We start from the raw sequence: 55797 nt of genomic DNA, 5'->3' as shown, positions 1-55797 counted from the left end.
CTGAGTCTCCCTTGGCAAACTCCGCAGCTAATTCGTGAGCGATCGCGATCGCTTCTTTGTCATCCCGAATAATATGGGCTTTTTGTTCGGTATTAATTACTGATGTCATGATAAAACTCCTTGATTGTGATTGATCATCTTTAAAACGCAGAGGAACGCTAAGGAAAACGCAAAGGTACGCAGAGTTATCCCAAATTTAGGAAGTTTATGCAATCAGCTTTTGATGTCTGCGTCACGTTTTGCCGCGATCTCAACAGTTTGGCTCAATGGCGATTTACACCCCAACTAACTCATCAGATTTCCGACGATTAGATTTAAGTTCGCGCACAAGTGGGATTACTGTCTTACCAAATGCTGGCAAATCATCTGTGTAGTGTAAGAAGCCACCAAGAATTAAATCAACTCCCACTTCATGGAACTGGCGAATCTTTTCAGCTACTTGTTCAGCTGTACCAATCAAGCCGGAACGGAAGCCATCGTTATACTGCACCAAGTCTTCAAAATTGGAATTTGCCCACATTCCCTCACGTTCACGAGTCGAAGATCCCGCCTGTTTCACCGCTTCGCCAAATCCTTTCACGGCTTCTACATCAGCTTGGGCAATAATATCGCGCAACACTTCATGGGCTTCCGCTTCCGTATCTCGCACGATGATAAAGGAATTCAGACCAAACTTAATTGTGCGTCCTTCTTGACTCGCTAATTCAGATACTTCTGCAATCTGCTCTTTCACACCTTCTATGGTGTTGCCATTCATAAAATACCAATCAGAGACGCGGCCAGCCATCCGCCGCGCGGCTTTGGAGTTACCACCTTGGAATATTTCCGGGTGGGGATTCTGATTAACTGGTCTAGGCTTCACCCAACCGCCGTTAATGCGGTAAAAGTCGCCCTTGAAGTGAAATTCATCCTCAGTCCACAAACCTTTGAGAACCCGGATAAATTCTTCTGAACGACGATAACGTTCGTCATGATCTAACCAATGTTCACCATATATAGTGAATTCGTCTTTGAACCAGCCGCTAACTACATTCAGAGCAAACCGACCGTTAGAGAGAAAATCAATACTGGCACCGATTTTGGCAACTACTCCCGGATGCCACAATCCAGGGTGAACTGCTGCAATCAACTTCAATTTTTTGGTGACAGGAGCTAGAGCCGACACTGTTGTAAATGCCTCTAGCTGGTACTCAGCGCCGTAGCTGGCGATAAATCTGGCTTGTGCTAGACCATATTCAAATCCAACTTCTTCAGCAGTCTGAGCTAGTTGAGCATTATATTCATAAGTCCAATCTGTGCGTTGGGGAATTTTACTAACAACTAACCCACCGCTAACGTTGGGAATCCAGTATGCGAATTTAATATCTACCATAATTGTGCGTTTGTAATTGAAATTGTTTGGTTATTTATCTAAGTTTGCAAGTGATGCCAATAGGGTTCGGTTAGTATATTTGGCTCTCGGAGATCCCCCCAACCTCCCTTAAAAAAGGGGGGCTTTTCCTCCTATTTACCCCCTTTTTAAGGGGGTCGCCGTAGGCGGGGGGATCTTAACCGAACTGTATTGCAAGTGATGCAACAAAGCCGAATTTGTCATCACTAACAAATCAGCTAAAACTTGATAAGGCAAAATCTTAGTCAAAATCGAAAGCTTGAGAGCGGTTGGAAACTACTCTGAGTTTACAAGTAGACAAATCTCTAATGGCAATAATATACCATAACCCGATAGTCCTACCGTAGTTTTGGATGAATCAGACTCTATCACAACAATTTTTCTGATGTCGTGATTCGATATACTTAAATTCCATTTCCATATTCCATTTTGGAATACAGCCTAATTTTGCCGAGTATTTTATTATTTTTTATTTTGCTGGCTGTTATCCTGATTCAGCGAAGGCACTCAGGAATCAGGACTCAACAAAATATCTATACTATTCCATATCGTAATAAGAAACTGCTTTTCATGTATCATCTGCAACTGTACACAGCAGAAATAAATGTGGTAGTCTGAGCTACTAAACAACGGCAAAGAGATATAGATATAGTAGTTTATTGAATGTCTCGTAAAAAAAGGCACAGGAAAAAGATTTATGGCACTTCAGTTTGGAATTTGGTCGCCTGTCTGTGGTGGATGGTTGCGGGTTGTCAACCATGAGGCTAATTTATCTACACAAGATTTGGTCAAACTGGCAGTTCAAGCAGATGAGTTAGGTTATGACTTCTATTACATTCCTGAACATTACTTAAATGCAGTTCATGGGCCTAACTATAATGTCGCTGATGCTTGGATTACAGCAGCTTTAGTAAGTTTGAACACCAAGAAGATCAAGATTGTTGCGGCTGTACAACCTGGTTTTAAATTGCCTGCGGTGGTGGCCAATTTGAGTGCAAACATTCAAAATCAACTTAGTAACGGCAGATTTGCTCTCAGTGGGATTGCAGGCTGGTGGAAATTAGAAGTAGAAAGCTATGGAGATATCTGGCTACCTCACAGCGATCGCTACGCCCGATTAGAAGAGTATATTGAGGTAATCAAGGGGCTGTGGACAGTTGAAGACTTTAATTATGTTGGCAAATACTACACTATTAAAGGTGGTATTCTCACAGATCGGCCGACACCAACACCACCGATTTTCATTGCTGGGGAATCAGACAGGGCAATTAACCTTGCGGCTCGTCTGGGAGATTATCTATTTATCAACGCTGATGAACCAGAGAAAACGGCAGCATTGGTGCAGAAAGTGAAAACATTGGCTAGCGATCGCTACGGTCGTCAGATTAAAGTAGCAATGAGTGCCTTTGCGATCGTTCGTGAACATACTGCCCAAGCTGAAGCCAGATTAGAAGCGATTTATCGTTCTGCGGATCAAGAGCAGATTAAGTACTTTCAAGAGCAAATCGATCCTAACGTAGTTGCCCACAACAAACTAGATATCAGTCAAACCATTGAAGCCAATCTTGGTTTATCTGCTCAACTGGTTGGCGATCGCTATACTATTATTCAACGTCTGAAAGAATACGAAGCCGTTGGCGTTGACTTAATAGTACTCAAATTTGAATCTATGTTGGAAGATACTATTCGCTTTCACAAACTAGTTATTTCCGAATATACAGAGCAGAGTAGCTTAATTACATTGTAGTTAAAAATCTTGCCTTACCTAGCATGAATAAGATTAAACTCGAAGACATTACCTTAAATCACCTGAAAATCTTAAAAGCAGTCGATGACTGTGGTAGCTTCTCAAAAGCCGCACAAAAGCTAGGATATAGTCAAGCATTAATTAGTAAAAAAGTCAAACAAATAGAGGATTATTTCGGAGTAATTCTCCTAAATCGCTCTCCTGGCTCTATATGCCTGACTAATAAAGGCAAGAAATTGATTTCTCAGACACTTAATGTAGTAGAAACTGTAGAAAATCTGCAAGAAGAATTTCAGGCAACATTTAGCGCAGAGGGCGAAGATTTGACGTTGGGAGCTACTAATTTAATTTTAGAAGTCTGGCTCCAACAATATTTGCAGCGATTTCAACTTTGTTTTCCGGGTAGAAATATTAAAGAGATTGCAGTTAAAGATAGCAGCTTTTTTTCAAATTATCAACTTATAGAAATGGATCTCTTGCTCAACAGTTGCGCTGGATATAAAGAAGAACACCACTGCACTAGATTAACAACTCATAAAATGCTGTTGGTATCCTTTGGAGCAAGTAAATATCTCAATGAGCGTAACTTAGTTAAAATAAATGATATCGATCTGGCTGATGTTGTGCTTTTAGACGAGGTTCATCAGGAACTATCTAAAAATGGATTTTTGATAAATAAATTAAGTGGCGTACAAGTGCTGCATAGTTATCAAGATGTACTCAACTATGCTTCAAAAAATCAAAAACTAACGATTTTACCTGACTTTTGTCAAGCTGATATAATATCTGAATACGAAGCCTTAATTTTTCCGATTCAAGATATTAACGAATATGGAATTTATCTTCATGTTCCTCGCTTTAGTGAATTGTTAATATCCGCAGAGAGTTTGGTGAGAAGTTTTAGACTTGATGGGGATAACTTAGAAAGTTTACCCAATGTAAATCTATTTTTAGGTAGTGGTTCTCCCAAAGAGGAAAATATCCTGAGGATAGGTATTCAGAGGGATTCTATAGGACAGTTTATTGCTGGGTATGGAACTAAGTATATTTCTGATTTACAGAGAGCATCATCACTGGAACAGGCTATTTTCAAAAATGTTGAAATTAATCGAGATTTTGAGTTACAAATTCTGCCGTTTGCCTCTGGTGAACAAATGAACCGTCAGATGAAACGGGGAGAACTAGATATTTGTATTTTAGATGATATTTCTCTTTTGAATAATGGTAGCCAATTCTTTGATGATTTAAGTTTTGGTTCTAAATTAATTGGGATTGCTTCTTATAATATTTTGGGTCAAGATGTAAATATTGTTCTGCATAAAGATTCTTCGATAAACACCGTCCAGGATCTAAAGGGTAAACGAATTTCCACTTTATTTGGTTCAAATGCTCATAGGTTCATCATCACTCTTTTTGATCTCTATGATATGGATGTCAGTAAAGATTGCAGATTAGTGAATGAAGATCCTCGTAAAGCAAGCAAGAGTTTGGCAAATAAAACTATAGATGCTTACGTGTGTTGTCACACCTTTGCCTCAATTTTAGAAGCTTATGCTTTTGTCAGAAAACTACCTTTATCTCAAACAATTAGTTTAAGAATTCCATCAATCAGAGGAATTGTTTGTCGTTCGCAGTTCATTAAAGAAAATCCGAAAATTGTAGTTGCTTATTTACATGATTTAGTAGTTGCTAACTATTGGTTCAATTCATCTCCCATCAATGCGGCAGATTTATTAACTAAAGTGAGTGATGTTAGGACAACTCAAGTAAATCAGTTTTTTAATCCTGTGTTTGGCAACCGCATCGATCCGACCCTTAAACCTCAATGGTCTTGGTTACTGAAAACTTTAAATCGTAGGTTAGAAGGAAAATACGGTATTTCACTATTTGATGTAGATTTTTGGATAGATGATTATTTTTTAAGACTTGTCTACAATTTGTTGAATATAGATTATCACTTTCATCAGGTTTCTTTTGCAAGTGAATTTTCTAGCAGCTATTTTGTTGAGGAACAGTTTAGCAGACATCTAAAAGTCCTCTATGATAAAGATAATCTACCGCTACCAATACCTGTGCCAATTTATGAGAGTTCAACGCCTGTTGAAACAGGATAAAAACACACATAGCCCTGGCGAATGGAATGATGCCTCCGGCACGCTAAGGGCGAACACGGCTATACAGACAAAACGCACGGAGGTGGGTTTAAAATTCTTTAAGTCCGCGTAGGCGGAATTGGTTTGTGTAGCCGCGATCTCTAATCGCCTGGTATATTTGCTCAGGAGTTTTTTGTGCCTACTTTCAGAACTCTGCAACCTGGAGATGAAGTATTGTTGGAAGCATTTCTCTTGCAACACACTGATACTTCTATGTTTTTGCGCTCTAATTGGCGAGCTGCGGGACTGCTTGACCAAGGCGCTAGATTTCAAGGAACTTACATAGCAGCCTACATAGATGAAACTATAGTTGCAGTTGCAGCCCACTTTTGGAATGGGGTGGTAATAGTCCAGGCCCCTGTATATTTATCAGAGGTAGTGCAAGCAGTTGTGGCACAATCTGGGCGTGTCATCTCTGGAATTAGCGGCCCAGCGCCACAAGTCGAAGCAACAAAAAGCATTTTGGGACTTAGCAACCGACCAACTCAGCTTGATGAATCTGAGATTTTGTTTTCTCTAGCACTACTAGATTTACAAATACCTCAAGCATTAGCATCGGCAAAGGTGCAGTGTCGTTTGCCACATCCAAAGGAGTTGGAATTACTCACTGAATGGTGCGTTGCTTATAACGTGGAAGCTTTAGGACAAATAGAAACCACCAGTTCGCATCGAGCTTGCCGTCTCGTAATTGAAGCCCGTCAAGCTACGGCTACGCATTGGGTTTTAGTAGCAGGAGATACTCTAGTTGCTTACTCTGCCTTTAATGCCAGCTTGCCTGATATTGTGCAAATTGGTGGAGTTTGGACACCGCCAGAATTGCGGGGTAAAGGGTACGCCAAAAGTGTAGTAGCAGGTTCGTTGTTAAATGCGCGATCGCAGGGAGTAAAACGTGCCATCCTATTTACAGGCAATAATAACCAAGCAGCCCAAGCAGTTTATCGAGGAATTGGCTTTTTGCCTACTGGCGAGAAATATGGCTTAGTGTTATTTGAAGAAACATCGAAATTTTAGATTTTGGATTCAATTATCCAAAGTGCGTTCAATCATAATAGAACTGAGAGTTTTATCATCAGGACTGCTTTATGATGTATCAAACTGACCCGCCGCGATCGCCAAAAGATGTATTGCCGACCAAGACGACGAGCTGAACAAGAAAGACAACGGACTGAACGGTTGATTGCACAATTGCGATCGCTAGGCGTTGAACCCGATCTAGATTAGCTTCTTGCCTATCTCATAACCCAGCAAACCACTCATAACCCTTATCCTCCCAATAGCCTTTTTCAGTAGGTAACAAATTGCTGACGAATGTAATTTGAGTTACCCACTTGCTTTGCTTGTATCCCAGTTTTATCGGAGATGCTAGGCGCATAGGCGCACCATTATCAGCTGATAATGGTTGTCCATTCTTTTCATAAGCCATGAGAGTTTGGGGATGTATAGCAGAGGCAATATCCCAGCTTTCATAATAGCCATCAGCAGATTTAAAATAGACATAACGGACGTTTGACTTAGGCTGTACCAGCGCTACTAAGTCTCGTAATCGTACACCTCCCCATTGAACGATCGCAGCCCAGCCTTCAACACAGACATGGCGAATTACCATTGAAGTCAAGGGAAGTTTTTGAATATCTGCCATACTCAATTGCATCGCGTTATTAACCTCACCATCAATCGTCAGACGAAACCGCGCCGGATCAATTTGCGGGGTGAAGTTAAAGGAATTAACTAGCAATTTGTCTGCTTCTATGGCATTGACAGAAAATTCAGGTACTAGTTTTTGACTTAGCAGGAGTGCTTCAAGACTTTGGTTTAGTGGCTCAGATATTTGCCGCAGATTATCTGAGAACAAATTTGTCCCACAGCCACCTAAAAGAAAACCTACCCCTGAAAGTCCAGATAGTTGCAATAACCGACGACGGGATAATGTGCGTTTGGGAAGAATCAGACTCATAGAAATTTGGGTTATTCCCCGTCCTTGGAGGACGGCTTTACTATAAAATCAATATACGGTGAAATTACTAAATGCAGGAAATTGACTCGTTTCCAAAGCTTAAGTAGTAACCAAGTGACATAGCGATAGGGAAATCACACCAAGGCTCTCAGCCATTTCCACCAGATTTTATGACCGCGTGGATTCATGTTGAAGATTTAGCAGACTGCTATATTGGCGTAGCGCGATTTGGCTCCAAAGGAGGACATTACCTTGCTGCGCCTGAAAATTTGAGTGTTAGCCAAGTATCAACTTTATTTGCCGAAGCTGCTCAAGTAGAATTTTTGGCGCCAGTCTTTGAAAACAAAGACAAGGTTATATTTGATGATTCTCATACTAGAGAACTACTTCAACTTCAATGGAAGTATAAAGTGGCTGATGAGGTAAAAGGTTGGGTAGAGAGAATAAAAGAGTTAGGAACTTATTTTTTAGAGTAGGTAAGGGGTAAAAGTTAAGTGAATATTAATTAATATTTATACAAATATGATTATTCTATCAGTGCTATAGCAGTTCTCGTTTACGTAGGATACATCCGTAGGGGCACGTCATTTAAAACCTCGTTTCCAGCCGCAGGCTGGGAACGCTGCTCCTAGCGGCTCTGCCGCCAGGAAGAGAGGCGGAGCCTCAGAGACGAGCATTCCCAGTCGGAGACTGGGAACGAGGCAATCTAAAAGCTAGTTCTAGACTTACTTTCACGTTAAGCTGACACCCACCAATGCGGTATGTTCCCTACACTTTGCGATATAACGTTGTACCCCATTTGAATGGGAAACGCTATAACTAGCAATTAGGGTGGGAATATATACCCACCCTAATTCTCTAACTTGTTACTGCTTCAGCAGGAGCCACCTCAACAGCAGCAGCTACAGGTAAATAAACACTAACTTTTTTACGGGTTTTGCCTTTTCTCTCAAAGGTTACAACACCGTCGATTAAGGCAAACAGAGTGTCATCGCTACCAATACCGACATTGTTACCAGGGTGGAATTTGGTACCACGCTGACGCACGAGAATATTTCCTGCACGTACAACTTGACCACCATAACGCTTAACACCCAGACGTTGAGCATTAGAATCACGACCGTTACGTGTACTACCTGTTCCTTTCTTATGAGCCATAATTTCCTCTTGTGTATCTACTTCTTTTATTATTCAGCAGCGGTTTCTAGTTCTTCGGCAGGAGTTTCATCGATAACGGGGGTTTCCTTCTCCGGTTCTCCTTGGGCAGCAAACACTGCACCGTTAAGAGTGATGGAGTCTATCAAAAGTCTGGTAATTTCCTGACGATGCCCCCGTTTTTTGCGGGTTTTCTTTTTCGGCTTCATTTTGTATACCAGGACTTTACGACCTCTGTAATGTCGCAATACAGTCCCTTCTACAGTCGCCCCCGTCACTAGTGGCTGTCCAATGGTGACTTCGCCATCGTGCTGCACGAGCAATACGGAATCTATTGTAACTTTTTCATCTGGTTCAATCGCAAGCAGTTCAATGTCGTAAAACCGACCTGGCTCTACTCGTATTTGTTTGCCGCCAGTTTCAATAATCGCGTAGGTCATGGAATTGTCCTTGAGGTTGCCGTACAGGTAGCTGGTTTTATCTCTTATAGAGACGCTTTTGCCAGCCTTTGTAATATGTCTACCTGATCCGAGCAGGAATTAGACAGACAATCTAATATCCTATTTTATTAATAGGTGTCAAGTCAAGCTCTAATAGGATTTTTGCGTTTGGCATTGCTGTCTGCTCTGCCTGAAAACGAAAACTCATTTTTCAAGAGTGGGGAGAAATTAGCCAATAGTCGTTATGAACATCGCTCACCCGCACGAATGTAAATTGTATTTATAAGAAATCAGACTTAATTATTGTTAGATAAAAATTGCTACCATCTTAGGGCTGATTTTACAAAAAATTAGCGTTAATATTAGTTTGAAAGTTATACTTTTTTATCAAAATCAACACATCTTTCTTTTTTGTTTTAAGATGAAATGTAAGGAATTTCATTTATAAATTATTTACAAAAGTTAGTGAATTCTCAAGAGTTAAACTATCACATTCAAACGTGATATTTCAAACAGGAGATTGATTGTCATGACCCAGCAAAATGCTGCCCGACTTTTTCAAGCTGTAAAAGAAGATCAAGCGTTACAGCAAAGACTCAAAGCAACAGCCGATCCAGACGCCTTCATCAAAATTGCTCAAGAGCGTGGCTATGATTTCACCTCTAAAGAACTGGATAGTGAGATCAGCAAATTATCTGAAGAAGATTTAGCCGCTATTGTCAATCCAGGATGGGGGACTAGACGCCACATTAATCCTAGATAATTATTGTTCTAGGAAACTGAAAGTATAGAGATAACTGAATTGACAAGTTTTGCTCCTCAAGGGAATACCGTTGCATCATCCCCTTTAGGGGCATTCTTATTAAATTAAGCAACTCTACCTACCATCTATTCACCTGCTTAACTCATGAGTTAGTTAAAATAAAAATTCATCCCATACCTCACTCTTAGGAGCGTGAGATGAATTTTTGGGAGATAAAGAATTGACCCCTAACTAAGAGGTTGTTTGAAAAGTGTTTCGCTGTGACTTTAGGCACTTTAGATCCCCCCTAACCCCCCTTTTTAAGGGGGGAACCGGAATCAAAGTCCCCCTTTTTAAGGGGGATTTAGGGGGATCTAAAATTTTTGATACTGATAAGAGGACTTTTCAAACATCCTCTAAAACCAAAGTTTTTTAAACACCATTTTGCTTAAACCATGCCAAGAGGCGTTTCCAGCCATCCTTAGCTTCCTTCTCGCGGTATGAGGGGCGATAATCGGCAAAAAATGCGTGGGGTGCATCGGGATAGACGATAATTTCAGATTTGCTGCTGCTAGACTTTAAGCGATCGCGCACCTGCTCTACAGTATCTAGAGGAATACCCGTATCCTTCCCACCATAAAGTCCGAGAACGGGGGCTTTCAGCGTCGATACGATATCGATAGGATACTGGGGCTGGAGTTCAGTCGCATCACCTACGAGTCGCCCGTACCATGCCACACCTGCCTTAACGTTGGGATTGTGTGCTGCATATAACCAGGTAATACGACCACCCCAACAAAAGCCTGTAATTCCCAACTTCTCGCCATTACCCTTAGCTGACTTCTTTGCCCACTTTACTGTGGCATCGAGATCGGATAACACCTGAGCATCTGGTACTTTAGCGACAATTGGGCGAATTTCGTCTATGCTGCTTAACTTTGAGACATCGCCTTGACGGATAAATAATTCCGGTGCGATCGCTAAATACCCCAACCGAGCAAAGCGACGAGTGATATCCTGAATATGCTCGTGTACGCCAAATATTTCTTGGATTACCAGAACAATTGGGAAATTTTCACCAGTAGCCGGTGCTGCTCTATAGGCAGGAATTTCGCCATCTTTGACAGGAATTTTCACCGCACCAGCGACTAACCCCTTATCATCAGTGGTGATGACTCCGGCAGAAATGGGTTGTACTGCGAGGGCAAAACCTGTTGCTAGGGTGGCTGTTGCAATGAATTTGCGGCGAGTTACTTCTTGCATCATCTCTACCTTTAATTAGCGAAAATTTTATTACTTGTTATACGTACAGTACTATAAAATAAATACTACAGCTTATCAATCGGTTTACCGTAATACTAGCTTCCTTTACCGTCTAAGCCTTCCTTGCTGTAGCTGTATGTTAGGGAAAAGTCGGATGTATTGGCAAAAAAAAACTATAGCACTAAACAATTTACTGTGCTGAGTTCCCTTATATGCGCGCAAGGGTAGGTGTACAAATTTCTTTGATCGTGCAATTTAGATGTTTTTTAGCTTAATCGCAGCGGATCTTATACCAATTCTTTATGAAGCTGCATAGAATTCGATCCCCCCTAGCCCCCCTTTTTAAGGGGGGAACCGGAAAAACCTCTATCAAAGTCCCCCTTTTTAAGGGGGATTTAGGGGGATCAAGATATCTGCAACTTCACATTACAGCAGTTTTCAGGTAAATAGACCACAGTGGTGGAACCAACTGAAAGCATCATCTTCGGTAATGTAATTGACAGCAAGAGCCATTGCTTGGTCGAGTGATTCCAATGTGCGTGCTTCACAGGAACGGAGAAATTGCTTGAGTTTCGACCAACACAGTTCTATGGGAGATAAATCGGGAGAGTAGGGAGGTAAAAATTTGACTTTTGCATCAACGGACTCAATTGCTACTCTTACACGCTCAGCGTGATGAACCCGGAGATTATCCATGACCACGATTGCTCCTTTCCACAACTGCGGTGCTAAGACCTGAGTCACATAAGTGAGAAATACTTCAGTATTTGTACTTCCTGGCACGGTCATCGCTGCAACAAGTCCATCAAGGTTTAAAGCACCAATTAAAGAAACGTTCCCACCCTTACTTCCTGGGAGACTACCAACTGCTCGTTCACCATTAACGGCTCTGGCAAATAAGCCGCGCAGCGATTGATAAATTCAATCCCGCTTCATCGACAAAGACTAAATTTCTGACATCAATTTTATCTAACCAACGACGATAATCATGCCTTAACTCTTGTACTCTTGGGGTATCTTGCTCGCTAGCATAAAGACTTTTTTTTTACACGTAAGCCTAATTTTTCTACGGCTCGATGCATTGTTGTGATACTCACTCTTATCCCTGTGCGTTCTGCATAGCGATCGCATAATTCTCTAAGTAACAAATCATTTTTTTCCTCAACCAAAGACTGGATAAGCGATAGATGCTCATTTGTTATTGTTGGCTTTTGCTATCCTCCACGTCGTTTCGCCTCGATTTCGCCATTTGCCCGATGCTGACGCAGTAGGTTTCGCACAAATGACAGGCTGACCTTAAATCTTTGCGCTAACTGGCGTTGAGAACCTTCTTTTGCAACACACGCCATAATCACACGCTCACGCAAATCCTTTGAGTAAGATACTGGCATCTATTTAAACCATGCTATCTCTTCAGTCTACCCTAGTCTGTGGTTCAATTACCTGAAAATTGCTGTAAATTGGTATTACCTGCCATTAATAAAGCAATATTCTTCACTTCTTCGCTTGTATCACTTGCAAACTACCACCTGCATATAAAGTTAGCTTACCCACTTCAAAGCCAGTCTTAGTTAACAACTCAGCTAAATCAGTTTTCAACAATTCCCAAGCTGTTTCCGTCTCAAACAACAATAAAAATATCGATACCCCAGGCCAAAATATCGGATTTGTCGGGGCGTGAAAATCCACCAGCGTAAACACCCCTCCAGGTTTCAACACCCGATAAACTTCATTAATAATTTTCTGTAATTGCTGAGGCTGCATCTCATGTAATGCAATGCTGATATGCACCAAATCAAATAGATTATCTGCAAATGGCATCTCTTGGGCAAAAGCTTCTACATAAGAAGCTTCTGGTACATTTTGCCGCGCCCGTTGCAAAGACTTGGGTGAAGCGTCTAATCCTATTACGTTTTGTGAAGTTTTTGCCAAAAATTGCGTTGTTTGACCACTGCCACAACACAAATCTAAAATCTGAGTATCTGAGTGAATTGTTAAGCCTTGCAAAGCAAGTTGCCGAAAACGGGCTTCACCACCTACACTTAAAGCTGCTAAACGCGAAATACTATCATATAACCACTGATAACGGTAACTCCAATCTCTTAAAATTGTTGCCATTGCATATTTCCTTGCTATTAAGCTTTATATTTAATAAAGATATATTGTTAACATTAGTAAAAAACCTGAAAAGATTGGGGGAAAGTAACTGCTATGGGTCGTGTAGGCGTCTTATTACTCAATCTCGGTGGCCCCGACAAGCTAGAGGATGTCGGGCCGTTTTTGTACAACCTATTTTCCGATCCGGAAATTATTCGCCTACCATTTCGCTGGTTGCAAAAGCCCTTAGCCTGGTTTATTGCCACGCGCCGAACCAGAACATCTCAAGCAAATTATAAGCAAATCGGTGGTGGTTCTCCACTGCGACGGATTACAGAAGCGCAAGGGGAAGCTTTAAAAGAACAGTTGGGTTATTTGGGACAAGAAGCCAATATTTACGTAGGAATGCGTTATTGGCATCCCTATACAGAAGAAGCGATCGCACAGATTGCCCAAGATAATGTAGAACACCTAGTAATATTACCACTATATCCCCAGTTTTCTATCAGTACCAGTGGTTCCAGCTTCCGGCTTTTAGAAAAGATTTGGCAAGAAGATCCAAAACTTCAACCCATTGATTACACCGTCATTCCTTCTTGGTACAAAGAACCAGGCTACCTGCAAGCAATGGCGCAACTCATAGCCCAAGAACTTGAGCAGTTTCCTAACCCAGATAAGGTTCATATATTCTTCAGCGCTCACGGCGTTCCGAAAAGCTACGTTGAAGAAGCAGGCGACCCTTACCAGCAGGAAATTGAAGAATGTAGTGCCCTGATTATACAGACCCTCAATCGACCCAATGCTCACACCTTAGCTTACCAAAGTCGTGTCGGCCCAGTAGAATGGCTCCAACCCTATACTGAAGATGCCCTCAAAGAACTAGGCGCACAAGGCGTAAAAGATTTGGTTGTAGTGCCAATCAGTTTTGTCTCAGAGCATATCGAGACACTACAAGAAATTGATATTGAGTATCGAGAAGTAGCCGAAGAAGCAGGAATTCACCACTTCCGCCGCGTACCGGCTCCCAATACCCATCCAGTATTTATTAATGCACTAGCCCAATTAGTGATTGATGCGCTGAGAAACCCCAGTTTCAAGCTTTCGCAAGCTGCCCAAATAAAAAAAATGGTAAAGATGTACCCTCAAGAGCGTTGGGAATGGGGACTGACAACTAGCGCTGAAGTATGGAATGGTCGGATTGCAATGCTGGGTTTTATTGCCTTAATCATTGAGCTAATTACCGGTCACGGTTTCTTGCACATGATTGGGATTTTGCAGTAAAGGGGGCTTGGGATTGGGGATTAGGGACTGGGTATATGAAGAGGGAGAAGTGGAAGGGAAAAGCAGAAAGGAGTAGGAGAGGCAAAGAAAGAATAATATATAATCCTTAGTCCCCTACCACCCAATATGGTTTGCTTAAGGTTTTTTGATGAAAATTCTAGTATCACAAAGACTTGCCTTAACCGATCCTATTGCCCTACCACCAATCCCCATTACCCCTTATCCCCAGAGGGGGCCCCACCTTCCCCAGTCCCTAGTACCTAGTCCCTAATCCCCTGCGCCAGTTATACCACTGCTTCGCACTACGAACTGCAAACCAAAGCAGTATTAAAGCAATTAATCCTCCTTGCCAGGGAGCATCAAAGGCAAATAGTACCAGGGCAATGCACAAGGTATCTTGAAGAAAAACTGCCCACAATGGTAAGCCACGTAACCGATAGAACCAACCAACTTGGACTAGCTGGAGTACCAAAGCTAACAAACCTCCAATGATGGCAATCAACCAGTTTGGCGTTGCTGTTGCGGTAGCTACTCCTAACCCCATAATTGCACCGACGATGGGAGACATAAATAACTGAACTAGTTGTAAAAATCTTTGCCCCCAGAGTTTTTTTGAGGCTAATAATTCAATTAATGACCAACTGGTGAGGCAACCTAATAATAGTGGTGGAGAAATGTGAGATAAAATTGGAACTTGTGACCACAAGTTACTACCTTGCAATAGTCCAATAATCAGTAAAGGTATGCCTATTCTCATTCCGGCTGCCGCAGAGGCAGAAAGTGTGGCTAGGATTTCAATCATCAAAGCACTCTTAATACTAATAAATAAGTATTTGTTGTATATATTACCCAGTGTAAACAATAATCCCAGCATTGGAGGGACACTCTTCAGCAATGTAATACTAAATGTTGTTGGTATCTTTATATATCTTGTTTGATAATATCTACGTATTTTTGGGGTAAGGGACTGACAAATAAAAAAACATCTAATTACAGCAGTTTTCGATCAAAGCCGCCACAAAAATAAATCATAAAACAAAGCCCAGTATTGCTTTTATTTGTGGCACGTTTGATTGCAATTCGCTGTAACTCCTGTGGGGTGGGCGACACGATAGCCCAGTCTGTATGGCGGGCAAGATGGCGACCCCACAATATTGGATAATTTATTTCTTGGAGTTCCCTAAAAGGTTAGTAGCAAGCGCTTAAGCGCTTACTACAGGTAAATTAATGCTAAATTCCTAATCGTTGGTAAACTTCTTCTAAATGCCGCAGATGTTGCTGGGGGTCAAAACACACGTCTAGTTCTTCTGGAGACAACTTTTGGGTAACACGCGGATCTTTGCTAATCAAGTCCTGAAAGTTGCCTGCTGGTTTGTTCCAAGCGGCGTGAGCGCTTTCTTGGACGATCGCATAAGCATCTTCTCGGTTGCTTCCCTTGTCTATCAAAGCCAGTAATACTTTTTGGCTGAACACAACGCCGCCGTAACAGTTGAGATTCCGTTTCATGTTCTCAGGATAGACCAACAGGTTTTTCACCAAGTCGGTTATTTCTGACAACATGAAGTGAGTCAAAGTGCAAGCATCTGGTAAAATTACCCGTTCTACAGAACTATGAGAAATATCCCGCTCATGCCAGAGGGCAACGTTTTCTAAAGCTGCACCTGCATGACTTCTGACGAGTCGTGCCATTCCCGTTAATCGTTCCGAACGAATGGGGTTGCGCTTGTGTGGCATTGCTGAAGAGCCTTTTTGACCTTTGGCGAAAAATTCTTCAACTTCTAGAACGTCTGTTTTTTGGAGATTGCGAATTTCTACAGCAAAGCGTTCGATGGTTGCCGCTACCAAAGCTAATTGTTGCACGTAGTCAGCGTGGCGATCGCGGGAAATAACTTGTGTTGAGGCCGTATCGGGTTTGAGTCCGAGTTTTTGGCAAGCGATCGCTTCTACACGGGGTTCAATATTGGCATAAGTTCCCACCGCACCAGAAATTTTACCCACAGCGATCGTTTGCCGGAGTATTATCAAGCGTTCTTGGTGTCGCAACACCTCTGCTAACCAACCAGCTAGCTTAAAACCAAAAGTAATTGGTTCAGCGTGAATACCATGCGATCGGCCAGCCATCACTGTATGACGATGTTCCCGTGCTTTTTGGCGAATTACCTGAATCAAATCTTCTAGACGTTGCAACAATATATCTAGGCTGGCAACTAATTGCAGTGCTAAAGCCGTATCCAAAACATCCGAACTAGTTAAACCCAGGTGAATATAGCGTCCAGCATCGCCTACATATTCATTGACATTTGTCAAGAAAGCAATGACATCATGGCGGACTACAGCCTCAATTTCTAGCACCCGCTTCGGGTCAAAATCTGCTTTGGCTTTAATTTCCTCAACAGCTTCAGATGGAATGTAACCAAGTTCAGCTTGAGCCTCACAAACAGCAATTTCGACTTGCAGCCAAGTTTTTAGTTTATAGGCTTCATTCCACAGATTAGCCATTTCGGGCAAAGTATAACGCTCAATCACAGTTCGGCACAGAATACAACCGTCATATTTTACAGTTTAATTAATGTAGATCGCTTTTTAACGCTACTTTTTGCTCAGGGACAGAACTAGTTTTTGAATCCGACATGATGATACTAATCCTGCCGTCAGCCTCTATATACGCGAACTTCACATCAGCTAAAAATTCTACACCTTGCTGACGTAGCTTGCTCATCAACTCATCATCTGTAATTAACTCTCGTTGCAGATGACGTTCAATCATCCGACCATTTTTTACCAGTAGCAACGGTGGCGGATTCAAAAAACGTTGGAACTGGGGAAGTTTGTAACCCAACCAGTTCAGCAAGTAACTCCAAAAAATCACTGTTCCGACCAGAATCGCACCTTCAGTAATCGATGTGTAATTACTTGCCATTGCATTTTGAGCAGCTTCCGCAAATAGCACAACGACGAGTAAATCAGTAATTCCTAGCGTTCCTAATTGTCGGCTAGGAAGTAGGCGTAGCACTGAGAACAGCGCTAAGTATACTAGTGAACCACGGATAATCAACTCAAAGACGCTGATGCTAGGAACAAAAATTGCGTGCCAATTGATGAAAAACCATTTTTCCATATAAGTCTGGAAAAAATCCAGTATAAATTTATTTGTGTTTTCTTATAAAGCTGACTTTTATGAGAAGTTATATCATCTCTGGTTAATGATTTAATTAAACCCGAATAACTCCACCCAACTGATGGAGAAGAGATTCAAATATGGGAATCATCACTAATTAACCAGACTTGATATTAGATACTTCAATATCTATCAGATTTACAAATATAACTTTCCGGCAATCAGGGATTAAAATCGCTGATTTCTTCTTCTTTTCTGTTTTAAGCGCTTGGGCTTTTTAAAATTCTGAAATAAGGGATTAATAAAACTGGAAGATGTCTTTTTATTAGTGGATACTTGCCTGGTTGAAGTAGTGTCATCATATTTCGTGTTATCAGACAGAGGTATGGCATGTTTAGTTGGAGTTATGCCGCTACCGTATCTTCTGGCATAAACTTGGGTAAACTCTGCACCAAAGAAAAGAATCTGTGCGGCATAGTTAACCCAAGCTAAAATAACGACCAGTGAACCAGCAGCACCATAAGCTGAACCAAAACTACCATTCCCTAAATATTGTCCTAATAAAAATCTTCCGATAGAAAACAAAAATGAGGTGAGACTAGCTCCAACTAAAACGTCACTCCAAGCAATTTTGACATCTGGGAGAACTTTAAAAATTAGTCCAAATAGGAACGTAGTGATGGCAAAAGAGAGAAGAAAATTGATAATCTGCCAGAGAAAATCAACACCTGGTAACAAGTTGCTAAAGTATGTTACTAATGCTGCTAACGCCGTACTAATTACCAGAGAAACTAAAAGTAAAAAGCCAATCCCAATCACCATTGCAAAGGACAAAAAACGTAGGCGAATCATGTTAGTTACGCCGCGTCCAGGTTTTGGTTTCACTTCCCAAATCGTGTTCATGGCATCTTGCAATTCAGTAAATAAACCAGTAGCACCTAAGAGCAAAACTACAACACTAATAATGGATGCGATCGCTCCTGTCTGTGGTTTGTTAGCATTCTGAATCGCTGTTTCGAGAAACTTTGCGCCATCTGGGCCGACTAAACCTTGAATTTGTCCGACGATTTGACCTCTTGCCGCTTCTTCTCCATACACTGCACCTGCGATCGCAATTACAATAATTAGCAACGGTGCGATCGAAAAAATCGTGTAATAAGCTAACGCCGCCGCTAACCTTGAGGCTTTATCCTCACTCCATTCTTTGAATGTCTCTTGTAATAACTTCCAAATTGCTCGCAAATTCATCAAATCAGTCTCCTTCTAGGGGATGTTGCTTAGTCTCTGATATATTGGATACTGATATCCTCTATACCCACATCCCCCCAAGGGTGTTTTTACAGCTTCCTTGGGGAGGAATCTAGAATTTTATAGTGACATGACAATGCAATCGCGCCAATTGGCGATAATAAAAATGCGCTGATGTTGAGCCTAATTTTTACCTAGAAGCAATGACACAGACCGCAGCAATTACGGAAGCGATTACCACTCTTGAGGATGCAGAAAATCGATTTGGTTTTGTCCGTGTTGAAAACGAGCAATTTTTCCCAGAGTGGTATGAGGGATTGTCTGAAATTACAGAAGCGGAAAAAGTCTCTGTGGATGTCGTGCGCCGTAGGTATCTTTATCACCGTGCTGGAGGTGATTTACTAGAAGGGACAGTCATATTATTGTTAGTGTCACCAATACTTGCACTCTCTGGATTTTACGATCCTCCTTTCAGAATTAAGGCTGAATCATCCGTGGAACTAATTTTGGATGATGGTGAGGAGATATTGCGCGGAAGGATTGATGTTTTAGTGTTACAAGATCGGTTCTGGGTGATGGTGTTGGAGTCAAAAAAAACCACACTATCAATTTGGTCAGCTTTACCACAAGCCCTAGCTTATATGATGGCTAACCCTAACCTCAGTAAACCTGTATTTGGAATGGTGACGAATGGAGACGATATTTTATTTGTGAAAGTGACGCAAACAAATACGCCACAGTACGATTTGTCAAGAGTTTTTGCCCCGTTTGCATCCGCGAGAGAACTGTATGCCGTTTTGCAAATTCTTAAGCGTATTGGTCAGTTAATTTCTCCTACGTCTTAGAGGTTGTTTGAAATTACCTAAAAATAGCTATTACTACTGCATTCTATCAATTGTGCGATACTGGATAGCTTCTGCCACATGATTAGTTTTTAGCTCATCTTCTCCTGCTAAATCTGCAATAGTCCGTGCTACTTTGAGAATGCGATCGCTAGCTCTGGCTGATAAACCTAATTTTCTAATTGCTGCTTCTAATAAATTACGACTAGCATCATCTAACTTGCACCATTTCTGGAGATGACGACTTTGCAAATGGGCATTGCAACGCAGATTTGCTTCTCCTTGGAAACGGGTTATGGCGCGATCGCTTGCTTGTTGCACCCGTTCGCGTACTGATGTTGATGTTTCTCCCGTTGGTTGTTGGGTAATTTCTTCTGGTTTTAAGCGATTCACTGCAACTTGTAAATCAATTCGATCCATCAACGGCCCAGAAAGTTTTGCCCAATATTGCTCGCGTTGGCGCGGAGAACAAGTACACTGTTGGATAGTATCGCCATAGTAACCGCAAGGACAGGGATTAGTACTCGCCACCAAAGTAAACTGTGCGGGAAACATTACTGATAGTTTGGTGCGGGAAATTGTGACGTAGCCATCTTCTAGAGGTTGACGCAGAAATTCCAACACATCTCGTTTAAATTCTGTTAATTCGTCCAGAAATAAGTTACGTTTTTAAGTTTAAAATTGACTCACAATCTACAGTCTTTTCATGAAAATCATTGGTTATGCGAGAGTATCGAGCAGAGAACAAGCAGAAAACTCCCATGCTCTAGAAATGCAATGCGATCGCCTCAAGGCTGCTGGGGCTGAAGAATTATTGATTGACATAGAATCAGGAAGCAGGAATGACCGAAAATCATTTAATCAATTGATGGATTTAGTGAAGCGTGGTCAGGTCAAGGAAATTGTTGTTACTCGTCTTGACCGACTGACGCGATCGCTCCCAACTCTTAGAAGTACTATTGATGACCTGCAAAAACACGACTGTAATCTACGAGCGCTTGATGACAGCATTGATTTGAAGACTGCGGCGGGTAAATTTCACCTGAATATGCTGGGGGCGCTGGCTGAAATGGAAGTTGACCGACTTTCTGAACGGGTTCAGCATGGCTGGCAGCATCTCCGCGATCGCAAGGTGGCGATGAATCCACCCTTTGGTTACACAAAAATAAATGACCAGCATCAGCTAGATTATTCGCCGTTTCTGTGCCTGATTAATGAACGCCGAGAAATATCAAAGGCTGAAATTGCTCGTGAAATCGTTGATGCTTTGTTCTCTAGAAAAACCCTGCGGCTGGCACTGAGGGAAATCAATGAACGCTATGGAATTCAGACTTTTGCCCACAATAACAAAGCTGGTGAGAAGAAAAAGGGTGGTCGTGTGGCTCAAGGTGTTTTTAAATTTAGCCCAGGTGGTTTGAGAAACTGGCTTTTGAATCCGGTACTACGCGGGCATCTGCCTTACTTAAGAAGGGATAGCGATCGCTCACAAATCCATTACAATACTCATCCCGATCACAAACTAATCTCGGATGATGAATCTAGAGAAATAGAATCTATTCTTGCTCATAATCAGCAATTTAAGGGATATGGTAGTACTGCCCTTAAATATCCGTGTTCTGGCCTTGTTTTCTGTGCTGAATGCCGAGCTTCTTGTTATTCTCTGTCGGGAGCAAACAACTATCACAAAGCTAAAAAATTGGGCATTCCGCCAGACATGAACTACTATTTTCAATGCAAAAACTGGCGGCTGAGAAGCTGTAAGAACAAGAAAGTTATCAGGATGGAGATTATCGAAGCTGCTGTAGTTGATTCACTTACCAAGAAAGCAGCCCAAATCGCCGCTATTGCTCAAACTGTAACTAAACCCGCCATAGAACCCGAATCCCCGGAGATCCAAAAACTACGGAGCCAACTTTTTCAACTTCAGCAGGTAAACGCGATCGCTCCCAATGATGCAATCAAAACAGCAATCGCCCAAATCGAAAGCCAAATAACGCAACTACGTTATTCGTTATCCAAATCACAGGAAATTAACACTGCTTCTCATGAATTGTTACTGTGGGCATTTTCTGATACCGAACTTTGGATGAATGCCAGCAACGACGACAAAAAAAGGGTTTACCGGGAATTGATAGAAGCTGTGGTTGTCCAAGATGGCCAGGTAGTTGAGGTCAGGCTAAAAATTTAATGTGTGGGCTATCACCGTTTCTCAACTATTCCAATAGTGCAGCATCCTAAAATTCAGTAATTAAACGAATTAATAAGACTTTCGTGCTTTTTCATCCATGCACTATGACAACTAATTTTCAATTGACCTGAACGGATATCGGGGATTGGGTATTAGAGATTGGGGAGTTGGGGGTTAGTTTGGACTATCAACTTACGCACAGGTAGCATAAAATAAAACCGCAGAGAACACAGAGTACACGGTGAAAAAAGAATTTCAGAGAGTTTTTGCATAAGTCCTATCTATGCAGTGACACCGGCCCGATTCTTGCATCGAAGCATCGCGTCTCAGGTAGCAAACTAGCTCTAGCTGTAAATTCATATACCCCATTCTCTATTCGGATTTCTTGCTTTTGACTTCTTGTTTGTTATTTGTCGTTTGAAACCGACTAACACGATTTGCTTTGTAATCAGCGATTGTCGAGAGGGTTGCTACTGCACATAAAAGCAATTTAATTCCATAGCGATGTCTAAAAATTTTTTCTATAAGTTGATGGCACTCAGTTCTTAGTTGTTCTCGTTTTCGCCAAAGCGCTTCTTCATCAATATAGTGATTGTGTGTTTTCACGCTGCCTCTTTTATTTCTGCCAATTCGACTAGTGCTTCTACAAGTTCATTTCTGCCTATAAAGTTTTCGTCAAATTCCACAGAATGTTTTGCAAGTTCAGCAACAGCTTCTAGTTGTCGGATGTATTCAGCAGTTTTGCGCTCTAAGTGAGCGATCGCCAGCCTATTCAAAAGTTGGGGAAAAGTTTCAGCCACGCTATTCCTCCTTTGGTAAAGCAATTGATAATCCAAGTTGAAGCATTTCTGTGCGGCTTAGAAGGTAGCATCTAGTTATTCTGTAAGAACCAAACAAAATGCTTTTGTCTCTGCCATCAAGTTGTAAATACTGGTGTTCACATCCCCAATAACCAACAATTTGCGCCAAACAACCTTCCGTTCTCACCCAATAACCAAGCGGAAATCTTTTTTCTAGTTCATTGGGAATTTCTGTTTTTGCCTGTGGCTCACAAGCTTCTTTGTTATCATTATCCATCTTTAAAACTCTCAAATTTAGATATCTTCTTGACAATTTTCTTCTTCTTTTGCTTGAAAATTATCTAATTCAAATTGCACCTGTTCTTTTCTCAGTTGCACTTCACGCTCATCGTTCTCTGTCCGCTTATAAATTTGATTAGGCATTGCCATTTTTTTGGCTAGTTCCTGAATGTTTAAAAATTTTTGCTTTACTGTGTTGTTCCAATCTTCGCGGCTGATCCTATCCAATTCACCACAGATAGCAGCCGTTAATCTCATATCTAAGTTGTCTTTGAGGTGCATCCATTTAGACCCCTCATAGCATTTAAGTCTTTGGCAGACAGGGATGCGATCGCGATCGCAGTCGTACTCTGGAATTACCAAGCGAACTAAGTGTGGATGAATTCTCCCCGTATCTTGACAACAAAAACAGTTCCAACTTGGTTTCCAGATTTCTTTATCAACACCATCACCACTTCTTGCTCGGTTAACTCGGCTAGGAGGTAGCTGTGGAAGCGGATCGCTCATGTTACCTCCGCTTTGTCCAACACGCCGCTACATCTAGCCCAATCGAAAAACTCTTGGCGTTCTGGGTTCTGGTCGCCGCTTTCGTAGATAAATGCCAAAAACCCGCTTTCGATTATTTGGTTTACCCACTCCTGTGTTCTGGGGTCATCTTCCCATCTTCGATTTTCTGCTTGCGAGGTCTTTCCCTGCCTCCTCAAGTTTTTCTCCCATTCCCCACGAATTTCCTCCCAGTGCCGTTTTACCCATGCTTCAGGTAGCTCTGGAGGTTTGGGTAGTTTTTGGGCTTTCTCTAGTCCAAAATTCAAAAAACTCTCTCTCTCAGATGGTGAGAGAGAGTTGATAAATATTTGATAAATATCTGAAGATAAGCTGAAATCATTGCTGGATAAAGATTTCGGCTGGTTAAATTCTACGTTTGGAGAATTGGTTTCTATGTTTGGAGAATCACTTTCTACATTTGGAGAATTGCTTTCTACGTTTGGAGAATTGCTTTCTACGTTTGGAGAAACTTCAATACCTGACTGGATTTCGACTACATTTGATTCAGGAATCCACAGGTCAAGCCCAGCGATCGCCTCCCAGTTCAGCCGCCCCTTGAGCTTCAGCTTGCTGATGGCTTTGTAGAAAGTGCTGACTCCAATGCTCAGTTCAGCACAGAAAGCTTCAATATGTTTGACTCTCAGCTTTTGACCTGGCGCTCGGTAAATTCCCACAGTGTAGTAAACAAGTCCAGTTGCCGTGATAATGCCATCTTTATAGTCCTGAATGGCTTTACCCAGCGATAGGCGGTAATGCTGGTTGGTATTTGGCAGTGTCATGTGTGCCTCTTCAACTACAAACTCCTTGAAAATTGTTTCAAAGAATTTTTAAGTAAACGAAAAAATTACACTTCGGATGTAGACTTTTTTACATCCAAGTGATATCATTATCTGCCCTTTACAGGGTTAATAAAAAATTTAGACAAAAATATTTGGCTAAAGAAATACTGAAACTGAAATTCTTATTTATTTGAGATTCTTTTGGAGGTTAAACGTTGCTTTCTGTTACGCATGATTTGATAGTGGCATCCTGCATTAAGTCTGGAGCATTTATGTAAGGTTAACCTTGCTAAAATATAGCAGGTTGACCTTACACTGCCAAGTGTAAGAGCATGAAGAGATATAAATTTATGTCGCTATTGGAACGTAGAGGGTTAACTCAGGAGCAATTTGCTGAAAAAGTTGAATCTGCTTGGAAAGAAATTTCCGGCAGAAAGTTGTCACGCCAAGCCGTTAGTGCCTGGATTAACGGACGCGCTATGCCAAACTTAAGTCCTGCTGAAACACTTGTAGTTATTGAAATATTGGGTTGTACACTCACTGAATTGGCCATGGCTTTCCCCCATAATCAGGACTTATTAACTAATGGTGTTCGAGAATCCTAAGTACACAATGCTATAAAATAGATACATAATTTACATTCTGAAATGAATTTTGTGTAAGTGCGAGCGCAACTTTCATTTCCAACGCCTTTTTATAGTCATGTCTACTAAGATCCTACTTGATTGACATTGTAACCTTAACCTTACATAATAGTCATATATCTTTGTAAGGTTGAGCTTACATATTATGGGAAAGTTACCAACAACGTTCACAGCTTTAGACCTAACAGGCTTTGATATAGACAAAACTCAGCGACACAATGCAATTACGCGAGAAATGGTTGATGTTGCTTGTAATGTTTTGCAAAAGAACAGAATCGGTATTGTGGTTCGCAGTGTTCAATCTGCCTTGAAATTCATTTACGGGATTGGTGGAAGTGCCGAGACGATCTGCCAGCTACTTAAGGAGTGGAGAGCGGATAACCTCGCGGCGTTAAAGTCTGGCAAAGGCGAAAAAGACCTAATTACAGCAATTCTGGAAACTTCTGACGATGGTTTGCTAGATGAGTCTGATATTCCAGAAGAATACTTGCAAGCACAGCGACAGATGGCGATCGCCGGATATAGATTGGCTTACCAGAAAGCTGATACGAGTGTAAGCGGCGATCGCATTGGAAATCTAGTTAATGAAAACGATTTATTAAAGACTCAACTCAAAGATTTTCCTCAGCTTCAGATGGAACTTGAGTTTTATAAATCTGAAACTGAGCGCCAACGTTCTGAGTTGCGTGAAGCTTATTTGAACATTAATAAACAACAATTAGCTAATTCCGAGACTTTTCGCACCCAGCTAGAATCTTTACAAAATCAGAACAACGATTTGGTTCTTAAAAACAATGAACTGAGCAAGGAGCTAGAAAAATTAGAGGAATTGCGAGATGGTGAACAGGAACGCCAAGGTAAAATCTCTAATCTAACTAGTCAGCTAGATGCTCGTGATCGTGAAGTTTTAAGCTTGCATAGTCAGATGCAAAAACTACAAGCTGAGGTGGGTGAAAAGCAAGTGCTAGAGTCTCAGCTTTCCACTGCCAAAAATCAACTTAAAGAAGCCAATGAGTCTGTTACTAGGCTTCAAACTCAACTACAGGAAAAATCTACATCTGAACTACAAGTAGATATTGATGTTGATGGGTTAATGACTGAGAGAGACTCTTTAGTTGCTGAAAGAGACTCCTTGAAGCTCCACATACAAGAGCTAGAGTCTCAAGGAAAAAAGGGTAAGCAACAAACCAAAGAACCCATAGTTGCATAACAGAAGTGTTTTTCCCTGTAACAACGTTTTTGTTATGGGGTCACTTTGATTTTGTGAGTTTAATTATGGAGCTACTAATTTTTAAGGCTTGATTCTCAACCTTACGTAACTCAATTTAGCAACGGCAAATGTAGCTAGAAACCATAACAGACTGCGGTACTTAATTAAATCTGCCTAGATATGCAAAGCAAAGCAGGGTGTAAAGCTGGTGAAAAATCAGAACTTGAATTGATGCTGGCTGCTAGATTTCCTTTGATTTACGTAGTCACGCCAGAGGAAGAGATAGCAGAGAAAGAATTAATTGCGATCGCCCAATCCCGCAAGGGTCAGATTTATTTCTGGGACTATGCCCGTGGTTGGTCAGATAATTCTGGACAGGACAAGGGCAACCCGATGAATGCCTTGGCGCGTGTGGCAAAATCTCCAACGAATCAGGTGGCGTTATTCGTACTAAAAGACATTTGTACTCTGATTGCTCCTAGCAGCAACGGTCAAATTACCCCGGCACAATTGCCTCTGGTTCGAGAGATTAAGAATTTGGCGCGGGACATGGCACGAGACAGGCGCACACTTGTACTACTTAGCGACCAACTCAGGCTACCTGTGGAACTGCGTGAAGAAACTACGATTGTAGATTTCTCATTGCCTACTGCTACAGAGATTTCCATCCTCATTAATGACTTAGTTGGCAAGAAAACCGCGATTACTGAACCAGACCGTGAGCAATTAATCAAAGCTTGCCAGGGATTGAGCCGTTGCCGTATCAGTCGGGTGCTGGCAAAATGTTTGGCCAAGTCGGGAAAGGTTGATGAAAGTGCGATCGCTGCTGTGATTGAAGAAAAGCGCCAAGCAGTATGCGAGACAGGTATTTTAGAATTTATTCCCGTGCAAGCTGGACTGGAGTCTGTGGGCGGCTTGGAGAATTTGAAGGCTTGGGTAAAAGTTCGTAGTCAAAGTTTCAGTGATAGGGCTAGAAAATATGGTTTACCCGCTCCTAAAGGGGTGTTACTCGCAGGAATTCAAGGTACGGGTAAGTCACTTTCGGCTAAAACCATTGCGGCTGAATGGAAACTGCCACTCCTACGGCTGGATGTTGGGCGGTTATTTGGGGGGGTTGTTGGTGAAAGTGAATCACGGGTGAGGCAGGTGATTAGACTGGCTGAGGCGATCGCTCCTTGCTGTTTGATGATTGATGAATTGGACAAAGCATTTGGCAATATCACCAACGGTTCTGATGGTGATTCTGGAACTAGCCGTCGTGTATTTGGAACACTACTCACCTGGATGCAGGAGAAAACGGCACCGGTTTTTATCATTGCCACTGCCAATAATGTCGAGCTACTTCCAGCCGAAATGTTACGCAAGGGCAGGTTAGACGAACTATTTTGGCTTGACCTTCCCAATCAACAAGAGCGATCGCAAATTTTCAGAGTTCACCTTTCCAGACTCAGACCGCAGCAGATTATTGATAACGAGTTTGATTTTGACTTACTCGCCTCTCGTGGTAGGGATTTCTCAGGTGCGGAGATTGAGCAGGTGATTTATGAAGCAATGCAGCAGGGGTTTAGCAGGGGGGAGGAATTTACACAGGGGGATTTGTTAGATGCGATCGCTGGCTGCGTTCCCTTGTCTCAAATCGCATGGGTTCAAATTCAATCATTAATCAAATGGGCAGAATGCAGTGGTGCTAAAAGTGCCAGTTCTAGAGTCTGTGTGAACAGTGAAGAAACATCACTTTTGGAAGTTGATGAATAATCCAGTTGAAATGAGTAAATGTCAACATCTAGGTTGTGAAAGCACAAACGTTACAGAATGTTTTTACCCAACTGAATCGGAGGTGACAGTAAATCCTGAATATTACTGCACTAAACACGCTCATGAACATGGTTTTTGTTACCTATGTGGTCAGTTTTGGGGTGGTGTTGAAACATTTGAATTTGCTGTGATTTATGGTGGCATAGAGGGAGTCTGTGAAAATTGTGAGGCAGAAGTTAGAGAAGATTTAGACGATTCTGAAGAGGATGGTGGTGATTATTTTACAGAATATTTGTAACTAATGCTGTCGCTTTTTGAATTTGATGATTGAGGATTTATCATGCAAGCTCAAGAAGAATTAGCGCAGAAACTTGAACAGGAGCTACAGCAATTTACGGGAACTGAAAGCTATTACAAACACTTACTAGGGTTTCGTTTTACTGATGGAGTTAAGTTCCTTGCAGAAGAGGCGCAAGCATACTGGCTAATTGATGCTATTATCTCTCACCAAAGAAAGCTCCAAAGTTACGATTTTCAACTCTGGTTGTTAATCGTTGGTAAAGATCATGAATTTATCAAGCCAAAACCAGAAAAAGACGCTGTTTTAACTTGCTGGGAAGATACTCCAAATGCAGGAATTAAGCCATTAGTTAGGCAGGAAATTATATTGACTGACTTTCCACTGAAAATAATCAAGCTCTATCTAGAGAACAAAATTTTGCTGTTGCCTAGTGAACATTAATGCTTCTCAAAAACATCAGGTAAAGCCATGACTAAAACTATAACAGTTGAGCAAATAAAAGCAATTATTCGAGGTAGCGAGGAAAATCTCAAGCTGCTGTCAGCGTTACCAGAATACCAAAAATTAGAACAAAGTGAATATTTCACTACATCTAATGATTTAGTTTTGGGTGATGCAATTGAAGCATTGTTTGAGATTTACGAGGCGATTATCTCAATTCAATATCAACAAAAATCCAGTGAGTAATGCTTCGTCTAAAACTTGGACATATTCAATTTTAAGTAATTAGCGTGATTGGTGGGTCGCTCCCACCTTTCAACATGAATCAATTTAAACAACATTTAACCGAACATCAACTAACTTTGACTCAAAGCCTGAAAACTTCCAGGGGAAAAGAATATATGAGGTTTTCTCGACTGGTTTTTGAGAGTTTATCTGGACAAATTAAGACAGATGCAACTGCTATTGTCGAAAATTATCATAAATTTACAGCAGTTAATATTGCAGAAATAGCAATTAAATACAATCTTGGTTTCAAGCCTTGCTGTGAATTTCTTGAAAAATTAAAAATTCTACCTCAAGGAACCTACGATAGGCTGAGATTCCAAAAAGACTTTAAAGTTGGCAATATCTTTGCCACAGCCAGAAAGAGAATATCTGAACAGGAGAAAATTAATGCAATATCGACAAATTCAAATAACAATCGCCAAAGACGGTACTATCACCGAGCGCGTGATTAATGGAGTTGGTAATAGTTGTACAGAACTCACTGCCGGGTTAGAGAAGGCATTGGGTGAGGTGCGATCGCAAGAACTTCTACCTGAATATAATCAGCAACCAATCGAAAATCAGGAGGATGAGAACCTATGGCAGAACCAGAACATTTAGAGTTTTCTGAACCACTATCAAGCCATGAATACTCTGCGTTTTTAACAGGATTGGTAAACTATCTTGAAAACCCATCAGAACTAGGGCGACTGGAGCAATCCCTAGAAATAATTAACGAGCAACTTAATTCAAATAGTTCTGAAAATTACTATTGCTACCACTGCGGTGCTGATTTCTCTGATTGGTACAGCCTTTCGGACGAGGAGCGAGAACATCAAATAGAGTCTGACCCAGATATCAATCCTGGAAACTTGCCTATTTGTTGCCCTTGTTGTGGGATTCCTTATGAAGATGAGGATGATGAAATGTATTAACACTATTCCTTTTGATGGAAAGCTTCTTTGCCCCCAATGTAATCGCAAGGTAATAGAAGCTGTCCGTTACTTCCAAAAACCAATTTCTGAAATTACAACACCTTTTACCCGGCCAATTCCATCAATTTTACCGGAGCAGAATAATGTCTCACCTAACCCATATCAGAACCACTATCAAAAACCCGCAAGTTCTGGAGAAAGTTTTAATTGAAATGATTGACGATGGACTTAACGGCATTCTCCAAGGAGCAAAACTGGAGCATAACACTGATATTCACGATCCTTTTGGGAATAGCAAGATAGCAGAACTTGTTATTAGACGAGTGCAAAACTATCAAGGAGGTTACGATTTTGGATTTAAACTTAGTGATTCTGGAGAGTTTCAGTTTCTAACCCGTGATGGTTCAAAGCGTGATGCCCAGAAATTCATAGAAACTCTAACTCCTTGGTACGCGAAAGAGAACGCGATCGCTGCCCTAATTGCCCAAGGTTTTGATATTGAATCTCAGACAGAATCAAATAGTGAAATGATAGTCACCGCTAGTAAATGGGCTTAGTTAAGGCAATTGAAAATTAATTCCTCGTTGAAATCAGCGAGGGATTTTTTTAAGTTAGTATAGAACATCTGTACTATACCATCTATGTTTAGTTGTCAACTTGCAAATACTTATAGCCCGACTAAAAACTATAGTGTTAACAATTGGTTTTCAACCCCAAAACTGGATGGGGTTCGAGGGTTATATATTCCCGGTCAGGGATTAATAAGCCGGACGTTAAAAACAAAATATGTTGGTCTTGAACATATCGAGAATGTCTGCGCCCAGATAGCACAAGCTGGTTATGTTATTGACGGAGAGCTTTACATTACTGATGAAAAATTTGATGTCATATCAGGAATAGTCCGCGATCGCAAAGGCTATGACATTACCCAAAAACAGCGTGTTCAGTTCCATGTATTCGGTCTGTGGAAAGACAACACCACCTGGGCGAATACAGAGGCAATGGTTAGTAAAATTCAAGAAATAATTCCTGGTGGTCAATCGGCAGTCGTAGCAGTGCCGTACACAGTTATCGAAACTAATCCGGTGATTGTGCAAACTCAAAACCAACTTAATAAAGATTCTGGTGCTTCCGATGAAGGAACGATGCTAAGGCATCCAGACGTAGCCTATTACCAGGGGCGATCGCAACACCTACTGAAAGTCAAAAACTTTGAGAAGGGCACGTTTATTGTCACGGACTTTCACAAAGGTACTGGCAAATATTCCAAAAGTTTGGGGAAACTTTCTGTTGAAGGTAAAGCAGGTGAAGTCACAGTAAAATCCAAAGTTGGAACGGGATTTAGTGATGCAGAAAGATTAGATATTTGGGCTAATCAATCCAAATATACTGGAACTAAGATTGAGGTAATTTATATGGGCATCACTAATAGTTCTAGTAGTTCTATAAAAAGCTTGAGACATCCGGTATTTTCTCGAATCATTCAAGATTAATTCAGGATGAAAAAAATATTTAAAATATAGTTAGTTTGTACTACTTTTGCTAAACTAGGCAGTATTAAAAGTTAAAGCCTACCTACAAATCAGGAGACAAAATGGCTTTTGAAACCGCAAGTTTGGCAGTTAAAACATTAAATGCAGTCCTGAAAGATTATAACTTTTGGGGCCAATCGGAAAGTGACTCACCGCTAAAGCCTGGACGAACAAAAGCAGTTATTGACAGTGACAAACTCTTGTCTTTGGATAGAAGTTTACGCATTAAGGCTGGTGCAACTTCTAATAGCATTCCCAAGGATCGCATTATCACTAGTAAGACGTTGGACGAAGTGTTTGTGCCACTTGCCAATAATGCGATCGCAGAACTCAAAAATCAGAGTGATATGGTTGATGCTGGAACTGCAACTTTAGAAAGCCTAGCTAGCGAAGCTGAAGCAGTTGAGTACTACGTGCAATTGTATGAAGTATTCAAGCAACTAACAGATGCAAAAATATGGTACGTTGACAGCCCAAGCGATGCTCCCGTTGGTTTGTTTATCACCGGAACAGTAGGTAGCGAAACTGTTTACGCACAGACTCTGTTAATTCAGACCTAATTGCATCTAGTTTGACAGCCCATTTCCATCTATAGCCCTGGACTAATTTGGTTCAGGGTATTTTTTTATTTTTAATTCTTTTTCTACAAATTAATGCCCAAAATATAACCCTCCTTAATGTGACTGGAGGGTTCATTTTTTCTGCATCAAACAACTAAGCAGCTTTTTTAAACAAGTAACCTAGTTCAGGGATGTCTTGAGCAAGTTTCCAACCAGTGCGCTCACTCCATAACGGAGTTGTTTCGGTTAACCCCTTGGCAACAAGTTGAGACTCAGGTACTTCAACAGGTTGACCATTAATTTGTATATGCCACAAGTTTTCAGTACCACTTGCTAGTAGCTCTAGTGGAATTGGTGGGGGGACTTTAGAAACTTCAGTTTTATTTTGCTCAACTGGCAATACAGACTGTGAAACAGCAGGGTCAGGTTCAATCGAAAATGTATTAGCAAATTTAAACACTGCCTTCCGTCTGGCAGAAATTTTAATTGCTTCTCCTGTTTTGGGATTTCTGCCGTCACGTTCGGGCAAATCTTTGTGAGAAAAAACCCCGAATTTTTCTAGTTTGACACTTTCCCCTTTACGAAGTGAGACTTGTACAAAATTAATGAAAGACTCAAGAATGCTATCAACAGTTGTCTTGTTGTAACCAGTTGAAGACTGAATGTATTCAGATAAGTGGGAGTTCATAATTAGAAAACAAACGCAAAACCTTCCCATGATTATAGCTAATTATAGCTATTTGAAGAAAAGATAGTCTTTGATTTCTTCTTCGGTCATGTTTGGATCAAAAAGTGTAACTTCAGTTGTTTTAGAATCCTTGAATCTAGTTGAGTAAATCTTCATGGTTTTAGTAATTCCTGGGAGCATATAGGGACGATATTTTTCACCAATATTTCCTAAGTGAAACCAGCCGGTTTGAGTTTTTGCACCCTCCCATTTCATCTCAAGGGCTAGATATTGCTTGCTAGAAACTTCACGAATGTAAGCACGAACCATTACCTCTTGCCCTTTCCAAGGGTTTTTTTGTGGTGCTGACCAAGAACCGTGCTGAACTGCGTAGCAAATAATAACCTTGGCTTCCTCTGTTTTAGAGTTCTTGAGCTTTTCCACAATTTCGTCAGCGAAGATCATAAACACTAATCCAGCATCGCCAGTTTCCGCCTGATGTGCCACTGTCCAGTAGGCACTAACCCAAGACATCGCTTCGTAAAAAGTGCCGTCAGGTTTGGCAGTTTCCAGAATGTTTTGCTTACTGGCCTTTGTTGCCTCCGCAGTTTCCCGAATTAATCTAGTAGACCCATCATTGCCTTCTTTCCATTCAATAGCTTTTCGCATTGCATCTCGGTAGGTGTCCCGGTGAGAAATAGCGATCGCTAGTTGTTCCGGTGCATAACTTACATCATTGAACAAAACCTTTTCGTAAGTTCTAGGTGAGGAATCAAGCCGGAGGTCTGGTGCTTTCCATTTTGAATTAACTGTTTGAACTATGCGGGATACGGTATCAAGAGCATCTGCTTTTACTGCACAAGGACGGTCACGGTAACAGGCTGGTTCTTTGAAGTCTTTTAGCCAAGGAGACTCAGCGCCTTGTTCATTCAGAAACGCTTTAACAGCATCTAAGCCATTGATGTTATTGGGGTAAGCACTCTTGAGAGAGTCAACCGCGATTTGCACTTGCTGAGAGAGAAAATCGATAATCCGCATTTCCTCATCTTGTTTCTGTTCACCCCCAGCAGGAATGTTTAAAACGATTTGCTCACAACCGCCAGAACGCGCCCTTGCCAACAGCGAGGCAACAATCCCCGTTAAGTCGTTCATTGAGTTGATGGCAATTTGTTGTAAGTTGCCAGTCAGTGCCATTTTAGGAAATTTCTTCGTTGCTGGAGGTTCATCAAAGTTAGCGATCGCCTCCCTCATATTTGGGTACGCACTACTCCTAACGAGTTGAATAAAATCCCCATCAGTATCGCGCCCCAGGTTTAGAAGAAGTAAACGGGGTGCAGCCATAATACCGGTGCTGTTGATGTAAGTTCCTTCATGAAGGTTCTCCCACAGCTGACAATCGCCCCAGTGCCGCATAGGATTGCAGAAAACTATGTACTCGCCCTCTTCAAAGTCTGGAGCGCAAAATACCTTTCGTCCTTTAATTCGTCCATCAGGTAAAACAATATGGTAGTGAGCTAGCAACTCGTCAGGTTGTGCCATAAGTGAATAGAACCGCACACCTGCGGCCTTAGCTAAATTCAACCAGACAGCTTGCATACGCTCTTTCACCCGCCGCACAACATAGGGGTGCAGCAGTAAGATTCCTTGTTTATCTGCCTGGATGATGCGGATCATTGTGTTCTCATACTCAGCTTCCGATTGAAGCTTGTCAGACCCATCTTCAAGTTCGGCTTCAGCTTCAGACTGGTCGATTCTCAGAATTTCGGCTAAGTCAGTGATGCTGTTGTAGGCTTTGGATAGGCGATCGCACTTTTCTTCTAGCCGACTAATAATCTTGTCTTTTTGTAAAGTTTCAAAATCAAACCACTGAAACAACATCCATCCTGGTTTGGCGCGGCGTTCTTCTGCTTCAAACACCAAACCCATGAGAATCTTGCCTTCATGGTTGCCCAGTGTCGGTTTATTGCCCTTGAGTGAAGATAGTGGGATTACTAAATCAGCACCAAAACTATCAAGCTTGGGGTTGTAGGCAACTGTACCCTTGCCAATCCACTCACCCCAGAGAGCAGCGCGAAACTGTAGGGGTCTACCTTCATCTACATAGTTGTTATCACCATCTGGGTCAGCAGGTAAGCCCAAAAGTTGCATCAGACGTTTACTAGCTTTGGCATGAGAATCACCACTTTCCCAGTGAATATTGTTTACTTGGTCATCCAAGAAATTGCCATCATCATCTTTAGCTTCATCATCAACGACGATGAATCTCATTTGTTGATAGACCATTTTCTTACAGCCAGTGTGCAGAATTGATCCATAGATAATGCGTTTCCATTGGTCTTTGGCTGCCTCGCCGTAATATTTCTTACCTACAGTCTGTTTATTAGTAAACGTAAATCTGCCGTGATTCCTAGAACCACTTGCCATATCCAAAAAGAAAGCAGCCTCATATCCCTTTGGCTTGAATGAGTCTAGCGATCGCGGGTTAGTTTCGGTTTTCTCAATTTCCCCAATACAAAATTCTAATTTAGGGTGAAGTCCTGCAAGTAATATATTGCGGCTAACAACAACAGGTGCTTCTGACCAGTTTTTATTTTTGCAACTCCACACCTGCCACTCAGAAACAGTCTCGATTCTACCCTGAGAGCCATCTGGTAAATATCTCGTGTTTTTAAATTGAATACTCATATTCTTTACTCTTTATTCAAAAAATCAAAATTTGTAGAAAACTCAGTCCATAATGTAGTAGCTATTTCATCTTTCATAGGAATTGGTACAGCCAAACTCATATCAATGCAGAGTTTCCTCGCATCTCCATCAAATGAAAATGCGTAGACATTGGCATACTGTTTCCCTGTTTCTTGAATCAAATCTTCTTTAATTTTGCCCAAGTCCTTAAGCTTTTCTTGAGCATTACCAAGGAGTCTAGCAAATACTGTATCAGGCTCCTGATTGTTATTACCTACTGCTAATACTGTTATCCAGTTACCGATATCAGCCTTTTGACTCAACTTAATCGTAATGATAATAATCACTGCTGCTGCAATTATGTAGGGAGCGCATGAAGTTAGAAAACTCCAAGCTCCTGCAAACATTCCAGTGTTATTGAACACTGCGGGAAGTAAGTCTTTTGCACCTCTTAGGACTCCTCCAGCGATGTAGCGAACTGCTTCAGCACCAGATGCGTTTAATCCCTTCAGAACAAGACTAGTCACTGTTTTAGTTACTGCGTCTGCTAACTGTGCGGGGATAGCTACGCCTTTGAGGATGAATGTTTGCAGCAATCCAGAAGCGATCGCATTTACCACACCAATCACATCAATAACACTCGGCGAAGCAACAGGGATAATCGCGCTGGGTGAGAAACTTGAAGAAATTGTATAGCCGCCAACCGAATCATTTTTGTATTTTTCGTCTTTTATTAATGCCAATAATTTGTTAAGTTTGTCTATAAGTTTGCGAAAATCTTTAATTGCCGGATTTAGTACTTTTTTCCTTAACTCTCTCATGTCAGCCAGAAAAGGGTCTAGAGCTTTTTTCTTCAATGCTCTAATGCCCTCAGTAAAATCATTCTTTATCTTTAATAAACTTTTCTCTAAATCAATATAGAATTTTGCAAATTCGTCTAATACCTTTTCCCTGACAATCTGAATACCTCTAATTACTTCTTCTGGAATATAATCTTTCCGTTCTTGTAACTGGTCAAGCAGAGGTTCTAAAATCTGAACTGCTTTCTCTTGAATTTTCTCTGCTAGACTCTGCAACCAATCTTTGTTTTTAATTTCTGTTGCTTTAACTTTCTGATAAATTGAAAGCTCTCCCATTTGTCCGTCATAACTGTTAGAACTAAGTTGCTTGTTCAACAAACCTATATTCAAGAATAAATTGTTTGCTTGAATAGCGGCATTATAAATCTGAAGATCACGAGTTTTTAATTTTAAACTAACTGCAAGCTGGTCGCCTTTTGCAGCCAAATTACTGTACATCTTGGAATTAAAACACTTGTTGATACCGTAGGAAGTTCGTAGCATTTCAACGGACGAACTTTTTACGATATTACTTATCTCGCTCTCAGAAAAGTAGCTAAGTATATTTTCTATGGTGGGTAAATTTCCTCTGGAAAAGCTGATAGGTTTTAACTCGTCGAACCAATCAAACGGACTCTCTAAGGCGCTAAAAATATCGTCGGGGACATCTAAACCACCTTTTTTTATCCAATCTTCGCCAGATATTTGACCTAAAATGTCTTCTTGGCTCATAGCTCATAGCTACTTTTAGTACAAAAATACTAATTATTTTAGCTCATGATTCATGTCAAGTCCGAACAATCACTTATCATTTAACCCACCTTCCGCCTCAGAGCATCCCCGCTTCCCTCTTTGAAATTCCGATGTCTGGCTTGGGGGCTTTCTCTAAAAATGAAGGGATGAAGGGCGATCGCTCCCTTTCCCCCAGAACTGGAGGTCAAGCGATCGCACTTTTGACCTTCTCAAATTACCGCCAAAAAATAACTCCCGCTTGGGGACATCTATTACTTAGATTTGGCGTGACGACTATTTCACCACAATAGGTCTATTCAAAATGCTCATTACCTCGCCTGGGTTAGGGCTTGGTAGCAAGGGACTCCAATCTCCAACATCTGCATAACCAATCACCTGCAAGTAGTGAATTGTGCTGGTCACAGCTTTAGAAGAACCAATCAACAGATGTTTGAGCGGTTCTTTAAAAGGGGTTGCTTCAGAGGATGTTTGATTGGTGGTGGGGTTGTTAGCACCTGACAAAAAGCTTTGTGTCATCATTTATTAGTCTCCCAATATGGGGGTAAACATTGGCGATCGCTCTGTTTGGTGTCCAGCCGGAGGGCGATCGCTTCGCCGTTGCGCGTTGCAACACTCACAATCATACTGCCGAAATAGGACAATCGGATAATAGGATAAACCGCTAAATCAAAATATCCTAAAAAGCTGTGTAAAAATTAAGCCGTTGTACGCTGTGCAAGGTTGATGAGCGAGAAGAAGGAATTACGGGGCTATGTTTCTCCAGAGTTAAACCGATTGTTTAGGGCAGTAGTAGCCCTCAAAGATAAAAACCTCAGCGATACGATCGCTGAGGCTCTAGAAGATTGGCTCAATAAACCTGAGAACCAGGAAATAATCAAAAAGCACAATTTGAAGTCCGAAGAATAAGCGATCGCTCACTTTCCAAGAGAACTAAAGCTGTTAACAGGTTTACTCGATTCAGTTCTGAGAGATAATCTGCTTTGTAACTCCCAGTGATGACTTTGGAACCCAACCAGCTAAACCTATTTCCAGAAGTGAAACCCACAGCAGCACCTAGAGCAGAGGGGCTGGTGATGAGTGCTGATGCTCTGCTGAAGTGGAAATCTCAGATTTTTGACTATCAGCAGGTAGTAAGGGAAAGTCAGCCACCACAACAGACGGCATTATTTGATCTAGCCCCGGCGCACTGCGACCCAGACCGGATTGATCCGTTGCAGTTGTCAGTGCGATCGCTCTCGTTTTGGAGAATGCCAGCTGATAGCCCCGGCGATGCGTGTCTTTACTTTGTTGTTGATTCTGCGGCTGACCTGATTTTGTATGTGGGTGAGACGTGCAGAAGTAACAAGCGCTGGAAAGGGATTCACGCCTGCAAAGATTACATCGCCAGCTATCAGGATTTACATTATCGCTATGGGTTGCAAACAGCAGTCAACATCGCTTTTTGGTGGGACACCCCTGTTGACCGACGCGCACGGCAGGAGTTGGAGTTGAGTCTGATTTTGAAGTGGCGATCGCCATTTAACAAGGAAATGTGGGAGCAGTGGGGGCAACCGTTTGGGTAAAATTTTTTTGTAACGATAAGAGGCTTACGAGAATGTCTGATAATTTTCCTTTTCAAAATCCAGACCAACTACAGCAATGGCATCAGGGTATAAAAGATGCCAACCGCAATAATATTTTTTGTCACTGTCATGCTTGTGGTTATGAGTGGATGGATTCAGCATTTGATGTTATTTGTATTCAATGCAGTAGCAAAGATGTAGAAAGTATTTCATCTTGGCAATTTCCAGATGATTAAATCAGAATAATTTATATTCTTGCTAACCACTTTCCAAGTGCTAAATCTGCTAATGATTCTAGGGAATCAGGATTTGCAATTAACTCCTTATAAGTGTTAATTACCACAGGAGAAAATGATTTATAAGAAAGGCTCCAATACAAATTTCTAGGTCTTTTTTCTCGTGGCATGGCATCCCATTCAGATTGCAGCCTCATCCGACCGAAACCTTCTGGTATATGGCCAACATGGGTAACAACAGATCCATCCATCCACAGCCTAATTCTGCCAATCACTTGTCTTCTTTGTGTAAATAATAATGAGCTTGGAGTAGGTAGCCATAGAAATATGACTGGTTTATTAATCTTTCTTTGATAGCATAGCTCGGCTACTGGTTTAGCTTTACCTCTGCCATATCTAATAGTATTTTTACCTTCAATTTCTTCTTTGATTCGCCCATCAAAGCCAAGAACTTTCTCTCTAAGTTTGAGAATTGCTTGTTGTTCCTCTCCAGTACAAGCACCAAGCCAATCTAAAAGTAATTGCGGTGGGTCTGGAATATTGCTTGATGTACTGCTAATATCAAGTTCCTGATAGGTAATTGGAATTGACCAATTTTGATTAGTATCAGTATCTTGCAGTTGTAAGTGAAAATTTTGATTAATCTGGGCAACAGTAACCTGCAAAAAATCAACTATCAACTTTGTGTGTTTGCGGTCAATCAGATTATGTCTGTGAAATGAGGGTGCGATCGCAAGTAACCGGACAGGCTGACTGTAATCAATTTGCTCTTGAAATGGTTTCTCGTCTAGTAAGTTGTCGTAGTAGCGAGTTAATTGCTGGACAACATATCTATCTTCAGCATTTTTGAGTTCTAAAATTACTAATTGTCTCGTGTCGTTAAGTGCTAAGATATCGCAGATTTCGCCCTTAACAGTATACTGTCGTTTTAAAGGTGTTAAGCCTGATAATTGCTGTAGGTTATCCCAAACAAAATCTTCTAATGCTGCCTCTGATGCAAATTCCCAACTAGAATCTGTTTTACGTAGTGCTGCACCAGCTAACATATCTTCGTCACTGCAATATTAATAGAATACTGAATATTATGGCATAACACGATCGCACCCAAAACTGTTTCACTCAGGCACATTTACAGAAGAGTGAAATATGGGATGAAGTGCGTGAGTTGGAAATCCTTCTCGTTTAAGTTGGTGTTCATTCATATAGTCGTTATCTAGGATTCCATAGCATTTAGTCTTTTGGGCTATTTCTCTTACAAAATCATCGGTGAAGACTACTCCAAAATAAGCACTACCTTTAAACCGCTCACCTATCCAAGTTGGATCAATTAATTCTCCATCATTATTGACCAGCCAAGCATGGGATACAGCTATATCAATATCCTCACTAATAGCAAATCCCTCACAGTAGTTTAGGTGTGGATACCTCAACAATCCTTTTAAGCAGTTTTCAAAGCAAGCTTTACGTTCACCTTTAAATGGTGATTTAACCTGAGTTACAAAAGGTTTACCATAATCCAAAACTAGCCTTTGTGTACTTTTGTATTGAAAGTCAGAACGTGTGTTAAGTTTATAAATCAAGTCTGCTTGTTCTTTTAATATTGCCAACAGACGCTCTAAGTTATTCATTATCGGAATCTTCATCTCTAATATTGCTTAAAATATCAGCAAGCAATATGCCATCAATAGAAGTACCAGGACATTTATTTTTATCAAAAAACTTATCTAATATTAGATTAACAGCGATAGATTCTATTTCTGTTTGAGTTAAATTACTGCGGGAAGCTGAGAAAGTATCTGACTCATACTCTCTGATTCCTTCTAACATTGTGTCAATCGCTTGAGTTAAGTTATCTGAATATTTAGACATAGTATATTTTGTCTTTGTTCGTGGTTTTCTCTATAAATAATAACATAAATATGTATTCTTTATATTAGGTAAATAAAATTTATTCTATAGGTTTTAGCCAACCAATAAATTTTTCATAATGAAATTGCTTATCTTCACAGTTAGCAATTCTAACAATATCTTCTTGATGATGAGGAAAAGAGAATGAGCCAAAATATCCTTCTTTTAGCGAACCATCTTCTAATAATACAAAATAAGTTCCATTGTCTTCTGGTAGCCCTTCAATTAATTCAAACTTTAATATTTTATTTGGCATTTTAATTTCCCTTAAACGAATCGCTAAAATCTTTTTGTTCTAACTGTCTGAGTTTTTCTAACTTCCGATTTAAGAGTGAAGCATCAGTTTCTGGTTCACCATTGTCATCAGTTTCGCGTTCCTCGTCCAGCCATTCCAACAGTTCGGCTTTTGGACGAAATGACATTATAGGGCGCTTCTGGTTGTAATTTTCTTGAGCTTGGTAAAGTGCATCACGATTGGCTTCATTCCATCGCTGCTGAGAAGATTTTTCTTTTCTATTATCAGTAATTTCTGGCATTACCTCAATTTTGAGATAGCCTCCTTTACTTTTAAACTGCCAATTATTATTGTAATGATCGAAGTGTTTTTTAGCTCCTTTTTCTGTTTTCCATCGCTTGCACAAATGGAAACTTTTATTGATAAAAGCATATTCAAGATTAGAGTCAAATGTGTATAGCCAACCCAAAGGCTTATCTTCTCTGCTATAACAACGGTATCCGTAGTACATACATATAAGGTTCATCACAGACCTAAACTTTTCTTCAGTAACTTTGATAAAAGTAATTCTCTCACAGCTAACTTAATTTCATCTGCTGTCTTACCAATTGGGTTATAGTCTGGTGGTAATTCAAAAAACTCAGATGCCCAATAGCTATTTTTGGTTTCTCGCTCGTACTTTTCTACTTCTTTGTAGGAACCAATGCAAATTTTCTCTTCTGTAAAGTACAGTCTGACTTTTCCCTCTTCATTTGGCTCAAACATAAAACTTAACCTCAATTGATTAAATAACTGAACTTTTAGCTTGTAGGTTCGTGTGCGCTGACATATTTTTTGATAATTTGCTCAATTTCTGATTCCATAGCATCCATGTGACCATCAACATCAGCATACCAGCCGTATTGATTAAGTGCAGCGATCGCAGCTTTGACAGTATCATTCACTGCTTGTTTTCTCCTACCTTCAGGTGATGCTAAATAAGTCTGTCGTTCTGCTTCCTTATGCCGCTCAAGATTTTCAATTTTTTCTAAGATTGGTTGTATTTTATCTAGAGTCCAAAGGTAACTAGGTTCTACAGCACCAATTTCTTTGCCATCAGATGTATAGCGCTTTCCATTAGAGAGAGTTACTTGTCCAGTAGGGGAAATGCGTTCAATTACCTCTATTTCAGCTTTAGTACCTATACGCACACTGTCATAGTAAAAAATTCCTACTTTATCCCCTGGTTTTAGTTCTAACGTGTTCATGTTTTTTTATTAAAAAATAAACTCAATTGATGGTGAAATATTTACCGCACGTTCACCACCACTTCTAAGACCGAAAGCACCACGACCTGAAGGGAGATAGTCACCAGTTTTATAAATCACATCTTTAGCCCCAGCCATTGCTGCAATTTCTTGACTTTGGTTTTTAATGAGAGTTTGTAGTCTCCGAGTATCTATACCTGGAACACGAGCTAAAAATGTTTTTGTTGATTGTGAAACTCGATTTAGTACACCCATCTCTACATAAATTTTGATTGCAGTTTCTAGAGATGCTCTCTCTTCATTACTCATAGAATTATTGCTCATAATATCAAACTTAATTCCAGTAATGCCTCTGTTTGTGTTAACAATCTGTCTGTGTACGGCGATCGCCAACAAACCCCCGGCTGTTGTGGGTTGTCTTCCTTACACCAGCCGACATCACGTAGCTTTTTTGCTTCAGCGTCACGTTGAATAATCCGTGCCATAATTTCTCTGGACTGTGCAAGCGTATCCACCCGCCGTAGCTTAGTCTTTTGACTGTTGCTTACTTGAAATGGAGTAGCCCCACTTCTGTCTTCAATCAACCACCCCGAACTTGTGTTACTCCGTCCGGGTATACCGTTGGAATAGTAAGTATTGCGGACATAAAACCTACCATCAGGAGTAAGATATTCACCTGCCTCGATACGTTGCAGCTTCATGATGGTTTTAATGGGGATAGCCAGAATGTGTAATCGCTTACTCTTAATATTCTACATAGTAAACTATGTATTTACAAGCTGACAAAATTGTATTCATGGCGATCGCGGTTGAGTTGAAAGACCCAACCGCCTGTTACTTCTTGAATTGTTACTGCACCAATGTAGTGGCGGATGTGCATTGCGGTGTTGATATTGCCCCAGATGGGGCTTGACATGGTTGCATTGTTTTGCAGGTATGTACCGCTATCATTTTTGATGACATAAGGGTAAGCAGTATACATAACTTTTTTATTAACTTTCTATTTCTTGGAATAATACCGTTTTTGTTGGGTAAGATGATGCGTAGTTTACCGCCGTAGGCATCGTAGCCCTTTAATTAAGGCGTTCTGCAATAATCTCTATGATTTTTGCTATTTCTTCGGGACTGGCATCCTCTGAAGGGATAATCGATATCAAAGATAGAGAATGGCGATTCAGCACTGTCTTTGCATGATATGGAAGAGTAGCATAAGTGCATCCATTTAGTTCTGTCTTAACTTCTAGCCCGCTCAAAACTAATTGATTACTGTAAAAATCGACGATTGCTTTTAACCTTTGTTTGCCATCAATAACTTTGTATGTATGATATGACTTTTCATACATAACAATTGGCATTATAGGGAAATTAATAATAAAAGATTCAATTAGCTTAGATTTTTTCACATCATTCCAATTCCCAACAGATTGACTCTCATTATCAATCACTGGCTCAATCCAGACTAGTTTTCTTTGCTGCCTGCCTTCTCCGTAAGGCTGATTGCGTAAGAAGCCTCTGCGCCAATGAACGCTTTTAGTACCATGTATACCGCTACTATCTTCACTGCCTTGCGTTCCTTCACGCTTGAGTCGATATCCAAGTCCTAGCCAAAGTGGTTGATAAAAATCTTGCGCTTGCGCTTTGCCAAAACCTTTATTCACCCTGACTAGTTCGCTTTCTTTGTCTACCAGTTCCGGGCGGCACTCCATAATCAAAATTAATCGTAGGAAAATTGATTGTAGATATTGATTAAAATCTGTAACTACTTGGGGATTGAAATCTTGAGTATCAGTATATGTAAATTTTTTTAAATTATCGCTAATTTTGAATCTGCGGCAGAAAACGCTATCCCTATCTATTGCAGCCCAATAAAGTAAGTCATCAGATGTATCACAATGCCAAAAAATTGTATCAATACTACGTTTTTCTGGGGAAAGAATTACACCCTTGGGCAACATAAAAAATCCTGTTTTCATTGCCCACTGCAAATTTTCAACTTCAATATCTAAATTTGATTGCATCAATGCGCTTAATAAATCATTATTTACCCAATAAGCAGGGCATTTGGCTTGCCCTACTTTAAAAAGCGTGTAGAGGGTAATATACCTTGAATCCTTGGGGTTAGTTCTTAGTTGGCGCAGTAGCTTTTGTTCCTCCGAAGAGTAATAAAATTCTGCAACAATACCGCACATCTTTTCATAGCTTTCGTAACCGTCTACATTAACAACGGGACGAATAACAATTTCATTAAACCAACCTTTAGATTTTTTGCTCATATTTTGCTTTTAGCACCAAGATATACAAATTTCGCTTTTAATTAAAAATATAGGCTTGGTAAAATTATATATTAGCTAAAGTATATTCATGACAATATCTTTAATAATTAGATAATTGATTAACAGAAATAATAAAATTTGTGCAAATTGATAATTTGAATTTAAGTACCCAGCTTGAAAAGTAAAAACCCATCCACATACCAACATTAAAATTGATATAAATATTGATTGTTGGATATAAAACTTTAAAGCAGAACCGTTGAGTTTACTATTGCGTGGAAGCCAACCTGTCGTAAAAATTAAGTAAGCTATACCGAAAATTATATAAAAAATACCCACCAGAGAGGGTGGATTTTTACCGAAAGTAACCTGAACTAAATACAGCATCTCTTAAAAATCCTCTAATCTATATCCATAAAAATGAGCCTACCTGTTACGCCGCTCGTCTCGAAAACTCTTCACGATGCCATTGTAGAGAATCAAGTCTTGGATAATACTGCACTTGAGCGGGTAAGATAATGCGATCGCCCCTAAATTCCCGCATTGGTTTGGCGTTGGGTGAATCTTCCCGCAGGTTCTCAGCAACAATAATGGTGTAATCGTCGTTGATGGTGAACCAAAAGCGGTCAAAAGCCCAGTGATGATTTTTGCACAGTGACAGCCCGTTATCAATGCGGTCGTCGTAGAACTGGGAGAATGGTTTGATGTGCGACCCGTCCACAATGTTCTGACCGAGTGAGTCGAGTATTTGCAACCCGCAAAAGGCACAGCGTTGGTTGTAAGTTGAGACTACAATTTTACGAAAAGCACCATCTCGCACAATTACAGCTTGTTCATCTTCTAATTCCTCTAGTTGGTAGACCTTACCGCCGGAACGTTGCAACTGGTCTTGTAGTTCAGCAAAGGCGTTGACTTGCAATAATGACTCGATATCCTGTGTACGCTCGTTAAACCACGAATTAATGAGTGTGTGGGTTAGTACAGTGCGTTCGCTCTCGTTTTGCAGCAGTGACCAGAGTTCATCATCGAGGTAAGCATACTCTACAGTTTGCCTAATGGTACTGGGAGTTCTGATTTTCACCTTGGCAGCAATCAATGATTCAAACCCCAGTTTCATTTCAAAATACCAGAAACCGTCACTGGTGAGGTGGTAAAAAGGTAAACCTATATCCGGCTTGCGTACTGGTTCTAAGTGGCTCCACAGTTTGAGAAATGTGGCGATGAGTTCAGCAGATAGAGGAATTTGGTTTCTCACTATCTGCCCAGTAGTTATCATTTCAATGATAGATAAAAGCAAAATCGGTTTATTGGGCGCACCAGAGCTAACATTTAAGCCTAGCTTCCCAACAGACCTGGGAGAAAATTTCTTAACGTAGTAAGCTAAATCTTTGGCCATTCGCAGTTATGAGAGAATATCGCTGTACACGTAACGCATTATACTCACACGAATGCACTGGGCGCGATGACCTCAGAGAACGCCAGGGTCATTACATCTGGGCAATCAACGAAGAAGCTGCATGGCAAGAAATGGCACGGCGGTATCCAGAGGAAACTACAGAAGGGTTTACTGTCCAGGAGTGGGAAAGTTTTGACGTTAAGGTGGTGGAAGTTAAACGGGATGAAAATGGGGATATTATTGGTTGATGGAAACTCTGAATTGGATTGACAAATCTGCATGGGCAGACGGTGAATGGCAACAAGAACCTGACAGAATAGAATGGGTTTATCTGGGATTACCTTGTTTAATAGTCAGACAAAATGAAGGTACTTTAAGTGGTTACGTGGCTATTAATAAAACTCATCCTTATTATGGTAAGGATATGGATGATAATGAATTAAAGTCCATTCGGGTTCATGGAAAAATCACATTTTCTGGAGGAACTCACCAAAATGAAGACCCCAGAGCAGTTTGTCATAAATTATTACCAAAAACCGCTAATGATTGGTGGATAGGATTTGATTGTATGCACAGTGAAGATGTTATCCCAATTATGGTTAATTTTTTTAACTTTGGAGATAGCACCTATAAAAACATCGAATACGTGAAAAACCAAGTTGAAAGTTTAGCAGAGCAATTAAATAACTTAAAAACAGAATAGATGATGTTATCAGGTAGTACAGTTCTCAAACATGAGAGCAAGGTAAAAAGCTATAAAATCTCCTTACTACGTGTCGAAAATGAATAAGTCACTAAATGCTGCTCAAAGCGAACTACAAGTTATGGAATTTTTTGCAGCAGCCCTCCAAGATAAAGTGTTGTTAGACCGACTCATGGAAGCAATGGGTGCAAAAGATAACGCTGCAATCATAACTATGGCTGTTGAACGTGGCTATAACTTCTCTCAAGAATCATTGCATCAGGGGCTAACGAAGATATTCCATTTGATGACACCAATCATGCAAGAGCAAAACTTGGCCGTGTCCGAAGAAATTGATTAAGGAGTACGAAGTGATACCAAGGGAAAGAATTCAGCAACTTCTTGACCCCTATGATTCTTCTCAAACAGAGTGCGATGGCATGACCCGCATCTGTCACACTGTACTAACTAATCACAGCATTGAGCATCAACCGATGTTTGGGGTTTTGACTCAACATCATCAACACATTGAGCCGCATTTCTGGATTAATTTAGCAAGTGGAGAACGCATCGATTACCGAGCTAAAATGTGGCTTAAAGGAGAGAATATTCCTCACGGTGTTTTCAACCCTCAAGACTTTTCAGAGGTCATTTATACTGGTGAACCTATAGAGTTAGAGGTGCTGTCACCAAAACTATTTGAAATACTGACTCTTGAGTTTGATTGGAAAAAGTTTCAACAATATGAAACACCTGATGCTTAATTTTGCCCAGGTTCTACCGTCATGATATATTGCCCATACGCACGACCATTTTCCCATTCCCTAGCATCAACTATATAATAAGTGTTATCAAGCTTAAAGACTGCCATTCTTTTATTTCTTCTGGTCGCTACTTGGATTGCAACATTAACAAGTTCTTTAAAATTTTCAGATACCATCTATAATTCCAATTCAATATTGATAAGCTGCTAGTTTTTTTTATTAATCATCAAAAATGTAAATCAAAAAATATATTTAAGATTTTGTCATATACAGGTTTGCTCAACAAGATTATTAGAAAATCGCTTTAGATAAACAAACTATAATAAAATCGAAGAACATCTATATTTTAACTATTAATGATTAGCTCATTACGGCTGCTAAATTTTAAAGCATTTGAGAATCAATTGATTGAATTCAAATCGCTTACCCTACTCTCTGGTTATAATAGCACTGGCAAATCCTCGGTATTGCAAGCAATATCACTGCTGCGTCAATCTTACCAGCAAGGTTTACTACAAAGCACTGGTTTATTGCTCAATGGAAATTTGGTAAATATTGGCACAGCTAATGATTCTTTGTATGAAAATGCCAAACAAGACTACGTAGGATTTGAGCTTAGTTTAAAAAACGGAACTAAAGGAACATGGCACTTTAAATACAACTCATTAGAGAGAGAAGCTGATGTTTTAGAGAGTGGATTCAACTCTGTTGATGCCGATGTTTATCAGTCAAGCATTTTCAACGAGCAACTTTATCACCTTCAATCAGAACGTGCAAAAGTTGTATCAGGAATCTTAAATTACCAAGTGCAAGAACTTAAACAAATTGGTGCGCTTGGCGAATATACAGCACATTTTCTTTATACCTACGGTAGTCAACCAATCCCTATCGCCGAACTCGCTCACCCGCAAGCAAAATCAATAAATTTGCTAGACCAAGTTGAGGCATGGATGGGAGAAATAAGTTCTGGTCTACGCATCCAAGTTAATGCACATCTAGATATGGATTTGGTTAACTTAAAATTTAGTGACCCTATTGGATACGGCATTGCTTACGTTTTACCAATTATCGTTGCAATCCTCGCCTCCAGTCCGGGTGCATTAATTCTTATTGAACACCCAGAAACCGGACTCCACCCCCAAGCACAAACAAAGCTAGGTAAGTTGTTAGCGCTGGCTGCTAACTGTGGTGTTCAAGTTGTGGTAGAAACTCATAGCGACCAGATTTTAAACGGCATTCGTCTTGCTGTGCATGGTGGTAACATTGAGTCAGAAGATGTGCAGTTACATTACTTTCAACGTCAAGAAAAACAAGGTCAAGCTTTTATTAAACTTGTGTCACCACGCATTGATAAAGACGGCAGAATTGACCGATGGCCTGATGGTTTCTTCGATGAGTGGGAAAACAGTTTAACAGTTTTATTAGAACCTGCAAAAATATAATTTGCTTATTTTACAAGCTGCGATCGCCCTACCCCCTTCCCCCAATTTCCCCTAGAACAATCCCCAAACTGCCATAAACTCTTTCTACTTATGGACAGTCTGGGGTGGCTTATTTTGTGCCAGTCACTACTCGCGCCAGCTTCGGGCTTGATGAACTTAAGAGTCATGCGATCGCTCTCGCCAATAGCAAGGAAGCATTGTCTATCCTTTTATTCTTGGCTCAAGGTCGGAGGTAGCGCCTAGACTCTGCCCAGATAGCCTTTCTCAAAAAGAATCAGTGCTTGTCAGGGTCTTTTAGATGTCTTAAGAAAGTACCTGCAACACAGCTTGCTTTCATGAGTTGGAATATCTCATAATATTTACTATCAACTAGAGGCTGATAGAGGCTGAAGATTTTGTCCCCTGAAATTTATTGTAGCATATCTGTGTTATAATACTTTTATGTAATACTAGTCTTTAATTTAATGGATACACGCACTTTCAAATTAGAGATACAAGAGTGTCTAAAAAGTATCATCAAGCAAGTTGCATCTTTAACTTTTAGAGTACTAATAGGTGTAGCACAAATATTTATTTTTCTCACAAATTATCTGTTCAAAGTTAGACTTAACTTGACTACATCGATTAGTTAAATTTATAATATTAATTAACTATGAACAAAGTTAAATTAAAAGGTAAGTAAGTTATAATTTAGCTATGCATAGATATACAAGCTTTTTAGATATTTAAGCAGTTAATAAAAGTTAAATTATTAAGACTCTCTGTAGCGTAATTTCCTTCTTGATCTCAGGCTTATACTTTATCAACACTCATTGCGTAAGCTAAACCTAGCCTATATTAAACGTCTGTTCCTTCAGTTCATTATCAGACTATTTATGCTCAATTGAGTCGCTCCTATGCATGAAGCCATCATTTTGAAAAGTTACCTGGATCTGTTCAGTTGGAGGTAATTCAATTTTTTGTGCCTACTTACCTAATTGTGAGAGCATTATTTTGTAAGTATTTCAGCTTAAAAATTCTTGGATGACTACTAATACTACTGAAGCAAAGGCAATTGCGCGTTATGTAAGGATCTCGCCCTTTAAAGTGCGTCGCGTACTCGATCAAATTCGAGGGCGATCGTATCGAGAAGCGCTAATTATTCTGGAATTCATGCCCTATCGCGCCACTGAACCTGTATTGAAGGTTCTGAGAAGCGCTGCTGCTAATGCCGAACATAACGCTGGGTTAGATCGGACTCAACTAGTAATTACTCAGGCTTATGCCGATCAAGGGCCGCAGTTGAAGCGATTCCAACCTAGAGCGCAAGGTCGAGCTTACGAGATTCGCAAACCAACCTGTCATATTACGGTAGCTGTTGCCTCTGCATTTATAAGTTCGCCTCCCTCCTCTCGAAAACAAGGCAAACCACCACAACAAGAACCAAAAGCCAACCAGGAGGATTTTATGAATAAAATTGATGCTTATTTAATCTTTGAGTTTGGACTATTAGAAGAAAGACTAAAAGGAGAGGCTGAAGTAGCTGAAACAACTTCTACAAATACTATTCGCCTTGATATGCTTGTTCGTGTGGAAGATCCTTCATGGAACCCTCAAAACATTCAGGACTATGAAGAAACCTTTCGTTTAGGACAAAGTGTAGGATGCATTGGTAGCAGACATACAATTAAGGCTTTACAGGAAGATCCAGCAGTAATATATGTTGAGGCTAGTCGGCCAGGTTCAGGTTGGGAATGCAGTTTCCCAGACCCTCAATCAAATCAACAGGTTAGCTCATCAGTTCCTCTCTCTGTACCTATTAAAGCAGATCAAGTTCATCAATTTGAAAAAGGTGACAAAGCATTGATTGGTATTATTGACAGTGGAATTGATGTGCTTCATGATGCCTTCCTAGATCCTTCTGGCAGTGAAACGAGAATTCTAACTATTTGGGATCAAACTGACGAAACTAATTCAAACTTGAATCAAACAAATTCTTTTTGCCCATTTGGTAGAGAGTACACAAAGGAAGAAATTGATAAATATATTGAAGCCCAAGCCATACCTCCTACCTTTAAAGATGAACGTAATAGACACGGGACTCATGTAGCAAGTATTGCTGCTGGGAGAAGTGGAGAACACTTTCTAGGTGGAATCGCACCTGAAGCTAAGATCGTTGTAGTCAAAATTGATCCGCAGCATCCCCGTGGTGTACCATTCACTCATGGATATGCTCTTCAATACATTGAACATATCGCAAATAAAGTAGGAATGCCAGTTGTCGTTAATGTTAGTCAAGGGATAAATGCAGGATCTCATGATGGACAATCTAATCTTGAGTGTTTATATAATAATGACTTCTTAAGAAGCGGAAAAAGACCTGGTTATGCTGTTGTAAAATCAGCCGGAAATCAACGGAATACAGAGCGACACGCTAAATTCAATGTGACACTTAAAAGCTCATTCACACTAATATTAAATTGTGGAGAAAGTGTACGAGAAGAGGAATTTATTGAGCTTTGGTTTGATTCAGGTCACAGACTAGAATTCCGCATTGAAAATCCAAGTCATGAGACAACTTCTTGGGTTACTCAGACGAATAAACTTGAGTGTAAAACTTTTTCAACAAATAATGTGTGTTTAATGGACTACAAGCAACTTGCTCCTAATGGAGATAGTGTACTTAAAGTAGCTATTAAAAAAGCAAGCGCAAATTCTATCGAAGGTGGTTTTTGGAAGCTTGCTGTGAGAAAAGCTAGCGGCATCGCAGAACAAGATGACATTCATGCTTGGATTGAAGTAGGTACAACAAGAACAGCTTATTTTAAAAATAGTGATGAATGTGTAACATTGACAATTCCTGGAACTGCGGAAAATGTTGTCGTTGTTGGTTCTGTGCAAAATATCTCAGATGATTTCCCCCTTCATGAAATATCATCTTGGGGGCCAACACGTAGAGGAGGAAGGAAGCCTGATCTTGTAGCTCCTGGAGTAGGAATCTATGCTGCTTGTTCTGGTACTGATAATGAGATTTGCCAGACGAGTGGAACTAGCATGGCAGCTCCACATGTAACAGGAGCTATAGCTCTATTGTTTTCAGCAATAGAAAATCAACTTACAGAGCCTGTAGAACAACTTAATGCTTCACAGATTTGCTCCGCAATTAGGCGAACAACTCAAGACTTTTACGGAAATTGGGATAAAGGTAGAGGATGTGGAGTTTTAGATGTTAGTAAGCTTTTTGAACACTTTGGGCTAATAGGCGAATAAATGTATCACAGCAGTCATAAAGTGATTTAACAGAATCACTTTTGGTACAGTACTTGGTACTTGGTACTTGGTACTTGTTTTGGGATAGGTTTTTATGAATCTTCTTGTTCTATAATTTCCAACACTACAACCTTAATTATTCGCTTGATTTGTTTTCGCTTTTCTGGAGATGCAGAATCGAGTACCTCCATTCCTATCTTTTCCTGCACCATTAGCATATATTCCTCTTCCTCTGGCAAAGGCCTTGAATCTTGCCTGAAAAAATCATAAATTTGAACTGCGAAAGACGCAACTTGAACTAACAAAGCAGCAATCGCTACTCCAAGCGCTGCAACTTCAACCGACTCATCATAAGACGGTGAAAGCTTTTGTTGCCTAGCTCTTTCCAACTCTTTTTCCACAGCTTCTGGCAAGGTTGGGTCAAATTCGCTAGCTAGTTGAGCCGCCACATGACGAGCAATATCTTCACGCTGTAAAGTTACCATAATTATTTAATATCAATATCCCATGCTGTTAATATACATGAAATAAGATTTGAAATTTTCATTTTCTCAAGGGAATTCGACGGAAAAACATTACATTATGAATTTTAGGGTTTGACTAGGCAGCATCAGAGTAGCTAGTGCAAGTGCATGATGTATGGGTGATTCCTCTGACCCAAAAGCGTTATTCGAGAGGGGCATTGCTTGCAGTCGTTGGCATTGCTCTCCCGTTTTCCTCGCTTGAATGAAGGATAAACACAATCAAATTACTGCCACTTTTTTTAATGCTGTCTCCAAACGCCTGGTAAATTCTGAGGAGCGATCGCAACTCATAATCAGTTGCTCCATTGCCCGTGTCATTGCCACGTAAAGTAACCGCGCCTCTTCTTCTGGTGTACCGTGTCCGTACTGGTCAGGCATATAACCAATGCCAGGAATAAACACTACTGGGAACTCTAACCCTTTGCTGGAGTACATGGTTATGAGTTTAATACTTAACTCGGCTGGGTTATAGTTGCGGCTGTCACTGCTGGCGTTTACCCACTCTATTGGGATTTGGGCTTGTTGGAAACTGTTGTAAATGTTTTCGCCCATAAAGTTGGAGCGATAGATAATTGCTATTTCGTTCCAAGGGATATCTCGCTCGTGTAATTGTTGCACTCGCTCTGCAAGGTAATCTACCTCGTGTTTAAAACTGGGTAAACGGATGAGGTCTGGTTTGGGCCCTTGCCGTCCTGCACTAGTCGGTTCTACCAATACTACTTGGTCATCATCCCCGGTGGTAGGAGTCATCACTTCTTTAGCAAATTCATAGGCTACCCCTAACACCTGCTCTGTGTTGCGGTAGTTGAGTTTAAAAATGGTCGTGCGTCCCTGTGCCTGGATGCCTACACTCTTAAAGCTAAATTTCTTAGTGCGTTTTTCTCCGTAGAGGTTTTGGGCATCGTCGTAGAGGATAAGCAAAGAATTGGTTTCGGGGTTGACCATTTGAGCAATCAACTTTAACCACTCTGGTTTAAAGTCGTGACCCTCGTCTAGCATTACAGCGCCATAAGTGCCAGCCGGTATTAACTTGGCATCAACGGCTGTAATTACTCTTTGAACCAGTTCTTCTATATAAGCTTCACCTTGATACTCTCTAGAGTCGGGTCTGGGGATGTCATACTTTTTGAGTAAATCCATGCACCACCCATGAAAATGTCGTACTTTGATGCGACTAACTTTGTTTTGGTCTTGGATAGTTTGCCGGAGTTTGGCAGCAAGAGAGACGTTGAAACACAGTACCAAAATTGGTTTATTACTGACTTGTGCAAGGTGCTGGCAACGGTAGGCTAAAATCATGGTTTTCCCGGAACCAGCCACACCATGAATTACCCGATGCCCATCTCCTAAACTCCGCGCCAATTGTTCCTGTTGCAAGTCCATAATCCTCAGAATGTCGGGGATTTGCAACTGTGGCGCTTCTTCAGTGTCGGTTTCTAAATCAAGCAAAGATAACTGTTTGGCAGTAATGCGTAATTCTGGGAAGATATGCCAACGAATTCTATCTATTTGGTGAAGAGTGAGGGTCTTGCCAAATTGATATGCCGATAAATCCCAAAGTCGTTGCTGAAATTCACCTCCATCTGTGCTTGGGAGCATTTCATCTTTGCAGATAACTAAATGTTCCTCAAACACTGCTGGTAGTTCACTATTGTTAAAATCTTTGCGGGTGATGTTGGTGAATACCACACCGTAACCATAAGAAATGACCAGCTTACCTTGATAATTACCTGCTTGCTGCACCAGGGCAGGGTCTTTTTCTACCATCTTGTTGACTGCTAGGGCATAATCTCTGGCTTGTTGTAGTGGGTGTTTAACTTCTTTGATTCCATCTTCAGTAAGCAGTGTGACTGTGGACGGGTTGATACTCTGAATAGTGTCTAATTTCCAGTCTTTTACCTCCAGAATAAATAAGCCCCGGCTGGGGTGCAGTACTATAAAATCTGGGTGCAGCTGCTTTTTACCTACTGGCACGTCATACCAAAGTAAATAGTCATCCTCTAATTTGTCCTCCAAGCGCTGCGCTAATCTCCTCTCGCCAGGGGTCATCCGCATTGAGCAACTATTAAATGAGGGAATTAGAGTAGCCATAAATGGTAGATGTTTATATGGGTTTTTAAGGGGGACGATGTATGCCTGGGGTTTCCTCTAAGAATTTGGCGGGGGCGATCGCAATCAACGAAATGACTGTTTTAGTCTTCACTCTCTAATTGATCAGGGGAGTTTAAAGCACTTTCCATCAGGTCAACAATGGAGTTTTTTGTGTTATACAGTACAACTAAATGATCTCTTGCCCTAGTCATGGCAGTGTAAATGCCAGCTTTTTCTTGAAAATCCTTATCTAGATCATCTGGGTCTTCATCCGCTTTATCCAGTCCAGCAATGATAACCGCATCAAATTCAACACCTTTTAAGGCATTCCAAGAGTCAACAATTACAAAAGGTCTATCCACTACATTCATATTTCTGTCTGTGGATTTTTTTGGGGCATGATGCTGAATACCTAAGCTTGATAACTCTCTGCCAATAGCTTCTTTTAATCGCCAGTTTTGTGGATGTACCAAAACGCCGATTGAAGATTCTTTATAGCTTTCTAACGCATATTTAACTTGCTGTGCAATCTTAGCGGGCATTGCCTGATCTGAAATTTGCAATAAAAGTGGTTGAATATTTGAACTTCTAGATGTTTTCTTTTTAGGCTGAATAATATCACCAATTCTGTTTCCAGCTTGTCCTTTTTTGGAAACTTTCATATTGGCTTCAGATAAAGAACAGAGTATAAATTCCCAAGCCAACTCTAGTATTTCAGGAGAGTTTCTATAATTAACATCAAATATTTGAGAACGTCCTACAATATCAATTCCTAAACTTTTCCATGTCCATTCTGGCTTTCTTCTATGCGGCTGACCATATACTGATTGAGTGTTATCATACACAAAAAATAGGGAATTAGTCTCATCTAAAATTTCTAAAAGAGCTAAAAACCACTCATCATAAAAATCTTGTGCTTCATCTACTAATATTGCTTGATATTTAAATTTTGAATTTTTAGCAAAGCTTATAATTTGCTTTCTGGATTCGTCATTGTTATCAAATTTATAATCATAGCCTAACTTATTATAAGCCCAACTGTGGAATGTATTACAGGTAACTTTTCTGTTAATACTATTCTCTTTTAATTTTGAGTTGAGCCATCCACTCATAAAACGGTTATAGCTCAAAATCAAAATATTATCAAATTCCTCAATTATTGTCTCTACTCTATTTCTTAATACTAAGGATTTCCCAGAGCCAGCAATACCCCGGACAAGAGAGTGTCCCTTGGTATTCATGTTTTTGACTTTGGTTTGTTCTTTATCTAGGTCTTCTCTCAGTAGTCTTTGATTAACAGTTTGTTGAAAATCAATCCATTGACCCATGATTTTTACTCCAAATAACAAACTTGATAAGTTGATATATCATTTGACACATCTTAACTACATCTAGGCTTGTGCGCTCTCCGTAAAAACAATGAAAAGGCATGGAGTGCAATTGTATTTCGCCCAGAACGAGGAGCGATCGCACCCCTGTACCAACAAAATAAAATACCCGCACTTGTGGCGGGGACTGTGGCTTTCTCTAAGGAATTTTTTAAATACAAATGTACTATAAAGAGTGGCAATAGACTA

General features: G+C 40.5%; 67 protein-coding genes and 2 pseudogenes (1 of these 69 running past the window's edge). 30 read left to right on the top strand and 39 right to left on the bottom strand.

Annotated elements, in window-relative coordinates:
• Together HWQ39_RS24445 and sfnG are read right to left on the bottom strand one after the other, a co-directional pair.
• Window positions 1-109, bottom strand: partial view of an SfnB family sulfur acquisition oxidoreductase gene (locus HWQ39_RS24445; RefSeq protein ID WP_292850727.1) — the beginning only. The gene continues 1100 nt to the left of window position 1, outside the view; only the first 109 of its 1209 coding nucleotides appear in the window; it begins with the start codon at window positions 107-109; its stop codon lies beyond the left edge, outside the window.
• 165 nt (window positions 110-274) lie between these two features.
• Window positions 275-1372 (bottom strand): dimethylsulfone monooxygenase SfnG, encoded by a 1098-nt coding sequence (gene sfnG / locus HWQ39_RS24440; RefSeq protein WP_292850724.1) that lies wholly within the window; start codon window positions 1370-1372, stop codon window positions 275-277.
• 715 nt (window positions 1373-2087) lie between these two features.
• Here sfnG and HWQ39_RS24435 point away from each other — a divergent pair.
• From HWQ39_RS24435 to HWQ39_RS24425, 3 genes are all read left to right on the top strand, one after another.
• Window positions 2088-3137, top strand: coding sequence for an LLM class flavin-dependent oxidoreductase (locus HWQ39_RS24435; RefSeq protein ID WP_292850721.1), 1050 nt, complete (start codon window positions 2088-2090; stop codon window positions 3135-3137).
• 23 nt (window positions 3138-3160) lie between these two features.
• Window positions 3161-5251: a LysR family transcriptional regulator gene (locus HWQ39_RS24430; RefSeq protein WP_292850718.1), complete on the top strand. Its 2091-nt coding sequence runs from the start codon at window positions 3161-3163 to the stop codon at window positions 5249-5251.
• A 174-nt stretch (window positions 5252-5425) separates the two neighbouring features.
• A complete protein-coding gene (locus HWQ39_RS24425) occupies window positions 5426-6301 on the top strand; it encodes a GNAT family N-acetyltransferase (RefSeq protein WP_292850715.1) in 876 nt (291 codons plus the stop codon).
• A gap of 223 nt (window positions 6302-6524) precedes the next feature.
• Here the strand turns inward: HWQ39_RS24425 and HWQ39_RS24420 are convergent, their stop codons facing one another.
• Complete coding sequence (locus HWQ39_RS24420) at window positions 6525-7244, bottom strand: molybdopterin-dependent oxidoreductase (RefSeq protein WP_292850712.1); 720 nt, start codon at window positions 7242-7244, stop codon at window positions 6525-6527.
• 170 nt (window positions 7245-7414) lie between these two features.
• On the opposite strand from HWQ39_RS24420, the gene HWQ39_RS24415 reads away from it, so the two are divergent.
• Complete coding sequence (locus HWQ39_RS24415) at window positions 7415-7720, top strand: hypothetical protein (RefSeq protein WP_292850709.1); 306 nt, start codon at window positions 7415-7417, stop codon at window positions 7718-7720.
• Between the two features lie 382 nt (window positions 7721-8102).
• Here HWQ39_RS24415 and rpmA read toward each other — a convergent pair whose 3' ends face one another.
• Both rpmA and rplU read right to left on the bottom strand, forming a co-directional pair.
• Entirely contained in the window at window positions 8103-8402 is a 300-nt protein-coding gene (gene rpmA / locus HWQ39_RS24410) for a 50S ribosomal protein L27 (protein WP_292850707.1), read from the bottom strand.
• A gap of 29 nt (window positions 8403-8431) precedes the next feature.
• A complete protein-coding gene (gene rplU, locus HWQ39_RS24405; RefSeq protein ID WP_292850704.1) occupies window positions 8432-8839 on the bottom strand; it encodes a 50S ribosomal protein L21 in 408 nt (135 codons plus the stop codon).
• A 529-nt stretch (window positions 8840-9368) separates the two neighbouring features.
• Between rplU and HWQ39_RS24400 the strand changes: the two genes are divergently transcribed.
• Entirely contained in the window at window positions 9369-9602 is a 234-nt protein-coding gene (locus tag HWQ39_RS24400) for a Nif11-like leader peptide family natural product precursor (RefSeq protein ID WP_292850701.1), read from the top strand.
• A gap of 411 nt (window positions 9603-10013) precedes the next feature.
• Here HWQ39_RS24400 and HWQ39_RS24395 read toward each other — a convergent pair whose 3' ends face one another.
• The 4 genes from HWQ39_RS24395 to HWQ39_RS24380 all read right to left on the bottom strand — a co-directional run bounded on the left by HWQ39_RS24395 (window position 10014) and on the right by HWQ39_RS24380 (window position 12962).
• Window positions 10014-10844, bottom strand: coding sequence for a dienelactone hydrolase family protein (locus tag HWQ39_RS24395; protein ID WP_292850811.1), 831 nt, complete (start codon window positions 10842-10844; stop codon window positions 10014-10016).
• 438 nt (window positions 10845-11282) lie between these two features.
• Window positions 11283-11753 carry a transposase gene (locus HWQ39_RS24390; protein ID WP_292850808.1) on the bottom strand — a complete coding sequence of 157 codons (471 nt, stop codon included), beginning with the start codon at window positions 11751-11753 and terminating at the stop codon, window positions 11283-11285.
• A gap of 305 nt (window positions 11754-12058) precedes the next feature.
• Window positions 12059-12235 carry a hypothetical protein gene (locus tag HWQ39_RS24385; RefSeq protein ID WP_292850698.1) on the bottom strand — a complete coding sequence of 59 codons (177 nt, stop codon included), beginning with the start codon at window positions 12233-12235 and terminating at the stop codon, window positions 12059-12061.
• A 103-nt stretch (window positions 12236-12338) separates the two neighbouring features.
• On the bottom strand, window positions 12339-12962 hold the full coding sequence (locus HWQ39_RS24380; RefSeq protein WP_292850695.1) for a class I SAM-dependent methyltransferase: 624 nt from the start codon (window positions 12960-12962) through the stop codon (window positions 12339-12341).
• A 93-nt stretch (window positions 12963-13055) separates the two neighbouring features.
• Here HWQ39_RS24380 and hemH point away from each other — a divergent pair, with 93 nt between their 5' ends.
• Entirely contained in the window at window positions 13056-14222 is a 1167-nt protein-coding gene (hemH, locus tag HWQ39_RS24375; protein ID WP_292850692.1) for a ferrochelatase, read from the top strand.
• A gap of 253 nt (window positions 14223-14475) precedes the next feature.
• Here hemH and HWQ39_RS24370 read toward each other — a convergent pair whose 3' ends face one another.
• The 4 genes from HWQ39_RS24370 to HWQ39_RS24355 form a co-directional block, all read right to left on the bottom strand.
• Window positions 14476-15024, bottom strand: a complete 549-nt coding sequence (locus HWQ39_RS24370) for a DUF4126 domain-containing protein (protein ID WP_292850689.1) — start codon at window positions 15022-15024, stop codon at window positions 14476-14478.
• Between the two features lie 428 nt (window positions 15025-15452).
• Window positions 15453-16748 (bottom strand): adenylosuccinate lyase, encoded by a 1296-nt coding sequence (gene purB / locus HWQ39_RS24365; protein ID WP_292850686.1) that lies wholly within the window; start codon window positions 16746-16748, stop codon window positions 15453-15455.
• A gap of 40 nt (window positions 16749-16788) precedes the next feature.
• Window positions 16789-17340, bottom strand: a complete 552-nt coding sequence (locus HWQ39_RS24360; protein WP_292850684.1) for a DUF421 domain-containing protein — start codon at window positions 17338-17340, stop codon at window positions 16789-16791.
• A 228-nt stretch (window positions 17341-17568) separates the two neighbouring features.
• Window positions 17569-18588: a YihY/virulence factor BrkB family protein gene (locus tag HWQ39_RS24355; protein WP_292850682.1), complete on the bottom strand. Its 1020-nt coding sequence runs from the start codon at window positions 18586-18588 to the stop codon at window positions 17569-17571.
• Window positions 18589-18791: 203 nt separating this feature from the next.
• Between HWQ39_RS24355 and HWQ39_RS24350 the strand changes: the two genes are divergently transcribed.
• Entirely contained in the window at window positions 18792-19433 is a 642-nt protein-coding gene (locus tag HWQ39_RS24350) for a type I restriction endonuclease (RefSeq protein WP_292850680.1), read from the top strand.
• 33 nt (window positions 19434-19466) lie between these two features.
• Here the strand turns inward: HWQ39_RS24350 and HWQ39_RS24345 are convergent.
• A pseudogene (locus HWQ39_RS24345) lies at window positions 19467-20090 on the bottom strand (ATP-binding protein); the annotation flags it as partial.
• Between the two features lie 46 nt (window positions 20091-20136).
• Between HWQ39_RS24345 and xisF the strand changes: the two are divergent.
• The gene (xisF, locus tag HWQ39_RS24340) at window positions 20137-21618 is read left to right on the top strand and encodes a fdxN element excision recombinase XisF (protein ID WP_292850677.1); all 1482 of its coding nucleotides are present in this window, start codon (window positions 20137-20139) and stop codon (window positions 21616-21618) included.
• A 372-nt stretch (window positions 21619-21990) separates the two neighbouring features.
• Here the strand turns inward: xisF and HWQ39_RS24335 are convergent, their stop codons facing one another.
• From HWQ39_RS24335 to HWQ39_RS24315, 5 genes are read right to left on the bottom strand one after another with little or no spacing between them, the layout of a single operon-like run.
• Window positions 21991-22224, bottom strand: a complete 234-nt coding sequence (locus tag HWQ39_RS24335) for a hypothetical protein (protein ID WP_292850674.1) — start codon at window positions 22222-22224, stop codon at window positions 21991-21993.
• Entirely contained in the window at window positions 22221-22418 is a 198-nt protein-coding gene (locus HWQ39_RS24330; RefSeq protein ID WP_292850671.1) for a hypothetical protein, read from the bottom strand. Before HWQ39_RS24330 ends, HWQ39_RS24335 begins: the two co-directional genes overlap by 4 nt.
• 1 nt (window position 22419) lies before the next feature.
• The gene (locus tag HWQ39_RS24325) at window positions 22420-22695 is read right to left on the bottom strand and encodes a hypothetical protein (RefSeq protein ID WP_292850668.1); all 276 of its coding nucleotides are present in this window, start codon (window positions 22693-22695) and stop codon (window positions 22420-22422) included.
• A gap of 17 nt (window positions 22696-22712) precedes the next feature.
• A complete protein-coding gene (locus HWQ39_RS24320; protein WP_292850665.1) occupies window positions 22713-23204 on the bottom strand; it encodes a hypothetical protein in 492 nt (163 codons plus the stop codon).
• Complete coding sequence (locus tag HWQ39_RS24315; protein ID WP_292850662.1) at window positions 23201-24022, bottom strand: hypothetical protein; 822 nt, start codon at window positions 24020-24022, stop codon at window positions 23201-23203. The genes HWQ39_RS24320 and HWQ39_RS24315 overlap by 4 nt, the downstream gene beginning before the upstream one ends.
• A gap of 350 nt (window positions 24023-24372) precedes the next feature.
• On the opposite strand from HWQ39_RS24315, the gene HWQ39_RS24310 reads away from it, so the two are divergent.
• The 11 genes from HWQ39_RS24310 to HWQ39_RS24260 all read left to right on the top strand — a co-directional run bounded on the left by HWQ39_RS24310 (window position 24373) and on the right by HWQ39_RS24260 (window position 31667).
• Complete coding sequence (locus HWQ39_RS24310; protein WP_230966352.1) at window positions 24373-24627, top strand: helix-turn-helix transcriptional regulator; 255 nt, start codon at window positions 24373-24375, stop codon at window positions 24625-24627.
• A gap of 184 nt (window positions 24628-24811) precedes the next feature.
• Complete coding sequence (locus HWQ39_RS24305; protein WP_292850655.1) at window positions 24812-25876, top strand: hypothetical protein; 1065 nt, start codon at window positions 24812-24814, stop codon at window positions 25874-25876.
• Between the two features lie 180 nt (window positions 25877-26056).
• A complete protein-coding gene (locus HWQ39_RS24300) occupies window positions 26057-27631 on the top strand; it encodes an AAA family ATPase (RefSeq protein WP_292850652.1) in 1575 nt (524 codons plus the stop codon).
• The gene (locus tag HWQ39_RS24295) at window positions 27624-27929 is read left to right on the top strand and encodes a hypothetical protein (RefSeq protein ID WP_292850649.1); all 306 of its coding nucleotides are present in this window, start codon (window positions 27624-27626) and stop codon (window positions 27927-27929) included. The genes HWQ39_RS24300 and HWQ39_RS24295 overlap by 8 nt, the downstream gene beginning before the upstream one ends.
• Before the next feature lie 42 nt (window positions 27930-27971).
• The gene (locus tag HWQ39_RS24290) at window positions 27972-28373 is read left to right on the top strand and encodes a DUF6876 family protein (protein WP_292850646.1); all 402 of its coding nucleotides are present in this window, start codon (window positions 27972-27974) and stop codon (window positions 28371-28373) included.
• A gap of 27 nt (window positions 28374-28400) precedes the next feature.
• Window positions 28401-28619 (top strand): hypothetical protein, encoded by a 219-nt coding sequence (locus HWQ39_RS24285; protein ID WP_292850643.1) that lies wholly within the window; start codon window positions 28401-28403, stop codon window positions 28617-28619.
• 429 nt (window positions 28620-29048) lie between these two features.
• Window positions 29049-29261 carry a DUF2997 domain-containing protein gene (locus tag HWQ39_RS24280; RefSeq protein ID WP_292850640.1) on the top strand — a complete coding sequence of 71 codons (213 nt, stop codon included), beginning with the start codon at window positions 29049-29051 and terminating at the stop codon, window positions 29259-29261.
• A complete protein-coding gene (locus HWQ39_RS24275) occupies window positions 29240-29575 on the top strand; it encodes a hypothetical protein (protein ID WP_292850637.1) in 336 nt (111 codons plus the stop codon). Before HWQ39_RS24280 ends, HWQ39_RS24275 begins: the two co-directional genes overlap by 22 nt.
• Window positions 29576-29718: 143 nt before the next feature.
• A complete protein-coding gene (locus HWQ39_RS24270) occupies window positions 29719-30132 on the top strand; it encodes a DUF1257 domain-containing protein (RefSeq protein ID WP_292850634.1) in 414 nt (137 codons plus the stop codon).
• 84 nt (window positions 30133-30216) lie between these two features.
• On the top strand, window positions 30217-31068 hold the full coding sequence (locus HWQ39_RS24265) for a hypothetical protein (RefSeq protein ID WP_292850631.1): 852 nt from the start codon (window positions 30217-30219) through the stop codon (window positions 31066-31068).
• A 101-nt stretch (window positions 31069-31169) separates the two neighbouring features.
• Entirely contained in the window at window positions 31170-31667 is a 498-nt protein-coding gene (locus HWQ39_RS24260; RefSeq protein WP_292850628.1) for a hypothetical protein, read from the top strand.
• Window positions 31668-31821: 154 nt separating this feature from the next.
• On the opposite strand, the gene HWQ39_RS24255 is transcribed toward HWQ39_RS24260, so the two are convergent.
• Genes HWQ39_RS24255 through HWQ39_RS24245 form a run of 3 tightly spaced genes read right to left on the bottom strand, consistent with a single transcriptional unit; the run spans window position 31822 to window position 36590 of the window.
• Window positions 31822-32355: an HU family DNA-binding protein gene (locus HWQ39_RS24255; protein WP_292850625.1), complete on the bottom strand. Its 534-nt coding sequence runs from the start codon at window positions 32353-32355 to the stop codon at window positions 31822-31824.
• 48 nt (window positions 32356-32403) lie between these two features.
• Entirely contained in the window at window positions 32404-35019 is a 2616-nt protein-coding gene (locus HWQ39_RS24250) for a hypothetical protein (protein WP_292850622.1), read from the bottom strand.
• A gap of 5 nt (window positions 35020-35024) precedes the next feature.
• A complete protein-coding gene (locus HWQ39_RS24245; RefSeq protein ID WP_292850619.1) occupies window positions 35025-36590 on the bottom strand; it encodes a hypothetical protein in 1566 nt (521 codons plus the stop codon).
• A gap of 131 nt (window positions 36591-36721) precedes the next feature.
• Here HWQ39_RS24245 and HWQ39_RS24240 point away from each other — a divergent pair, with 131 nt between their 5' ends.
• A complete protein-coding gene (locus HWQ39_RS24240) occupies window positions 36722-36901 on the top strand; it encodes a hypothetical protein (protein ID WP_292850616.1) in 180 nt (59 codons plus the stop codon).
• Here HWQ39_RS24240 and HWQ39_RS24235 read toward each other — a convergent pair.
• Window positions 36885-37130: a hypothetical protein gene (locus tag HWQ39_RS24235; protein ID WP_292850613.1), complete on the bottom strand. Its 246-nt coding sequence runs from the start codon at window positions 37128-37130 to the stop codon at window positions 36885-36887. The genes HWQ39_RS24240 and HWQ39_RS24235 overlap by 17 nt on opposite strands.
• A 204-nt stretch (window positions 37131-37334) precedes the next feature.
• Here HWQ39_RS24235 and HWQ39_RS24230 point away from each other — a divergent pair, with 204 nt between their 5' ends.
• The 3 genes from HWQ39_RS24230 (at window position 37335) to HWQ39_RS24220 (ending at window position 38409) form a co-directional block, all read left to right on the top strand.
• Window positions 37335-37517: a hypothetical protein gene (locus HWQ39_RS24230; protein ID WP_196511554.1), complete on the top strand. Its 183-nt coding sequence runs from the start codon at window positions 37335-37337 to the stop codon at window positions 37515-37517.
• A gap of 89 nt (window positions 37518-37606) precedes the next feature.
• Window positions 37607-38173, top strand: coding sequence for a GIY-YIG nuclease family protein (locus tag HWQ39_RS24225; protein WP_292850606.1), 567 nt, complete (start codon window positions 37607-37609; stop codon window positions 38171-38173).
• 32 nt (window positions 38174-38205) lie between these two features.
• Entirely contained in the window at window positions 38206-38409 is a 204-nt protein-coding gene (locus HWQ39_RS24220; RefSeq protein WP_292850603.1) for a hypothetical protein, read from the top strand.
• Window positions 38410-38420: 11 nt separating this feature from the next.
• On the opposite strand, the gene HWQ39_RS24215 is transcribed toward HWQ39_RS24220, so the two are convergent.
• The 12 genes from HWQ39_RS24215 to HWQ39_RS24160 form a co-directional block, all read right to left on the bottom strand.
• Window positions 38421-39455, bottom strand: a complete 1035-nt coding sequence (locus tag HWQ39_RS24215) for an endonuclease NucS domain-containing protein (protein WP_292850600.1) — start codon at window positions 39453-39455, stop codon at window positions 38421-38423.
• Between the two features lie 69 nt (window positions 39456-39524).
• Window positions 39525-40037 (bottom strand): hypothetical protein, encoded by a 513-nt coding sequence (locus tag HWQ39_RS24210; RefSeq protein WP_292850597.1) that lies wholly within the window; start codon window positions 40035-40037, stop codon window positions 39525-39527.
• On the bottom strand, window positions 40030-40278 hold the full coding sequence (locus HWQ39_RS24205) for a hypothetical protein (protein WP_292850594.1): 249 nt from the start codon (window positions 40276-40278) through the stop codon (window positions 40030-40032). Before HWQ39_RS24205 ends, HWQ39_RS24210 begins: the two co-directional genes overlap by 8 nt.
• 79 nt (window positions 40279-40357) lie before the next feature.
• Entirely contained in the window at window positions 40358-40573 is a 216-nt protein-coding gene (locus HWQ39_RS24200) for a hypothetical protein (protein WP_292850591.1), read from the bottom strand.
• Window position 40574: 1 nt separating this feature from the next.
• Window positions 40575-41081 (bottom strand): hypothetical protein, encoded by a 507-nt coding sequence (locus HWQ39_RS24195; RefSeq protein ID WP_292850588.1) that lies wholly within the window; start codon window positions 41079-41081, stop codon window positions 40575-40577.
• The gene (locus HWQ39_RS24190) at window positions 41078-41317 is read right to left on the bottom strand and encodes a hypothetical protein (protein ID WP_292850585.1); all 240 of its coding nucleotides are present in this window, start codon (window positions 41315-41317) and stop codon (window positions 41078-41080) included. The genes HWQ39_RS24195 and HWQ39_RS24190 overlap by 4 nt, the downstream gene beginning before the upstream one ends.
• Before the next feature lie 35 nt (window positions 41318-41352).
• On the bottom strand, window positions 41353-41799 hold the full coding sequence (locus tag HWQ39_RS24185; RefSeq protein WP_292850582.1) for a hypothetical protein: 447 nt from the start codon (window positions 41797-41799) through the stop codon (window positions 41353-41355).
• A gap of 9 nt (window positions 41800-41808) precedes the next feature.
• Window positions 41809-42123 carry a hypothetical protein gene (locus HWQ39_RS24180; protein ID WP_292850579.1) on the bottom strand — a complete coding sequence of 105 codons (315 nt, stop codon included), beginning with the start codon at window positions 42121-42123 and terminating at the stop codon, window positions 41809-41811.
• A complete protein-coding gene (locus HWQ39_RS24175) occupies window positions 42120-42500 on the bottom strand; it encodes a hypothetical protein (protein WP_292850576.1) in 381 nt (126 codons plus the stop codon). Before HWQ39_RS24175 ends, HWQ39_RS24180 begins: the two co-directional genes overlap by 4 nt.
• A gap of 71 nt (window positions 42501-42571) precedes the next feature.
• Entirely contained in the window at window positions 42572-42781 is a 210-nt protein-coding gene (locus HWQ39_RS24170; RefSeq protein WP_292850573.1) for a hypothetical protein, read from the bottom strand.
• A 91-nt stretch (window positions 42782-42872) separates the two neighbouring features.
• The gene (locus tag HWQ39_RS24165) at window positions 42873-44072 is read right to left on the bottom strand and encodes a DUF262 domain-containing protein (RefSeq protein WP_292850570.1); all 1200 of its coding nucleotides are present in this window, start codon (window positions 44070-44072) and stop codon (window positions 42873-42875) included.
• A gap of 433 nt (window positions 44073-44505) precedes the next feature.
• On the bottom strand, window positions 44506-45468 hold the full coding sequence (locus tag HWQ39_RS24160; RefSeq protein WP_292850568.1) for an HNH endonuclease: 963 nt from the start codon (window positions 45466-45468) through the stop codon (window positions 44506-44508).
• An 8-nt stretch (window positions 45469-45476) separates the two neighbouring features.
• Here HWQ39_RS24160 and HWQ39_RS24155 point away from each other — a divergent pair, with 8 nt between their 5' ends.
• From HWQ39_RS24155 to HWQ39_RS24140, 4 genes are all read left to right on the top strand, one after another.
• A complete protein-coding gene (locus HWQ39_RS24155; protein WP_292850565.1) occupies window positions 45477-45716 on the top strand; it encodes a hypothetical protein in 240 nt (79 codons plus the stop codon).
• On the top strand, window positions 45716-46171 hold the full coding sequence (locus tag HWQ39_RS24150) for a hypothetical protein (RefSeq protein WP_292850563.1): 456 nt from the start codon (window positions 45716-45718) through the stop codon (window positions 46169-46171). Before HWQ39_RS24155 ends, HWQ39_RS24150 begins: the two co-directional genes overlap by 1 nt.
• Window positions 46172-46250: 79 nt before the next feature.
• Window positions 46251-46511: a Nif11-like leader peptide family natural product precursor gene (locus tag HWQ39_RS24145; protein ID WP_292850560.1), complete on the top strand. Its 261-nt coding sequence runs from the start codon at window positions 46251-46253 to the stop codon at window positions 46509-46511.
• A 10-nt stretch (window positions 46512-46521) separates the two neighbouring features.
• Complete coding sequence (locus HWQ39_RS24140; RefSeq protein WP_292850558.1) at window positions 46522-46914, top strand: hypothetical protein; 393 nt, start codon at window positions 46522-46524, stop codon at window positions 46912-46914.
• On the opposite strand, the gene HWQ39_RS24135 is transcribed toward HWQ39_RS24140, so the two are convergent.
• Entirely contained in the window at window positions 46911-47090 is a 180-nt protein-coding gene (locus HWQ39_RS24135) for a hypothetical protein (RefSeq protein ID WP_292850555.1), read from the bottom strand. The genes HWQ39_RS24140 and HWQ39_RS24135 overlap by 4 nt on opposite strands.
• 180 nt (window positions 47091-47270) lie before the next feature.
• Between HWQ39_RS24135 and HWQ39_RS24130 the strand changes: the two genes are divergently transcribed.
• From HWQ39_RS24130 to HWQ39_RS24120, 3 genes and pseudogenes are all read left to right on the top strand, one after another.
• Window positions 47271-48356 carry a DUF3696 domain-containing protein gene (locus tag HWQ39_RS24130; protein ID WP_292850553.1) on the top strand — a complete coding sequence of 362 codons (1086 nt, stop codon included), beginning with the start codon at window positions 47271-47273 and terminating at the stop codon, window positions 48354-48356.
• Between the two features lie 1023 nt (window positions 48357-49379).
• Window positions 49380-49718 (top strand): annotated as a pseudogene (rplV, locus tag HWQ39_RS24125) (50S ribosomal protein L22); the annotation flags it as partial.
• Between the two features lie 84 nt (window positions 49719-49802).
• On the top strand, window positions 49803-51605 hold the full coding sequence (locus HWQ39_RS24120; RefSeq protein ID WP_366932298.1) for a S8 family serine peptidase: 1803 nt from the start codon (window positions 49803-49805) through the stop codon (window positions 51603-51605).
• Window positions 51606-51697: 92 nt separating this feature from the next.
• On the opposite strand, the gene HWQ39_RS24115 is transcribed toward HWQ39_RS24120, so the two are convergent.
• The 3 genes from HWQ39_RS24115 to HWQ39_RS24105 form a co-directional block, all read right to left on the bottom strand.
• The gene (locus HWQ39_RS24115) at window positions 51698-52090 is read right to left on the bottom strand and encodes a hypothetical protein (protein ID WP_292850550.1); all 393 of its coding nucleotides are present in this window, start codon (window positions 52088-52090) and stop codon (window positions 51698-51700) included.
• A 258-nt stretch (window positions 52091-52348) separates the two neighbouring features.
• Window positions 52349-54220: a 3'-5' exonuclease gene (locus HWQ39_RS24110; protein ID WP_292850547.1), complete on the bottom strand. Its 1872-nt coding sequence runs from the start codon at window positions 54218-54220 to the stop codon at window positions 52349-52351.
• Window positions 54221-54321: 101 nt separating this feature from the next.
• Entirely contained in the window at window positions 54322-55548 is a 1227-nt protein-coding gene (locus HWQ39_RS24105; protein ID WP_292850544.1) for a UvrD-helicase domain-containing protein, read from the bottom strand.
• Window positions 55549-55797: the final 249 nt, after the last annotated feature.

Origin of the sequence: Nostoc sp. NMS8, from assembly GCF_017115045.1 — a bacterium.
Lineage (GTDB): Bacteria > Cyanobacteriota > Cyanobacteriia > Cyanobacteriales > Nostocaceae > Nostoc.
The sequence above is the reverse complement of the archived record's forward strand: the minus strand, read 5'-3'. Positions and strand labels throughout refer to the sequence as shown.

Coding starts and splice junctions, on each gene's coding strand:
- HWQ39_RS24350 (WP_292850680.1), top strand. CDS start 18,792: ATGACACAGACCGCAGCAATTACGGAAGCGATTACCACTCTTGAGGAT.
- HWQ39_RS24360 (WP_292850684.1), bottom strand. CDS start 17,340: ATGGAAAAATGGTTTTTCATCAATTGGCACGCAATTTTTGTTCCTAGC.
- HWQ39_RS24180 (WP_292850579.1), bottom strand. CDS start 42,123: ATGAGCAATAATTCTATGAGTAATGAAGAGAGAGCATCTCTAGAAACT.
- HWQ39_RS24255 (WP_292850625.1), bottom strand. CDS start 32,355: ATGAACTCCCACTTATCTGAATACATTCAGTCTTCAACTGGTTACAAC.
- HWQ39_RS24215 (WP_292850600.1), bottom strand. CDS start 39,455: ATGTTAGCTGGTGCAGCACTACGTAAAACAGATTCTAGTTGGGAATTT.
- HWQ39_RS24435 (WP_292850721.1), top strand. CDS start 2,088: ATGGCACTTCAGTTTGGAATTTGGTCGCCTGTCTGTGGTGGATGGTTG.
- HWQ39_RS24115 (WP_292850550.1), bottom strand. CDS start 52,090: ATGGTAACTTTACAGCGTGAAGATATTGCTCGTCATGTGGCGGCTCAA.
- HWQ39_RS24290 (WP_292850646.1), top strand. CDS start 27,972: ATGCAAGCTCAAGAAGAATTAGCGCAGAAACTTGAACAGGAGCTACAG.
- HWQ39_RS24220 (WP_292850603.1), top strand. CDS start 38,206: ATGTCTGATAATTTTCCTTTTCAAAATCCAGACCAACTACAGCAATGG.
- HWQ39_RS24230 (WP_196511554.1), top strand. CDS start 37,335: ATGAGCGAGAAGAAGGAATTACGGGGCTATGTTTCTCCAGAGTTAAAC.
- xisF (WP_292850677.1), top strand. CDS start 20,137: ATGAAAATCATTGGTTATGCGAGAGTATCGAGCAGAGAACAAGCAGAA.
- HWQ39_RS24320 (WP_292850665.1), bottom strand. CDS start 23,204: ATGAGCGATCCGCTTCCACAGCTACCTCCTAGCCGAGTTAACCGAGCA.
- HWQ39_RS24380 (WP_292850695.1), bottom strand. CDS start 12,962: ATGGCAACAATTTTAAGAGATTGGAGTTACCGTTATCAGTGGTTATAT.
- HWQ39_RS24105 (WP_292850544.1), bottom strand. CDS start 55,548: ATGGGTCAATGGATTGATTTTCAACAAACTGTTAATCAAAGACTACTG.
- HWQ39_RS24305 (WP_292850655.1), top strand. CDS start 24,812: ATGGGAAAGTTACCAACAACGTTCACAGCTTTAGACCTAACAGGCTTT.
- HWQ39_RS24265 (WP_292850631.1), top strand. CDS start 30,217: ATGTTTAGTTGTCAACTTGCAAATACTTATAGCCCGACTAAAAACTAT.
- HWQ39_RS24420 (WP_292850712.1), bottom strand. CDS start 7,244: ATGAGTCTGATTCTTCCCAAACGCACATTATCCCGTCGTCGGTTATTG.
- HWQ39_RS24295 (WP_292850649.1), top strand. CDS start 27,624: ATGAATAATCCAGTTGAAATGAGTAAATGTCAACATCTAGGTTGTGAA.
- HWQ39_RS24430 (WP_292850718.1), top strand. CDS start 3,161: ATGAATAAGATTAAACTCGAAGACATTACCTTAAATCACCTGAAAATC.
- HWQ39_RS24135 (WP_292850555.1), bottom strand. CDS start 47,090: ATGGTATCTGAAAATTTTAAAGAACTTGTTAATGTTGCAATCCAAGTA.
- HWQ39_RS24400 (WP_292850701.1), top strand. CDS start 9,369: ATGACCCAGCAAAATGCTGCCCGACTTTTTCAAGCTGTAAAAGAAGAT.
- HWQ39_RS24245 (WP_292850619.1), bottom strand. CDS start 36,590: ATGAGCCAAGAAGACATTTTAGGTCAAATATCTGGCGAAGATTGGATA.
- HWQ39_RS24235 (WP_292850613.1), bottom strand. CDS start 37,130: ATGATGACACAAAGCTTTTTGTCAGGTGCTAACAACCCCACCACCAAT.
- HWQ39_RS24210 (WP_292850597.1), bottom strand. CDS start 40,037: ATGAATAACTTAGAGCGTCTGTTGGCAATATTAAAAGAACAAGCAGAC.
- HWQ39_RS24325 (WP_292850668.1), bottom strand. CDS start 22,695: ATGGATAATGATAACAAAGAAGCTTGTGAGCCACAGGCAAAAACAGAA.
- HWQ39_RS24160 (WP_292850568.1), bottom strand. CDS start 45,468: ATGGCCAAAGATTTAGCTTACTACGTTAAGAAATTTTCTCCCAGGTCT.
- HWQ39_RS24250 (WP_292850622.1), bottom strand. CDS start 35,019: ATGAGTATTCAATTTAAAAACACGAGATATTTACCAGATGGCTCTCAG.
- HWQ39_RS24270 (WP_292850634.1), top strand. CDS start 29,719: ATGTCTCACCTAACCCATATCAGAACCACTATCAAAAACCCGCAAGTT.
- HWQ39_RS24280 (WP_292850640.1), top strand. CDS start 29,049: ATGCAATATCGACAAATTCAAATAACAATCGCCAAAGACGGTACTATC.
- HWQ39_RS24145 (WP_292850560.1), top strand. CDS start 46,251: ATGAATAAGTCACTAAATGCTGCTCAAAGCGAACTACAAGTTATGGAA.
- HWQ39_RS24205 (WP_292850594.1), bottom strand. CDS start 40,278: ATGTCTAAATATTCAGATAACTTAACTCAAGCGATTGACACAATGTTA.
- HWQ39_RS24285 (WP_292850643.1), top strand. CDS start 28,401: ATGACTAAAACTATAACAGTTGAGCAAATAAAAGCAATTATTCGAGGT.
- HWQ39_RS24175 (WP_292850576.1), bottom strand. CDS start 42,500: ATGAAGCTGCAACGTATCGAGGCAGGTGAATATCTTACTCCTGATGGT.
- rpmA (WP_292850707.1), bottom strand. CDS start 8,402: ATGGCTCATAAGAAAGGAACAGGTAGTACACGTAACGGTCGTGATTCT.
- HWQ39_RS24370 (WP_292850689.1), bottom strand. CDS start 15,024: ATGATTGAAATCCTAGCCACACTTTCTGCCTCTGCGGCAGCCGGAATG.
- HWQ39_RS24165 (WP_292850570.1), bottom strand. CDS start 44,072: ATGAGCAAAAAATCTAAAGGTTGGTTTAATGAAATTGTTATTCGTCCC.
- HWQ39_RS24110 (WP_292850547.1), bottom strand. CDS start 54,220: ATGGCTACTCTAATTCCCTCATTTAATAGTTGCTCAATGCGGATGACC.
- HWQ39_RS24385 (WP_292850698.1), bottom strand. CDS start 12,235: ATGCCAGTATCTTACTCAAAGGATTTGCGTGAGCGTGTGATTATGGCG.
- HWQ39_RS24315 (WP_292850662.1), bottom strand. CDS start 24,022: ATGACACTGCCAAATACCAACCAGCATTACCGCCTATCGCTGGGTAAA.
- HWQ39_RS24415 (WP_292850709.1), top strand. CDS start 7,415: ATGACCGCGTGGATTCATGTTGAAGATTTAGCAGACTGCTATATTGGC.
- HWQ39_RS24240 (WP_292850616.1), top strand. CDS start 36,722: ATGTCTGGCTTGGGGGCTTTCTCTAAAAATGAAGGGATGAAGGGCGAT.
- HWQ39_RS24395 (WP_292850811.1), bottom strand. CDS start 10,844: ATGCAAGAAGTAACTCGCCGCAAATTCATTGCAACAGCCACCCTAGCA.
- HWQ39_RS24185 (WP_292850582.1), bottom strand. CDS start 41,799: ATGAACACGTTAGAACTAAAACCAGGGGATAAAGTAGGAATTTTTTAC.
- HWQ39_RS24275 (WP_292850637.1), top strand. CDS start 29,240: ATGGCAGAACCAGAACATTTAGAGTTTTCTGAACCACTATCAAGCCAT.
- HWQ39_RS24190 (WP_292850585.1), bottom strand. CDS start 41,317: ATGTTTGAGCCAAATGAAGAGGGAAAAGTCAGACTGTACTTTACAGAA.
- HWQ39_RS24150 (WP_292850563.1), top strand. CDS start 45,716: ATGGAAACTCTGAATTGGATTGACAAATCTGCATGGGCAGACGGTGAA.
- HWQ39_RS24130 (WP_292850553.1), top strand. CDS start 47,271: ATGATTAGCTCATTACGGCTGCTAAATTTTAAAGCATTTGAGAATCAA.
- HWQ39_RS24120 (WP_366932298.1), top strand. CDS start 49,803: ATGAATAAAATTGATGCTTATTTAATCTTTGAGTTTGGACTATTAGAA.
- HWQ39_RS24260 (WP_292850628.1), top strand. CDS start 31,170: ATGGCTTTTGAAACCGCAAGTTTGGCAGTTAAAACATTAAATGCAGTC.
- hemH (WP_292850692.1), top strand. CDS start 13,056: ATGGGTCGTGTAGGCGTCTTATTACTCAATCTCGGTGGCCCCGACAAG.
- HWQ39_RS24155 (WP_292850565.1), top strand. CDS start 45,477: ATGAGAGAATATCGCTGTACACGTAACGCATTATACTCACACGAATGC.
- HWQ39_RS24170 (WP_292850573.1), bottom strand. CDS start 42,781: ATGTATACTGCTTACCCTTATGTCATCAAAAATGATAGCGGTACATAC.
- HWQ39_RS24200 (WP_292850591.1), bottom strand. CDS start 40,573: ATGCCAAATAAAATATTAAAGTTTGAATTAATTGAAGGGCTACCAGAA.
- HWQ39_RS24300 (WP_292850652.1), top strand. CDS start 26,057: ATGCAAAGCAAAGCAGGGTGTAAAGCTGGTGAAAAATCAGAACTTGAA.
- HWQ39_RS24310 (WP_230966352.1), top strand. CDS start 24,373: ATGTCGCTATTGGAACGTAGAGGGTTAACTCAGGAGCAATTTGCTGAA.
- HWQ39_RS24225 (WP_292850606.1), top strand. CDS start 37,607: ATGACTTTGGAACCCAACCAGCTAAACCTATTTCCAGAAGTGAAACCC.
- sfnG (WP_292850724.1), bottom strand. CDS start 1,372: ATGGTAGATATTAAATTCGCATACTGGATTCCCAACGTTAGCGGTGGG.
- rplU (WP_292850704.1), bottom strand. CDS start 8,839: ATGACCTACGCGATTATTGAAACTGGCGGCAAACAAATACGAGTAGAG.
- HWQ39_RS24355 (WP_292850682.1), bottom strand. CDS start 18,588: ATGAATTTGCGAGCAATTTGGAAGTTATTACAAGAGACATTCAAAGAA.